The 57,671-nt window shown below is 67.5% G+C and carries 47 protein-coding genes (1 of these 47 only partly in view); 19 read left to right on the top strand and 28 right to left on the bottom strand.

Going from position 1 to position 57,671, the window contains the following annotated elements; genetic code table 11:
• The first annotated feature begins 27 nt into the window (after positions 1-27).
• A complete protein-coding gene (locus tag NV2_RS08545; RefSeq protein ID WP_067871012.1) occupies positions 28-1,266 on the top strand; it encodes an acyl-CoA dehydrogenase family protein in 1,239 nt (412 codons plus the stop codon).
• Positions 1,267-1,335: 69 nt separating this feature from the next.
• On the opposite strand, the gene NV2_RS08540 is transcribed toward NV2_RS08545, so the two are convergent.
• Positions 1,336-2,298, bottom strand: a complete 963-nt coding sequence (locus tag NV2_RS08540) for a helix-turn-helix transcriptional regulator (protein ID WP_067871011.1) — start codon at positions 2,296-2,298, stop codon at positions 1,336-1,338.
• A gap of 62 nt (positions 2,299-2,360) precedes the next feature.
• On the opposite strand from NV2_RS08540, the gene NV2_RS08535 reads away from it, so the two are divergent.
• Complete coding sequence (locus NV2_RS08535; protein ID WP_084474243.1) at positions 2,361-2,894, top strand: DinB family protein; 534 nt, start codon at positions 2,361-2,363, stop codon at positions 2,892-2,894.
• Between the two features lie 46 nt (positions 2,895-2,940).
• Here NV2_RS08535 and NV2_RS08530 read toward each other — a convergent pair whose 3' ends face one another.
• A complete protein-coding gene (locus NV2_RS08530; RefSeq protein ID WP_067871009.1) occupies positions 2,941-3,579 on the bottom strand; it encodes an HD domain-containing protein in 639 nt (212 codons plus the stop codon).
• 144 nt (positions 3,580-3,723) lie between these two features.
• Positions 3,724-4,095, bottom strand: coding sequence for a hypothetical protein (locus NV2_RS08525; protein ID WP_067871008.1), 372 nt, complete (start codon positions 4,093-4,095; stop codon positions 3,724-3,726).
• A 250-nt stretch (positions 4,096-4,345) separates the two neighbouring features.
• Here NV2_RS08525 and NV2_RS08520 point away from each other — a divergent pair, with 250 nt between their 5' ends.
• The 7 genes from NV2_RS08520 (at position 4,346) to lhgD (ending at position 13,743) form a co-directional block, all read left to right on the top strand.
• Positions 4,346-6,001, top strand: a complete 1,656-nt coding sequence (locus tag NV2_RS08520; RefSeq protein ID WP_067871194.1) for an acyl-CoA synthetase — start codon at positions 4,346-4,348, stop codon at positions 5,999-6,001.
• A 142-nt stretch (positions 6,002-6,143) separates the two neighbouring features.
• Entirely contained in the window at positions 6,144-7,811 is a 1,668-nt protein-coding gene (locus NV2_RS08515) for an acyl-CoA synthetase (protein WP_067871007.1), read from the top strand.
• Between the two features lie 152 nt (positions 7,812-7,963).
• The gene (locus NV2_RS08510) at positions 7,964-8,542 is read left to right on the top strand and encodes a hypothetical protein (protein ID WP_245662511.1); all 579 of its coding nucleotides are present in this window, start codon (positions 7,964-7,966) and stop codon (positions 8,540-8,542) included.
• A gap of 652 nt (positions 8,543-9,194) precedes the next feature.
• Positions 9,195-10,679, top strand: coding sequence for a PepSY-associated TM helix domain-containing protein (locus NV2_RS08505; protein ID WP_307613307.1), 1,485 nt, complete (start codon positions 9,195-9,197; stop codon positions 10,677-10,679).
• Between the two features lie 227 nt (positions 10,680-10,906).
• Positions 10,907-11,653 carry a DUF8020 domain-containing protein gene (locus NV2_RS08500; RefSeq protein WP_067871006.1) on the top strand — a complete coding sequence of 249 codons (747 nt, stop codon included), beginning with the start codon at positions 10,907-10,909 and terminating at the stop codon, positions 11,651-11,653.
• A gap of 209 nt (positions 11,654-11,862) precedes the next feature.
• The gene (locus NV2_RS08495) at positions 11,863-12,519 is read left to right on the top strand and encodes a YcnI family copper-binding membrane protein (protein WP_067871005.1); all 657 of its coding nucleotides are present in this window, start codon (positions 11,863-11,865) and stop codon (positions 12,517-12,519) included.
• Between the two features lie 24 nt (positions 12,520-12,543).
• Positions 12,544-13,743 carry an L-2-hydroxyglutarate dehydrogenase gene (gene lhgD / locus NV2_RS08490; protein ID WP_067871004.1) on the top strand — a complete coding sequence of 400 codons (1,200 nt, stop codon included), beginning with the start codon at positions 12,544-12,546 and terminating at the stop codon, positions 13,741-13,743.
• Between the two features lie 19 nt (positions 13,744-13,762).
• On the opposite strand, the gene NV2_RS08485 is transcribed toward lhgD, so the two are convergent.
• A complete protein-coding gene (locus NV2_RS08485; RefSeq protein WP_084474179.1) occupies positions 13,763-14,038 on the bottom strand; it encodes a hypothetical protein in 276 nt (91 codons plus the stop codon).
• Between the two features lie 12 nt (positions 14,039-14,050).
• On the bottom strand, positions 14,051-15,772 hold the full coding sequence (locus tag NV2_RS08480) for a sodium:solute symporter family protein (RefSeq protein ID WP_084474177.1): 1,722 nt from the start codon (positions 15,770-15,772) through the stop codon (positions 14,051-14,053).
• Positions 15,773-15,974: 202 nt separating this feature from the next.
• Between NV2_RS08480 and NV2_RS08475 the strand changes: the two genes are divergently transcribed.
• The 3 genes from NV2_RS08475 to NV2_RS08465 are packed head-to-tail and all read left to right on the top strand — an operon-like array spanning position 15,975 to position 18,648.
• Positions 15,975-16,517, top strand: a complete 543-nt coding sequence (locus tag NV2_RS08475) for a pyruvoyl-dependent arginine decarboxylase (protein ID WP_084474176.1) — start codon at positions 15,975-15,977, stop codon at positions 16,515-16,517.
• Positions 16,514-17,113, top strand: coding sequence for a hypothetical protein (locus NV2_RS08470; RefSeq protein WP_067871003.1), 600 nt, complete (start codon positions 16,514-16,516; stop codon positions 17,111-17,113). The genes NV2_RS08475 and NV2_RS08470 overlap by 4 nt, the downstream gene beginning before the upstream one ends.
• Positions 17,113-18,648, top strand: a complete 1,536-nt coding sequence (locus NV2_RS08465; protein WP_084474174.1) for a GGDEF domain-containing protein — start codon at positions 17,113-17,115, stop codon at positions 18,646-18,648. The genes NV2_RS08470 and NV2_RS08465 overlap by 1 nt, the downstream gene beginning before the upstream one ends.
• Before the next feature lie 7 nt (positions 18,649-18,655).
• On the opposite strand, the gene NV2_RS08460 is transcribed toward NV2_RS08465, so the two are convergent.
• On the bottom strand, positions 18,656-19,348 hold the full coding sequence (locus tag NV2_RS08460) for a DUF6319 family protein (protein ID WP_245662510.1): 693 nt from the start codon (positions 19,346-19,348) through the stop codon (positions 18,656-18,658).
• Between the two features lie 267 nt (positions 19,349-19,615).
• Between NV2_RS08460 and NV2_RS08455 the strand changes: the two genes are divergently transcribed.
• The 3 genes from NV2_RS08455 to NV2_RS08445 all read left to right on the top strand — a co-directional run bounded on the left by NV2_RS08455 (position 19,616) and on the right by NV2_RS08445 (position 22,644).
• The gene (locus NV2_RS08455) at positions 19,616-20,401 is read left to right on the top strand and encodes a maleylpyruvate isomerase N-terminal domain-containing protein (protein ID WP_067871001.1); all 786 of its coding nucleotides are present in this window, start codon (positions 19,616-19,618) and stop codon (positions 20,399-20,401) included.
• Between the two features lie 122 nt (positions 20,402-20,523).
• Positions 20,524-21,327 (top strand): SAM-dependent methyltransferase, encoded by an 804-nt coding sequence (locus NV2_RS08450; protein ID WP_084474239.1) that lies wholly within the window; start codon positions 20,524-20,526, stop codon positions 21,325-21,327.
• 30 nt (positions 21,328-21,357) lie between these two features.
• A complete protein-coding gene (locus tag NV2_RS08445) occupies positions 21,358-22,644 on the top strand; it encodes a sensor domain-containing diguanylate cyclase (RefSeq protein ID WP_067870999.1) in 1,287 nt (428 codons plus the stop codon).
• Between the two features lie 13 nt (positions 22,645-22,657).
• Here the strand turns inward: NV2_RS08445 and NV2_RS08440 are convergent, their stop codons facing one another.
• The gene (locus NV2_RS08440; RefSeq protein WP_067870998.1) at positions 22,658-23,071 is read right to left on the bottom strand and encodes a MerR family transcriptional regulator; all 414 of its coding nucleotides are present in this window, start codon (positions 23,069-23,071) and stop codon (positions 22,658-22,660) included.
• A gap of 101 nt (positions 23,072-23,172) precedes the next feature.
• Between NV2_RS08440 and NV2_RS08435 the strand changes: the two genes are divergently transcribed.
• Both NV2_RS08435 and NV2_RS08430 read left to right on the top strand, forming a co-directional pair.
• The gene (locus NV2_RS08435) at positions 23,173-24,129 is read left to right on the top strand and encodes an MBL fold metallo-hydrolase (RefSeq protein ID WP_067870997.1); all 957 of its coding nucleotides are present in this window, start codon (positions 23,173-23,175) and stop codon (positions 24,127-24,129) included.
• Between the two features lie 146 nt (positions 24,130-24,275).
• Positions 24,276-24,512 carry a hypothetical protein gene (locus tag NV2_RS08430; RefSeq protein WP_067870996.1) on the top strand — a complete coding sequence of 79 codons (237 nt, stop codon included), beginning with the start codon at positions 24,276-24,278 and terminating at the stop codon, positions 24,510-24,512.
• 82 nt (positions 24,513-24,594) lie between these two features.
• Here NV2_RS08430 and NV2_RS08425 read toward each other — a convergent pair whose 3' ends face one another.
• The 5 genes from NV2_RS08425 to NV2_RS08405 form a co-directional block, all read right to left on the bottom strand.
• Positions 24,595-27,069, bottom strand: a complete 2,475-nt coding sequence (locus tag NV2_RS08425; protein WP_067870995.1) for an ATP-binding protein — start codon at positions 27,067-27,069, stop codon at positions 24,595-24,597.
• A complete protein-coding gene (locus tag NV2_RS08420; protein ID WP_067870994.1) occupies positions 27,066-28,460 on the bottom strand; it encodes a LuxR C-terminal-related transcriptional regulator in 1,395 nt (464 codons plus the stop codon). The genes NV2_RS08425 and NV2_RS08420 overlap by 4 nt, the downstream gene beginning before the upstream one ends.
• Before the next feature lie 82 nt (positions 28,461-28,542).
• On the bottom strand, positions 28,543-29,115 hold the full coding sequence (locus NV2_RS08415; protein ID WP_245662509.1) for a dihydrofolate reductase family protein: 573 nt from the start codon (positions 29,113-29,115) through the stop codon (positions 28,543-28,545).
• Between the two features lie 143 nt (positions 29,116-29,258).
• Positions 29,259-29,777: a hypothetical protein gene (locus NV2_RS08410; protein ID WP_157102806.1), complete on the bottom strand. Its 519-nt coding sequence runs from the start codon at positions 29,775-29,777 to the stop codon at positions 29,259-29,261.
• A gap of 158 nt (positions 29,778-29,935) precedes the next feature.
• On the bottom strand, positions 29,936-30,670 hold the full coding sequence (locus tag NV2_RS08405; RefSeq protein ID WP_067870992.1) for a MerR family transcriptional regulator: 735 nt from the start codon (positions 30,668-30,670) through the stop codon (positions 29,936-29,938).
• 116 nt (positions 30,671-30,786) lie between these two features.
• On the opposite strand from NV2_RS08405, the gene NV2_RS08400 reads away from it, so the two are divergent.
• Positions 30,787-31,152 carry a DUF1707 SHOCT-like domain-containing protein gene (locus NV2_RS08400; RefSeq protein ID WP_067870991.1) on the top strand — a complete coding sequence of 122 codons (366 nt, stop codon included), beginning with the start codon at positions 30,787-30,789 and terminating at the stop codon, positions 31,150-31,152.
• 35 nt (positions 31,153-31,187) lie between these two features.
• Here the strand turns inward: NV2_RS08400 and NV2_RS08395 are convergent, their stop codons facing one another.
• Together NV2_RS08395 and NV2_RS08390 are read right to left on the bottom strand one after the other, a co-directional pair.
• Positions 31,188-33,632 (bottom strand): serine/threonine-protein kinase, encoded by a 2,445-nt coding sequence (locus NV2_RS08395; protein WP_067870990.1) that lies wholly within the window; start codon positions 33,630-33,632, stop codon positions 31,188-31,190.
• 135 nt (positions 33,633-33,767) lie between these two features.
• Positions 33,768-35,327, bottom strand: coding sequence for an amino acid permease (locus NV2_RS08390; protein WP_067870989.1), 1,560 nt, complete (start codon positions 35,325-35,327; stop codon positions 33,768-33,770).
• A 183-nt stretch (positions 35,328-35,510) separates the two neighbouring features.
• Between NV2_RS08390 and NV2_RS08385 the strand changes: the two genes are divergently transcribed.
• Entirely contained in the window at positions 35,511-36,767 is a 1,257-nt protein-coding gene (locus NV2_RS08385) for an SPFH domain-containing protein (protein ID WP_067870988.1), read from the top strand.
• Between the two features lie 249 nt (positions 36,768-37,016).
• Here the strand turns inward: NV2_RS08385 and NV2_RS08380 are convergent, their stop codons facing one another.
• The 14 genes from NV2_RS08380 to eccCa all read right to left on the bottom strand — a co-directional run.
• Entirely contained in the window at positions 37,017-41,912 is a 4,896-nt protein-coding gene (locus NV2_RS08380) for an NAD-glutamate dehydrogenase (RefSeq protein ID WP_067870987.1), read from the bottom strand.
• A gap of 117 nt (positions 41,913-42,029) precedes the next feature.
• The gene (locus NV2_RS08375) at positions 42,030-42,665 is read right to left on the bottom strand and encodes a hypothetical protein (RefSeq protein ID WP_067870986.1); all 636 of its coding nucleotides are present in this window, start codon (positions 42,663-42,665) and stop codon (positions 42,030-42,032) included.
• An 80-nt stretch (positions 42,666-42,745) separates the two neighbouring features.
• Entirely contained in the window at positions 42,746-43,792 is a 1,047-nt protein-coding gene (locus NV2_RS08370; protein WP_067870985.1) for a discoidin domain-containing protein, read from the bottom strand.
• Positions 43,793-43,870: 78 nt separating this feature from the next.
• Entirely contained in the window at positions 43,871-44,290 is a 420-nt protein-coding gene (locus NV2_RS08365; RefSeq protein ID WP_245662508.1) for a helix-turn-helix domain-containing protein, read from the bottom strand.
• Positions 44,290-45,999, bottom strand: coding sequence for a type VII secretion protein EccE (gene eccE / locus NV2_RS08360; RefSeq protein WP_245662507.1), 1,710 nt, complete (start codon positions 45,997-45,999; stop codon positions 44,290-44,292). The genes NV2_RS08365 and eccE overlap by 1 nt, the downstream gene beginning before the upstream one ends.
• The gene (gene mycP, locus NV2_RS08355; RefSeq protein ID WP_245662506.1) at positions 45,996-47,360 is read right to left on the bottom strand and encodes a type VII secretion-associated serine protease mycosin; all 1,365 of its coding nucleotides are present in this window, start codon (positions 47,358-47,360) and stop codon (positions 45,996-45,998) included. Before mycP ends, eccE begins: the two co-directional genes overlap by 4 nt.
• Before the next feature lie 11 nt (positions 47,361-47,371).
• Complete coding sequence (gene eccD / locus NV2_RS08350; protein WP_067870984.1) at positions 47,372-48,901, bottom strand: type VII secretion integral membrane protein EccD; 1,530 nt, start codon at positions 48,899-48,901, stop codon at positions 47,372-47,374.
• Complete coding sequence (locus NV2_RS32165) at positions 48,898-50,598, bottom strand: AAA family ATPase (protein WP_245662505.1); 1,701 nt, start codon at positions 50,596-50,598, stop codon at positions 48,898-48,900. The genes eccD and NV2_RS32165 overlap by 4 nt, the downstream gene beginning before the upstream one ends.
• Positions 50,599-50,671: 73 nt before the next feature.
• Positions 50,672-51,517, bottom strand: coding sequence for an ESX secretion-associated protein EspG (locus NV2_RS08340; protein ID WP_067870983.1), 846 nt, complete (start codon positions 51,515-51,517; stop codon positions 50,672-50,674).
• Between the two features lie 2 nt (positions 51,518-51,519).
• Positions 51,520-51,834: a WXG100 family type VII secretion target gene (locus NV2_RS08335; protein ID WP_067870982.1), complete on the bottom strand. Its 315-nt coding sequence runs from the start codon at positions 51,832-51,834 to the stop codon at positions 51,520-51,522.
• Positions 51,835-51,882: 48 nt separating this feature from the next.
• Positions 51,883-52,263, bottom strand: coding sequence for a hypothetical protein (locus NV2_RS08330; RefSeq protein ID WP_067870981.1), 381 nt, complete (start codon positions 52,261-52,263; stop codon positions 51,883-51,885).
• 44 nt (positions 52,264-52,307) lie between these two features.
• Complete coding sequence (locus NV2_RS08325; protein ID WP_067870980.1) at positions 52,308-53,681, bottom strand: PPE domain-containing protein; 1,374 nt, start codon at positions 53,679-53,681, stop codon at positions 52,308-52,310.
• 28 nt (positions 53,682-53,709) lie between these two features.
• Entirely contained in the window at positions 53,710-54,030 is a 321-nt protein-coding gene (locus NV2_RS30710; protein ID WP_084474169.1) for a PE domain-containing protein, read from the bottom strand.
• Between the two features lie 84 nt (positions 54,031-54,114).
• Positions 54,115-57,671 carry the 3' portion of a type VII secretion protein EccCa gene (gene eccCa, locus NV2_RS08315; protein ID WP_067870978.1) on the bottom strand. 457 nt of this gene lie beyond the right edge of the window, so the window shows 3,557 of its 4,014 coding nt (coding positions 458-4,014); the start codon falls outside the window, past its right edge; it ends in the stop codon at positions 54,115-54,117.

Raw genomic sequence — 57,671 nt, 5'->3', positions numbered from 1 at the left:
CCGACTCTTATCGATGGAGCCAATCCGATGATCAATCTCGAACTCCCGAAGAAGCTGCGGGCCAGCGCGAATCAGGCCCACCAGGTCGCCGCCGAGATCTTCCGTCCGGTCTCGCGTAAATACGATCTGGCCGAACACGAGTACCCGGTGGAGCTCGACACCATGGCCGCCATGGTGGAAGGGCTGGCCGACTCCGGGACCCAGGACATCTCCGGTGCCACCGGTGGCCGCAAGGCCGGTTCCGGTGCGGCGGCCGGTGACGACCACGCCACCGAACTGCTCGGCAACAGCAACGGCGGCAATATGTCCGCACTGCTGAATGCACTCGAAACATGCTGGGGCGACGTCGGTTTGATGCTGTCGATCCCCTACCAGGGTCTCGGCAATGCCGCCATCGCCGCGGTCGCCACCGACGAGCAGCTGGAGCGTTTCGGCAAGGTGTGGGCCGCCATGGCCATCACCGAGCCGTCGTTCGGTTCGGACTCCGCGGCGGTCTCCACCACCGCGGTGCTCGACGGTGACGAATGGGTTCTCAACGGCACCAAGATCTTCGTGACCGCGGGTTCGCGCGCCACCCACATCGTGGTGTGGGCCTCGGTCGACAGGTCCAAGGGCCGCGCGGCGATCAAATCCTTCGTGGTCCCGCAGGACGCACCGGGGCTCACCGTGTCCCGGCTCGAGCACAAGCTCGGCATCAAGGCCTCCGACACCGCCGAACTACGCCTCGAGGACTGCCGCATCCCGGCCGACAATATCCTCGGCAGCCCGGAAGTGAACGTGGAGAAGGGCTTTGCCGGGGTCATGCAGACCTTCGACAACACCCGCCCGCTGGTGGCAGCGATGGCGATCGGCGTGGGTCGTGCCGCACTCGAGGAACTGCGTACGGTGCTCGAACAGGCCGGAGTCGAGATCTCCTACGACACTCCGGCCAACAATCAGCACGCCGCGGCGGCGGAATTCCTTCGCCTGGAGGCCGATTGGGAGGCCGCCTACCTGCTCTCGTTGCGTGCGGCATGGATGGCCGACAACAAGAAGCCCAACTCCCTGCAGGCCTCGATGGCCAAGGCCAAGGCCGGCCGGATGGGCACCGACGTGACGCTGAAGGCCGTCGAACTGGCCGGACCGCTCGGCTACTCCGAGCACACCCTGCTGGAGAAGTGGAGTCGCGACTCCAAGATCCTCGACATCTTCGAGGGCACCCAGCAGATTCAGCAGCTGATCGTGGCCCGGCGGGTGCTGGAGCTCACCAGCGCCGAGCTGAAATAGGTTGCAGGACAGCAGAGCCGGTGTGGGCCCTTCGCGGTTCACACCGGCTTTTCGGTATCCGCCGGTGGCTCAGTCTTCCGCAACGGCCCGGCGGAACCGGTCGGTCCAGTCGCGCATCTCGGTGACCAGTTCCGGTGGCTCCAGAATGCGGAAATCGGCACCGGCCGTGCCCAGCGCCAGGATCGGCCAGTGCAGTGAGTCGGTGGACATGGTCACCCGGCAGTGGCCGGAATCGATCTCCGAAACGGTCGCGTAGCGGCCGATCCGTTCCTGGACGACCTCCGCGGCCGCCGAGACGATAACCACCACCCGGTAGGGGCGCGGGATATTGGCCATCCCCCGGCGCACGAACTCCGCCGGGTCGGTGGGCAGTTCGCGAGGACGGAACCGATAGCCGTCACCGCGGGCACCGGTGAGCCGGTCGATGCGGAAGCTGCGCCAGTCCTGGCGGGTGAGGTCGTAGGCGACGAGGTACCACCGTCGGGCCAGCGACACCATCCGGTGGGGTTCCACGGTGCGTTCGGTCCGGGTGCCGTCGGCGGCGGTGTAGGAGAAGCACAGCCGTTCACCGTCTCGGCAGGCCAGCGCGATCGTGGTCAGGGCGGCCGGATCGAGTGCGGCGCCGCTCGCGCCGGGCCAGCCGGCGGCTACGGTCATCGCGCGGATCGCCTCGACTCGCCGCCGCAGCCGCGGCGGCATCACCTGGACAACTTTCGCCAGCGCCCGCAGTGAGGATTCGGCGACGTCGTCCACCACCGACTGCGTCGCGCCCTGCAGGGCGACGACCAGGGCCACTGCCTCCTCGTCGTCGACCATCAGCGGTGGTAGGGCCGCACCGGCCGCGAGCTGGTAGCCGCCCTCCACGCCGCGCTGCGCCTGCACCGGATATCCCAGCTCCCGCAGCCGGTCGATATCCCGGCGCAGCGTCCGCGCAGAGACTCCCATCCGCTGCGCCAGCTCGGTACCCGGCCAGTACTTGTGCGTCTGCAGCAGCGACAGCAGTCGCAGTGTCCGGATGCTGGTATTCGCCATACCCTCAATTCTCCGACAATTGAGGTCAGAAACTGGCCGCTATGGGTTCTAGCGTGGTGACCATGACACAAACCAGCACCTCCACCGCGAACCTCACCGGCGAACGCGCCACCCTGCTCGCCGAGATCGCGAAGCAGCGCTTCTTCCTGCGCTTCACCGCCCGCGACCTGACCGACGCCCAGGCCGGCGCCCGGTCCACCGTCAGCGAACTGTGCATCGGCGGGCTGATCAAACACGTCACGGCCGTCGAGCAGTCGTGGGTGGACCACATCACCGACGGCATCCCCCAGAAGAACTTCGCCGATCTCACCGAAGCGGACTTCCAGGCCCGCACCGACGAGTTCCGGATGCTGCCGGGCGAGACCCTCGCGGACGTTCTCGCGGCCTACGAGGAGGTCGCGTGCCGCACCGACGAGATCGTCGCCCACACCGATCTGGACGTGCTGTGGCCGCTGCCGGAAGCGCCGTGGTTCAAGGAGGAACGAGCATGGTCCACCCGTCAGGTGCTGCTGCATCTGATCGCCGAAACCGCACAGCACAGCGGTCACGCCGACATCATCCGCGAGGCGATCGACGGATCGAAAACCATGGGCTGAGGACTACCGGCAATCATTGCCGAACGATGCGATTCGACCGTCCGGATCATTCCGGCCAGTTGTTGTCCTGGATGATCCGGACGAAATCCGCACGCTGGAACGAAGGCTCGAAATGGGCGATGACATCGTCGTTCATCGTGCCGAAGGTGGTCTGTGGCCGCTCGGCCATCCCGTCGTAGAACGCACGCAGGATCCGGTTCTTGAAGTCGGGGCGGGGATGGGCGGCGACCACTTCTGCGCGCTGCGTCTCGGTGAGACGGTCCAGATGCAGACCCAGCACATCGGTCTCCACGCCGAGGGTGACCGCGCCGACCTCCGGCGCCAGATGCATGGGCACCTCGGGGGTGGTGTGCAGGGCGATCGCCAGCCACACGGTGCGCGCCTCGTCCTCGGAGCGACCGTGGTCACGGAGGAAGCGGTAGGCCGCCTCGGCGCCGTCGATCTCGAACCGCTGCCCGGTGCTACGGTGCGCCGGCGTCAACCCGAGATCGTGGAACAGGGCACCGACGTACGCGAGTTCGGGATCGACCTCGACACCGCGGGCCATCGATTGCAGCATCCCCCACAGGAATACCCGCCGGGAGTGATGGAACAGAGTGTCGTCTTCGGTGCCGCGAACCAGCGCAGTGGCATCGGCGGCGAGGCGAGTGGCGGGCACGGTGATTCCGGCGATCTGCTCCGACATGGCGACTCCTTCGGAAGTGGTGGTCAGGCTGCGGTGTCGTGGTGCTCCGAAGCTTCGGATACCACCACGGTCGCCCGGATCACCTACAAGATCGAGAAAGTCCGGACATGTCTGCGTGTGGCCGGTGTGGGACACCACCGGCGCCTACGGATCGGTATCGCTCAGTCCGAAAATTCTTGTGACGCAGAGGTCCAGGAGTTCACCGAAGGCCGGGGCGGAGGAGATGTCCGGCGCCGCGATCACGCCGATCTCGAGACTTTCGGTGATGAAATCGACGTCGGCCCATCCTCCGCGGAACAACACGATCGCCAATTCCGCGCCGCGGAAGCTGTGCAGGTGCACACCCACCGACTCCGGATCCCGCACCCTGGAGCGATCGGTCTCCACCACTCGCGGCCGAGCGGCCACCGCGTCACGCCAGGTCGGCCCCTCCACCACCAGCCCCTGCTCGTGCCAGCCCATCCGGCGCAAGGAGATCTCGGCGGCGGCCCGATCGAGGTCGACTAACCGTTCCATACCTTGATTGTGGATTCCTTACCGAACCGACCGGCATCCCGCCTCACCGTGTACCGGCGCCGGCGAGCGCCGAGCCCGGCAGCGGCGTCCACGAGCAGCAGCGGCTCCGCGGCGGAGTACATCCCACAATCGGGGCCAGGTGGTTGACCGAAAGTGTGTAACGAGCACTCGTCTGCGCTGCTAGCGTCCCCAGCACGCGTGGGTCGCGCGGATTCGCGCTCGGGTGGAGGTGATTGGTTTGGGCGTCGGGATCGGGTCCGTTCTACACGGGGTTCGCCGCCGGGCTGTCGAAACGAGCGAGGCGGTGCGGGCACTGAACGTGTTGCGCGAGCGAGGGTTCATCGATCTGCGCAACCTCGGTGAGACGGTGCTGATGGCACGGGAGGCGCGGCGGCTGGGGCCGCAGGCCACCATGGTGCGGCATGCGGCGAGGATGTGGCCGCAACGCACGGCAGTGGTCGACGAGCGCGGCAGTATCGACTTCCGCGAACTGGACGAGGATTCCACCCGCCTTGCCCGCGGACTGCAGGCACTGGGGGTGGCGCCGGGAGATGTCATCGGCATTCTCGCCCGCGATCATCGCGGCCTGCTGCTGGCGATGGCAGCGGCCGGGAAGGCCGGCGCGCGGCTGGCCCTGATGAACACCGGATTCGCCAAACCGCAGTTCGCGCAGGTCTGCGAGCGCGAGCATGTCACCCTGGTGCTGCACGACAGCGAGTTCACCGGCCTGCTCGACGCCTTGCCGGCCGAGATACCACGGGTACTCACCTGGGTGGACGACGACGCGGAAGTCCCCGCGGAGGCGATGACGATCGAGGAACTGATCGCGGCACATGCACCGCAACAGCTGCCGCTGCCGCTGCCGAAGCAACCGGGTGGTTTCGTGATCCTCACCAGCGGTACCACCGGACTCCCCAAAGGCGCTCCACGCAAGACGGTTTCGCCGATCTCGTCGGCACAGATCGTGGACCGTATCCCGTTCCCGGCGCAGGGCACGATGCTCATCGTCTCCCCCATCTTCCACAGCACCGGCCAGGCCACCTGGATGGTCTCGGCCTCGCTGGGCGCGACGACCGTGACGATGCGCCGCTTCGATGCCGAGCAGACCCTGGCGCTGATCGCCGAACACCGGGTCGACATGCTGGTTGCCGTTCCCACGATGGTGCATCGGATGGTGGAACTCGAGGCCGAGGTCCGTGAACGCTACGACCTGTCGTCGCTGCGGTCGATCGTGCTGGCCGGGTCCGCACTGTCACCCGAACTCTGTCTGCGCGCCACCGAGGCCTTCGGACCGGTCCTCTACAACCTCTACGGCTCCACCGAATGTGCGGTGGCGACGGTCGCCCAGCCCGCGGATCTGATGCGGGCACCGGGTACTGCGGGTCGCGCTCCGGTCACCTGCGAGGTGGTGCTGTTCGATGAGCACGACCAGCGCGTGCACGGTGCGGATATCAAGGGCCGGGTCTTCATTCGCTCCGGGGCACCGTTCGAGGGCTATACCGACGGCCGCCACAAGCAGATCATCGACGGCTACATGTCCTCCGGCGACGTCGGCCACTTCGACGCGGACGGACTGCTGTTCATCGACGGCCGCGACGACGACATGATCGTCTCCGGCGGCGAGAACGTCTTCCCGCAGGAGGTCGAGAATCTGCTGCTGGAGCACGCGGACGTCTCCGACGCTGCCGTGGTGGGGGTCGACGATGTCGAATTCGGGAAACGGCTGCGCGCGTTCGTCGTCCCCGAGCCCGGCGTCACCTTGGATCCCGAACAGATCAAGGCCTATGTGAAGGGCACCCTCGCCCGCTACAAGGTGCCGCGCGAGGTGATCTTCCTCGAGGAGCTGCCGCGCAACGCCACGGGCAAGCTGCTGCGGCGGATTCTGGTGGAGTACCAGGTCACATAGCACTCTCGTACCCGATGTGCGATACCGTCGGTTACAGAGACGCGAACCACAGTCCGACCCCCGTGCTTGCTAGGGTTAGCAGGCACTGGATCTCGATGTTGCGGGCCCGCCTACCTGGTGGTTTCCGCGGAAGGTTGTACCTATGTCAGCTGTCCTTCCGTCAGCAAGCGCCGCCCTGGGAAAGCTCCGAAAGGCCGGAGATCTGGCTCAGGGGGTCAATGTGATGCGCAAGCGCGGACTGTTCAGTCCGCTGCGCCTCGACCATGCGGTGAGCTCGGCATTGAACGTCACCAAGTTCGGTCCGTTCGCGGGCGTGATCATGCACGCCGCCAAGACCAATCCGAATGCTCCGGCGCTGCTCGACGAACGTGGAGAGCTGACCTTCGCGGAGGTCGACGCGCAGTCCAATGAGCTGGCTCGCGGACTGGCCGCTCAGGGACTGGGCCAGGGTGACGTGGTGGCCTTGCTGGCGCGCGACCATCGCGGCATGGTGCTGAGCCTGGCCGCGACGGGCAAGCTGGGCATCCGCGCGGTGCTGATGAACACCGGCTTCGCCAAACCGCAGTTCGCCGACGTGGCGGCGCGCGAGCAGGTGAAGCTGGTGCTGCACGACAGCGAGTTCTTCGATCTCATGGGCGCCATCCCGTCCGAGATCCCCCGCATCCTCACCTGGGTGGACGAAGCCGACAACGCCGACCCCGCGACCCCCACCATCGATTCACTGCGTTCCGGGCAGTCACCCGACCCCCTCGCCGCACCGGCCACACCGGGCGGCACGGTGATCCTGACCTCCGGTACCACCGGCACCCCGAAGGGAGCGCCGCGGGACAAGGTCAGCCCCTTCATCTCCGCCCAGTTCCTGGACCGGATCCCCTTGCCACGCAACGGATCCATGGTGGTTGCCGCGCCGGTCTTCCACGCTACCGGCCTGTCCCAGTTCACCCTGGGGCTCTCGCTGGGGAACCGGATGATCTTCCAGCAGCGCCGCTTCGACCCGGAGCGCACGCTCGCCAACATCGACAAGTACAAGGCCGACTCACTGGTCGTGGTGCCGACCATGCTCCAGCGCATGCTCGACCTGCCCGCCGAAACGCTCGCCAAGTACGACATGTCCTCGCTGCGAATGATTTTCGCCGCCGGATCGGCGATCCCGCCGGATGTGGTGACCCGCAGCCTGGACTACTTCGGTGAGGTGCTCTACAACGTCTACGGCTCGACCGAGTGTGCACTGATCACGGTGGCGAGCCCGGAGGATCTGCGCAAGGCACCGAATACCGCGGGCCGGCCTCCGCTGGGTATCCACCTGGCGCTCTACGACGAGAATCGCAAGCCCATCACCGAGCCCAACGTCACGGGCACGATCTTCATCGAGAACGCGCACTCGTTCAAGGCCTACACCGACGGTCGCACCAAGGAAACCGTCGACGGCAAGATGTCCAGTGGCGACGTCGGGCACTTCGACGAGAACGGTCTGCTGTTCATCGACGGCCGCGACGACGACATGATCATCTCGGGCGGCGAGAACGTCTTCCCCCAGGAGGTCGAGCACCTCATCGCCGATCGTGCCGACGTGCAGGAGGCCGCGGTCATCGGTGTCGACGACAACGAATTCGGGAAACGTCTGCGCGCCTTCGTCGTTCCGGGCCCGGAATCCCGGCGTGACGGCCAGGAGATCAAGGACTACGTGAAGGCGAACCTCGCCCGCTACAAGGTGCCGCGCGAGGTGATCTTCCTCGACGAGCTCCCCCGCAACGCGACCGGCAAACTGCTGCGCAAGCCGCTCGCCGAAATGGATGTCTCCGGCGAGTGATCCCGCGCGTCGCACCTGCCACGCCCGCGGCCGGCACCTTCGGCGCGGCCGTCCGGTGACAGCACATCGCAGGGCCGCGGTGTCCGGCAGGTGAGTTTCGGCGGTAGCGGTAGCCGGCCGGGGCTCGTCGCGGGCTGGGCTAGGATCAGCGCGTGATCTCCCGTCCCGGCCTGCTCCCGGCCCGCACCCCGGTTTCGGCGCACACGCGCCGGGCTGCCGTGGCGCGGTTGCGCGGCGCATCGGCCGGGTCGGTGTCGGGGGCCCTGTCGATCGCCGCGCACGGCTGGGCGGCGGATGCGATGCCGATGCCGTCGAGCGCGCTGATGATGCTCGTGGCCGCCTCCACCGTCGTCGGAGCGCTGGTGGCCGGGATCGCCCCGCTGCGCACCTCGACTGTCGGTCTCGTGGCCGCGCTCTGGGGCGGACAGCTGGTCGGGCACACGGTGCTCTCGACCGAGATGGCCGGCATGCATCATGTCCCGCTGTGGTCGCCGTCCATGCTGTGCGCCCACCTCGTCGGCGCCCTCTGCGCCGCAGTCGTGATCCTCGGTGCCGAGGCCGCCTACCGGATCGGTACGGCCGTGGCGCGCGTACTGCCCGTGCCGGTGCTGCACCCGACGGTTTCCGACTCCCTGATCCCCCGCAGCGTCCACCGCGACCGGGTGATTCTGCGGATCTTCCCCGCCGACACCTTCCGCACCCGCGGACCACCCCTTCCTGTCTTCAGCTGAGTCAACTCAACACCCATATTCGTCCAACGCACCGCATCGAGAATCGGTACGCGACAACCGGCTCGCACCTGTCCCGTGCTTCCATGACCCTTCGGTGCCGATCGGGCCTCCGCAGCCGTCCACAGTGACGAGGCGGGCCGGGGGAACGATCGACGCGCACAGCGGGTGATCACGCCCGGGCCCACCGAGTAGCTCGTGGCTTTCGGGACAGCCGAGGCCTGAAGATTCTCGGGCACAGCTGCCTCCTTCGGGAACAGCTGGTGAGTACCCGGCAGCAGTAGCCGGTAGCCGCCGAGTACCCGACCGATCACGCACCCGAGCCCGATTCCCGCCGGCGAGCACGGCTCGGTCGGCGCGAGGCGCGTCAACGCTGCGGACACTGTTCCGGCGTACGCCTGCCGGCAGTGCCGTTGCGCTCCACGCTCTCGAGGTACCCCGCCAGCAGGATCCGCGCAGCCGAGCAACGGTTGACGGACCGGTCGCAGGGCGGGCGCCCCGAGGCGGGAGTGTCCGTGGTCCGCACGCCCGTGCGGTCGCCGATGCTGTCACCGCGCCGGATCGTCGTCCGGCAGGGACCGGCACCGGCGTGCGAGTGCGCGGGATTTTCCGGCGCACGGCGAAGGTGGGTGCCCTCGAAACAGGAGCATCGACAGTGAGCATTACCGATACGGCTGCCGGAACGGATCCGCAGCCGGAGAAATCGCCGCCCGATCACGTGCGGCACATCCCGCCGGGACCGTCCCGGCCCGGCGGGGTACGCGCGGTGCAGGCGCTGGCCGTGCGGCTACATTTCTATGCCGGTGTCTTCGTGGCACCGTTCATTCTGATCGCCGCGGTCACCGGGGCGCTGTACGCGGTGGCGCCGACCTTGGAGTCGATGGTGGACCGCGATCTGCTGCATGTGGATTCGACCGGCCCGGCGCTTTCGCTGTCGGAGCAGGTCACCGCGGCGGTCTCCACACAGCCCTCGCTGACGCCGGTCGCGGTCGACCCGGCGCAGCAGGCCGGCGACACCACGCGGGTGCTCTTCGACGATCCGAGTCTCGGGGAGTCGGAGCGCCGCGCGGTATTCGTCGATCCGGCGACCGCGCATCCGGTCGGCGACAGCGTCGTCTACGGAAGTACCGGAGCGCTGCCGCTGCGCACCTGGATCGATGTGCTGCACCGGAATCTGCATCTGGGCGAATTCGGCCGGCTGTACAGCGAGACGGCCGCGTCCTGGATGTGGGTCATCGCACTCGCCGGGCTGGTGGTGTGGGTGCGCCGCTCCGGCGGCTCGTGGCGACGGCTGGTGTGGCGGAGCCGGGCCAGTGGACGAGCCCAACGGATCAGCCGGCACGCCACCGTCGGGGTGTGGATTCTGCTGCCACTGCTGTTTCTTTCGGCCACCGGACTCACCTGGTCGGCGCACGCCGGCAGTCACATCACCTCGATGCGGGAACAGTTGAGCTGGACCACCCCCGCGGTCGATACCGCACTGTCGGGGACAGCGGCGGAGCCGGGACACGGTGGAGGGCACGCCGGACACGGCGGCCATGCCATGTCGCCGTCCGGCCCGGCGTCGATGCCCGCCGAGCGAATCACGCAGGTGGACACGGTGCTCGAGACCGCTCGCGCACACAACCTCGAGGGCCCGCTCGAAATCACCGTCCCCACAGACGATCACACTGCTTTCACGGTGCAGGAGCGACGCCTGTCGGGGGTGTACACCCAGGATTCCGTCGCGGTGGACGGTGCGACCGGCGAGGTCACCTCTCTGCTGCGCTACGAGGACTGGCCGCTGCCGGCCAAACTCGCCAACTGGGGCATTCAGCTGCATATGGGCATGCTCTTCGGCCCCGCCAATCAACTGTTACTGCTCGCCACGATGGTCGCCCTGATCGTCGTGATCGGCCGGGGCTACCTGATGTGGTGGCGCCGGCGGCCGACGCGCCGAACCGGACGGGTCGCGCTCGGCCGGGCTCCCGCACGCGGGATGCTCCGGCAGGCACCGTGGTGGATCGGTGTGCCGCTGGTGGCGGCCGCGGTGCTGCTCGGTTGGTTCGCCCCCGTACTCGGGGTAACGCTGTGCGCCTTCCTGATCGTCGATCTCGGCCTCGCCCTGCGCGCTCACCGGAGAACAACTACCGAAACCTGACCTCCCTGCAGCACAACAGATTCGGCGTCGATCCGCCTGGACAGGCTTCGGCACACCACGCGCCGAAACACGACCGCTGACGGCAACCGTCCGGCATCTGCCACGACTCCGAACAACCTCTGCCGACAACGCTTCCGGCGACCCGCGCTACAGCGCTGCCCGTTTCCGGAGCCACCGGCACATCACCCGCAACCTTCAGATACCTGACATCACAAAGGAATTCACCTATGCGTATCAAGCACCTCGCCGCCACCGCCGCTGTCGTCGCCGCGGCGCTGGGACTGAGCAGCGCAACCGCCGGCGCCGCGCCCGCACCCGACACCGCCGTGAACTTCCGGGCCACTCCCACCGCCACCGGAACCGTCATCTCCACCGACGCCGGTTCACTGTCGGCCGACAACGGCGTATTCACCATCGCGGCTGCCGACGGCACGGTGCTCGCCGGCACCGAGTTGTCCTTCCGGGTAGACGATTTCGTCTTCCCGATCGAGGCGAGCATCCACGGCCACACCGCCACCCTGACTCCGAAATTCGATCTCGCGCACGCGGCCTACCGACCGGTGACTGCGCCGTCCGCGGTGCCGGCGGCCATACCTTCCGCGGCCCCGGCGGCCATGCCGTTCGAGGACAGTGCCCCGTGGAAGACACCGTACGACCGTGAGCAGGCGGCGTGGTCCCGGATGACCAGCACGATCGGCGTGGGCGCATCCATCGGCACCCTGGTCGGCGGCATCGGCGGAGCCGGTATCGGATGTGTGCTGGGCGGTATCGCCGGGGCCACGGTGGCCTCCGCGACGATCGTCGGCATGTTCGGCCCGTTCATTCCGGCCGCGATCCTCGGATGCCTGGGCGGGGTACTGGCGATCGGGGCGCTCGGCACGGTGGCCGGTCAGCTCCTCGTGACCGCACCGGTCGCGATCATGGCCGCGGCACAGTACTTCACCACCGTCAATTCCCCCTTCCCCGCGAAGTGACGGTCGGCGGATAGTCGAACACCGGGAGTCGGCGGCAGCCCTGCCGCCGACTCCCGCACCGCGGCCCGCCCGACACCCGGGAGCAGGGGTGACGGTGCAGGTGGGCAGCAGTGGCACCGGCGGCGGGCCGCGACGCATCGCCGAATCGGGATAATGAGGGCAACCACACCAGGTTCTCGTGCACCCGGAGCCAGAGGAGTGACCGCGCTATGAACAACTCCCGGATCTACCGCGCCGCACTCACCGGTGTCGCCGCTGTCGCGGCCGCCGTGATCGCGGCCGCGCCGGCCCTCGCCCACGTGACGGTCTCCGGGCCGGACGCTTCCCGCGGCGGTTCGGGCGTGCTGACCTTCCGGGTACCGAACGAGTCGCCCACGGGCAGTGCGACGACCCGGTTGAATGTGCACTTCCCGCCGCTGTCGCACGCCGAAACCGAACCGACCCCCGGCTGGAAGACCGCAGTCACCCGCGACGACAACCACGAAGTCATCGGGATCACCTGGACCGCTGCTCAGGGCGGCGGCATCGGCCCCGGGGAGTTCGAACAGTTCTCGGTACTGGCCGACGGACTGCCCGATACCGACATGCTCGTCCTGCCCGCCACCCAGACCTACGCCGACGGCACGGTCGTCGACTGGGACCAGCAACCCGCCGACCAGGAGCCCGAATTCCCGGCACCGGCGCTGAGCCTGGCGCCGGCCGGAGAGCACTCGGCTGGTGACCACGGTGATGTGCATGCCACCCCGGCCACTGCCGAGGGCGAGGACTACGACCACACCGCGCGCTGGCTGGCCGGTATCGCCATCGTGCTCGCCTCGCTGGGGGTGCTCGGCGCGGCGGCGGTCCTGACCCGGCTGCGCTCCTGATCCACCCGAGAGTTGGGACGAACCATGGCGCAGCAGCGCATCGGCATCATCGGGGCCGGCATTCTGGGACCCGCGATCGGGCGGGAACTCTTGCGGCGCCGGCCCGGGGCCCGGGTGATCGTGGTGGACAAGGAGGACGGGGTCGCCGTCCACCAGACCGGGCACAACTCCGGTGTCGTCCATGCCGGCATCTACTACGAACCCGGCTCCTTGAAGGCCACCCTGTGCGCGCGTGGCCGGAATCTGTTGCGGGACTATTGCGCCGAGAAGAACCTGCCCTACGACGAGGTCGGGAAGCTGGTTGTCGCCGTCACTCCGGAGGACGTGGCGCGCATGGATGCGCTCGCTGCACGAGCGGGCGCCAATGGGGTGCCGGGTCTGCGGCGCGTCGATGCGGCCGGGATCCGGGAGATCGAACCGCACGCGGCCGGGCTGGCGGCACTGCATTCACCGCACACCGCGATCACCGACTACCAGCGAGTCGCCGCGGCGTTCGCCGACGATATCGTGACCGCCGGCGGGGAGATCCGGTTGTCGTTTCCGGTGACGGCGATCTCCCGGCACGCGGGCGGAGTCGAGATCGGCTCGAACGCCGGATCCGTGACGGTCGACCGGTTGATCATCTGTGCCGGTCTGCACAGCGATGTGGTGTCCGGGCTGGCCGCAGACGTGCCGGGCCCCCGGATCGTTCCGTTCCGTGGCGAGTACATGCTGGTGCGCCCGGAGAAGAAGGATATGGTGCGCGGGCTGATCTACCCGGTCCCCGATCCGCGGTATCCGTTTCTCGGCGTTCACTTCACCCGCCGGATCAATGGCGAGGTGGAGGTCGGACCGAACGCGGTCCTCTCCTTTGCCCGTGAGGGGTACCGGCGATCGTCGTTCTCCGTACCGGATCTGCGTGCGCTCGCGAGCTGGCCGGGCACCTGGCGGATGGCACGCCGGCACTGGCGCACCGGGATACGCGAAATGCACGGATCGTTGTCGGTGAGTGCCTATATGAAGGAGGCTGCGCAGTACGTCCCCGAGATCGGCGTAGCCGATGTGCGTCGGGCGGGCGCCGGTGTCCGCGCGCAGGCCGTCGACGCCGACGGGACGCTGGTCGACGACTTCCGTATTCACCGTCTGGGTCCGATCATCGCGGTCCGCAACGCCCCGTCCCCGGCCGCCACCTCGAGTATGGCGATCGCCGAACACGTGGTCGATCATCTCGATGAACGGCCGTAGTGAGCCGACTCCGAACCGGTTACGCCTCCGGCGCGTCGGTGCTGTCACCGTCCGATGCGGCGGTATCCGGCGCGGCGGTGTCCGGTGCGGTGAGCGCGCGCACCGGTCGCAGTGCCACCCACAGCAGGAATGCCGCGGCCGCCACCAGCATGCCGATCCCGGCCCACAGGTTGACGTTCCAGCCGCCGGTGCGGACGCGATCGGCAGCGGACTGTCCGACGAGCGCGGTGACGACGAGGATCACGCCGTAGCACCCGAGCAACGCACCGACGATGGTGCGGATATCGAAAAGCATCGCGTCACTTCCTCATCCGACGACAATATTCAGGACGATCACGATCACCAGCGCGATACCCGCCAGCAGCACCGGACGCTGATACCACGGCAGGGTGGCGGCATCCGGGTCGGTCAGCTGCGCCTTCGGCGTTTCCGAATAGACCAGCCCGGCCAGTTCCGCGGCAGGTTTCGGCGTGGTCCACAGACTCACCACGACACTCAGCACGATATCGACCACGAAGGCGACACCGGCGGCCACGAAGCTCGACCCCTGGCCGGACAGATTGATCACCCCGGTTTCCTGCATGAGGAAAACCACCACGGCACACAGCGTTCCGAAGACCAGCCCGACCCAGCCGGCGGTCGGGGTCATCCGCTTCCAGAACATGCCGAGGATGAAGGTGGCGAACAGTGGCGCGTTGAAAAACGAGAACAGCGTCTGCAGGTAGTCCATCATGTTGGAGAAGCTGCCCGCGATGAACGCGGTGCCGATCGCGATCGCGGTGGCACCGACCGTGGCCAGGCGGCCGATGGTCAGGTAGTAGCCGTCGGGTTTGTCCTTGACCACGTACTGCTGCCACAGGTCGTAGCTGAAGACCGTATTGAAGGCGGAGATGTTGGCCGCCATCCCGGCCATGAACGCGGCCAGCAGGCCGGCGAGCCCGACCCCCAGCAGGCCGTTCGGCAACACCTCTTTCATCAGATACAGCAGCGCCTGATTGTAGGTGGCGTCCCCGGTTCCGCTGGTCTTCAGCTCGGCGATCTGCGGTATCAGCAGGGCGCTGATCATGCCCGGAACGACGACGATGAAGGGGATGAACATCTTCGGATACGCGCCGATGATCGGGGTGCGCCGCGCGGCCGAGATGGAGTGCGTGGCCAGGGCACGCTGCACTTCGACGAAGTTCGTGGTCCAGTAGCCGAAGGAGAGCACGAATCCGAGGCCGAGCACGATACCCAGCACCGACATGAAGTTGTCGGAGAAGCCACTGAGCTCGTTGCCGGGCCAGGAGTGCAGCTGCTGATCGCCGTCGGGTGTCGCGGCGACCTTGTCCTTCAAACCGCTCACTCCGCCGACGCGGTGCAGACCGACCAGGGTCAGCGGGAGCAGCGCGGCCACGATGACGAAGAACTGCAGCACCTCGTTGTAGATCGCGGCCGACAATCCACCGAGGGTGATGTAGGACAGCACGATGACCGCGGCCACGATCACCGACACCCACAGCGGCCAGCCGAGCAGCACGTTGACGATCGAGCCGAGCAGATACAGGTTCACCCCGGCGATGAGAACCTGAGCGACTGCGAAACTGAGTGCGTTGACCAGGTGAGCCCCGGTACCGAACCGGCGCCGCATGAATTCCGGCACACTGCGCACCTTGGAGCCGTAGTAGAACGGCATCATCACCACGCCCAGGAACAGCATGGCCGGTACCGCGCCGATCCAGAAGTAGTGCATCGTCGGCATCCCGTATTCGGCACCGTTGGCCGACATCCCCATGATCTCGACGGCGCCGAGGTTGGCGGAGATGAATGCCAGACCGGTGACCCAGGCCGGCAGCGAGCGCCCCGACAGGAAGAAGTCGATACTCGACGACACCCGCGCTCGCGCCATCAAACCGATGCCGAGCACGAAGACGAAATACACCGCCACGAGCGCGTAATCGACGGGAGCGGCGTCGAGCCGGAGTTGATCGGCCGACAGGTACACCACCGCCGGATCGAGGTGCTGCGATGACTCGGCAACGGGCTGCATACGGAGCTCCTGTCGGAAAGTCCACGGGTTCACCAGGTTGCGATCTGCCCGGATGGTAACGCGCCGCGGGGGGTTCGACAGGCCGGTCGGCCCCCGCGCGGCGCGCGCCGTTCGGATCTGTAAATCTTCTGAGGGAAATTTAGCGAAACCATGCCCTGCAAAATGCAAAACTGGTGAGCCCCGGGAAGGACCGAACAATACGATGCTCACGACTCGAACCCCGCTCGACCGTCGTGATCGTGACCGCGACGAACCCGCGACCCTGACGATCGAGGTCGGCGCGGCGACCGCCACGGGCGTGACGGAGGTGGCCGCGTTCGATGCCGCATTGCGCGAACTCGGTGTGGGAGAGGCGAATGTGATCCGATTATCCTCGGTGATCCCGCCGCGGTCACAGGTGCGGCGCGCTGCGCGGGTCGGCAAGCGGATCGAGTGGGGCGACCGCCTCTACTGTGTCTACGCCCTCGGGCACGCGACCGCGACCGGTGCCGCGACCGCAGCAGGTATCGGCTGGGTCCAGCTCACCGATGGATCCGGGGCCGGCTTGTTCGTCGAGCACCAGGGCGAATCCACCGGACAGGTCGAAGAACTCATCCACGCCAGCCTCACCGAGATGACCGCCGCCCGCTCGGGGCGGTTCGGGCCGGTCCGGCTCGCCACGGCGCAGACGCGCTGTACCGGCCGTCCCGCGTGTGCACTGGTACTGGCCGCCTACGAGGCCGCGGGCTGGGAACGGACCTCATGAGCGGACCGGACCGGGAGGGTCGATCGCCCTGGCCGGGTGTCGATATCACCATCGAACCGGCGATCGCGGACACGGAGATCGAGATCTTCCAGAGCCTGTACGAGCAGGCTTTCGCCCCGCTGCGCACGCGCGCGATAGCCCGGCAAGTCCTGCATCGCAACGAATTCCGGGACGAGATGTCCGATACTCGGGTGGACAAGATCGTCGCTCGCGCCGACGGCGCACCGATCGGGCTCACCACCCTTACTCGGCACCTGGACACGGTGCCGTGGATCAGCCCGGAATATTTCACGACACGGTTTCCCCAACACGCCGCACGCAATGCGATTTACTATGCGGGTTTCACTCTTGTTACCCCAAGTGCGCGACACGGGGTGGCCTTTCATGCCATGATCAGTACAGTTGTCCAGATCCTGGCGGCAGATCGAGCGGTCGTCGGCTGGGACATCTGCTCGTACAACAACTCTCAGTTCTCGTTTGCCGACGCGTTGCGCAACGCGGTCGGCGAAGAGGCGAATATCGAAGTAGCGGTCGAGGATTCACAAACCTACTACGCTGCGCGGTTCGTCACCGACGACGCGGACCAGGGGGGCTGATGACATCCGAAACACAGCACCACACCCGTATCCGATCGCTGCTGTCGCGGTTGCCCGACAAACCCCGGCGTGCGATTCCACCGGCGGTTTTCGCCCTGGCCGTCGTGGTGCTGACCTTCACCGGAACACCGGCCCTGTCGTTGACGGCGATGCTCGCCGTCGTGATCACGACCCTCACCATGATCATCGTCGGGGTGCGCCGATACCGGCCGCCGGCGCCGGCGGCGTGGTATCTGCTCGGCATCTCCGCCGCGTTGTTCGCCACCGGAACAGTCCTGCGCGACTTCACCGGCAGACCTTTGTCCCCGCTCGGCGACCTGGCGACGCTGGCCGGATACCTCGGCGTCGGCACCGCTGCTTTCCTGTGGCTGTGGCCGCGCCGAGCCGACCGCCAGCGAGATCTGATTCTCGACTCGGGCTTGATCGCCCTGGGTGCACTACTCGCCTCGTGGACATTTCTGATCTCGCCCGTGCTGCACGGCACCACACACTGGGACATGGCGGCATTCATCCGACCGGCGTACCCGGTGATCGACGCGCTGCTACTGACGCTGATCACCCATTCGGTGGTCACCTCGAGCCGCTACGAAACCTCGCTGCGCCTGGTCCATCTGGGCCTGCTCGCCATCCTGGTCGCGGATCTGGGCTACAACCTGGAGGCCGCGGGCTGGGTGCACTTCGACCGGCAGACACTGCTCACTCCGCTGCTGCTGGCCTATGCCATCGTCGGACCTGCCGCACTGCACCCGACGATGGTCACACTCGGCGGTGGGCGTCGCGTGCATCCGCATCGGTCCCGCCAGCGGGCCAGCGTCATCGCCGTGACACTGGTCGTGGCCTCACTGGTTCCCACGATCGGCACCCGGACCGGGTCCGTGGACCGGATCGTGGTCTCCGTGCTGCTGGCAGCGCTGCTGGTCGGTGTACTGGTGCGCAGCGAGCGTGCCATCGTGCGCAGTGCGCGCAGTGAGCGCCGAGCCCAGTATCAGGCCGACCACGACATGCTCACCGGCCTGCTCAATCGTTCCGCCCTGCTGCGTACCCCCGGGCGCGATCGGGAACTGTGGTGTGGACGCCCGGTATCGCTGTTCTTCATCGATCTGGACGGTTTCAAAACGATCAACGACAGCTACGGACATGCCGTGGGCGACGAGCTCATCGCCAATGCGGCTGCCCGCATTCGGCGCGTGATCGGCCGCGCGGATGTCGCCGCCCGTTACGGCGGAGACGAATTCGTCGTGCTCGCCGGCGCGACACGCACCGAAGCCGTCGTAGTCGCCGAGAAGTTGCTGGCAGCCTTCGCCAAACCCTTCGAACTGTCGGTCACCGAGGTGACCATCGGAGCCAGCATCGGTGTCGCCTGCAGTGGGCCGCGCAGTACCGACGCCACCATCTATGACCTGCTCCGCGAGGCCGATTCGGCGATGTACCACGCCAAGGACTACACCCTCGGCTGCGCCTTCCACGACGACCTGCGCCATCTGCCCCCGTCCGCGAGGCAGCGCCGGGTGCGCCGGCGCGAGCCCGCGGTCTGAGCGGCGGTTATCCGGCCAGTTCGTCGAGCACGCGGCGGGCCTGATCGAGTTCGGCCTGCAGTTGCTCCACCTTGGCACGTTGCGAGTCCCGGACCGTGTCGAGCACCGAATCCACGACCTCGGAAACCTCCGGATGCAACAGCTTCGCCGCCTGCGCGACCGAGGCGCCCGCCACCTGCACTCCCTTGATGGTGCGCTTCTTTCCGTGGACGACGTCCACCGTCCACTCGCCGTCGGCGGTACCGGACAGCGTCAGGGTGACCTCCGGGGTCTTCGACTTGCGGGCGGCGGGCTTGGGGGTGCGCGCCGGCGTGGTCGCGGGTTTGGTGGCCGGCTTCGGCTCCGAAGGAGGCTGCGGTGCGGCCGCTTTCGCTGCGGGCGCGCTTGCGCTCCCCGGGGCCGGCGATGTCGCGCTCGTCGACGTACTCACTGCGGTGTCCTTCCTCGTCGCCGGCCCGGGGGAATCGGTGGTCCCGGAGGTCCGGGACACCGGTGCCGGGGCGGCTTCGGATGTGGTGGGGCGCTTGTCCTTGCGCGCCGGCTTGACCAGTGTCACCTCGGTCGGCGAGAACGACATGACATCTTTCGATCCGGTCGGACGCACTTGCAGGAAATCCCCGTCGGCGGGATCGCCGAGCGCGACTACCTTTCCCGAACGTCCTTCGGATACGCCCACTGCCGCCGCGGTGAACCAGACCATCGGCGGCCGGCCTGCGGCCAAATCATCGGTTATCTGTCGAATCTCGGTGTCGGACAAAGGTTGCGGTTTCGTTCGTGGGGACGGCATGGTGCACTCCGGGCAAGGTTGTAGACATCGGCGTGCCCAAGAGCATGCACCATCGCACCGACAAGTCCACATCGCGGGCGGCAGACGAACCGCCCGACCGGCGCCACCGATCGAGTTGCGGTGTCCGAAACGTCCGTACCCATTGGCCGCCGGGCCCCGAACCGGTAGCGTTCGGATGCCATGAGTTCGCAGCATCTGCCCGGATTGCGCGAGGAACGCCGCACCGTGCTCGACTTCTGCGGCACGCTGAGCGAACAGCAGTGGGCCGCGCCCAGCGCCGCGGCCGGCTGGTCGGTGGCCGAAGTGGTGATCCATATGACGAATACCGCGCGGGCACTGCTCACTCCGACCGCCGCCGCGGTCGCCTCCACTCGCGATCTGGAACGGCTGAACGAACTGCTGGTGGACCGGAAACGCTCGCACACCACCCGATACGTGCTGCCGGAATTCGACATCTGGTCCGAGCGCGGCGCCCGTTCGCTGCGCCTGCTCACCACGCCCGGCCTCGCCCCGCTCCGGGTCCCGGTGGGCGAGTTGGGCTGGTATCGGCTGGATCTGGTACCGGCCATGCTGCTGTTCGACTGGCACACCCACCTGCGCCACGACATCGCACCCGCACTCGATCTGGCCCCGCCTCCGACGGATCCGCAACGGATGCACTCGGTGCTCACCTGGCTCACCACCCTGCTCGAGCATTCCCACCGCGAGGCTCTGAGCTGGCTCGACGCTCCGGTCGCACTGACGTTGACCGGCCCGGGCGGAGGTACCTGGCGGATCGAGGTTCGCGGCGGGCGGTTGCGAGTCCGGCCCGGAATCGCCGCCGGTGCGAGCGCCCATATCGCTGCCCTGGCACTGGAGTTCCCGCAGTGGAGTACCCGCCGCCTGCCGTGGCGCGCGGGCGCGGTGGCGATCACCGGTGATACCGAACTGGGCGCCCGGGTCCTGGATTCGATCACACTGGTGTGACGGTCGGTTCCAGTGGGCCGCCGGCGGACCCCGGCACGTGCCCGCACCCCCGGCGACTACGGCGTACAGTGATGTTTCACAAGATCGGCGCCGCCGGTTTCGAGCGGTAGGAGGGGATGGCAGTGGACAGACCAGTGTGGGCACCCGAGAGTGTGGACATGGATCGGGCCAGTCCCGCGCGGATGTACGACGCATTGCTCGGCGGTTCACACAATTTCGAGGTCGACCGCCAAGCTGCCGCCTACGGTCGCCAACTCGTACCGGATCTGCCGCGCCTGGCCCTGAGCAACCGCGCCTTCCTACGCCGCGCGGTGCGGTTCATGATCGATGCCGGCATCCGGCAGTTCCTCGATATCGGGTCCGGTATCCCCGCCGCCGGCAACGTGCACGAGGTGGCGCAGGAGATCGACCCGTCGGTCCGGGTGCTCTACGTCGACATCGATCCGGTGGCGGTCACCCACGCCGCGACGATCCTGCAGGGCAACGAGCGAGCCGGTGCCCTCGAAGCCGATCTGCGCAAGCCCGACGACCTGCTCGCGCGCGCCCGCGAACCCGGGCTGATCGACTTCGACCAGCCCATCGGTGTGCTGCTGGTGGCGGTCCTGCATCTGTTGCAGGACGAGGAACGCCCCCGCGACATGGTCGCCGCGTTGCGCGCAGCCGTGCCAGCCGGCAGCTATGTGGCGATCTCACATGTGACCTCTGCGTTGCGTCCCGACGACGCGGCACGTCTCGGCGAGAAGGCGACCAGCGGAATCGGCATCCGGTTCCGCGATCGCGCGGCGATCACCGAGATGTTCGACGGGCTGGCTATGGTCGAGCCGGGAGTGGTCGAACTACCCTTGTGGCGCCCGGAATCCGAACGAGACCATCATGAGACGCCGGGACGGTCACTGGGCTTGGCGGGTGTGGGCCACAAGGTCTGAGAATTCGAGGACAGGCAGGGGTTGTACCGGGTGGGTGCGCAAGAGCTGGCGGTGAGATGGGCCGACGTGCTCGACGGCGTCGTCGCACCGACGCTGACCCGAAACCGGATCGAAGCACTGCTCGCCGGGCTCTGCGCGGAACTGCTCGACGTCCTGCGCGGTACCGCCGGCATCGCGGCGGCACGCATGGCCGCTTCGTCGCTGGTCGCGGCCAATTATCGCGACGAGGCGGCGGTGAGCCGCTCGGTCTCGGTGATCTGCCGGGACATGGTCGACGATCTCTGCCCGGATCCGGCGCATCCGGATCGTGCGGCGGTGCGCGAGCGCGCGATCACGGTGGCGGGGGAATTCGCGGCCGGCTTCACCGCCGCGTTGCGTACCGCCGCGCTGGCCGAACAGGAGACCACCCTCGGTGCGGCGCTGGCGGCGGTGCGGGAGGAACAGCAACGCCGTCAGCTGTCCGAGGCCCGGTTCTCGGCGATCTTCGCGGGCGCATCGGTGGGTATCGGCACCATCGACGCGCGGAGCGGCACGGTCAGCGACGTCAATGCGGCATTCGCCGAGATGATCGGCGTACCCGGTGAGGTGATCGTGGGCCGGCCGGTGGCGACCGTACTCGGGCGGGAGAATATCGGCGAGGCCTATTCCCAGTTCGGTCAGCTGTTGACCGGCGAACTGGACCGGTTTCGCCTGGAGACTTCGCTGACCAGGCCGGACGGACACCAGACCGATATCGACCTGTCGATGTCGGTGGTCCGCGACGCCGACGGCCAGGTGCGTTTCCTGATCGGGGTGGCGGTCGACATCACCGAGCGCAAGGCACTGGCCGACCAGCTCTGGTACGACGCCCATCACGACGCACTCACCGGCCTGGCGAACCGGCTGCTGTTCTTCGAGCGGCTCGCCCGGGCCGAGCCGCCGTTCGGCCTGTGCTATCTCGATCTCGACGGCTTCAAGGACGTCAACGACGACTACGGTCACACCGTCGGCGACCGGGTGCTGCGCGTGGTCGCCGAACGCCTGGCCGGCACGGCCGGCCCGGTCGGTCTGGCCGCACGCATCGGTGGCGACGAGTTCATCGTGCTGCTGGAGCGGTGCGCGGACGAGGAGCAGCTGACCGATCGCTCGAGTCGGCTGCTCACCGCCCTCACCGAGCCGGTACCGGTCGCCGGACGGTCCGTCTCGGTCGGCGCTTCGGCCGGCACCGCGCTGGTGACCAAACGCCCGGATGCGGTGGACGATCTGATGCACGCGGTGGATACCGCGATGTACCGCAACAAGGCCTCACGGTCGCGACGCTCGCATCTGCGCATGTAACCGGCCCCCGGGCTCAGGTGCCGAATGTCCGGTGGGTGAGTTCGTCATGGTCGTGGCCGGCGGCGAAACCGGAGCATTCCGGGCATTCGGCGATGATCGGATGGCGGCATTCGGTGATGTGGGCCAGAAAGCGGTCGGTGTCTTCGAACAGATCGATCCGCCGCCGCAGCTCGGCCCGCTCGTCGGCGATCATCGCCATGCGGTCGCCTCGGCCGGAGCGGCCGAGTTCCCGGATCCGGCTCAGTGACAGCCCGGTGCGTTGCAGAGTGCGGATCAGCCGTGCCTGGTCGAGGGTTTGCCGATCGTAGGCGCGGTGCCCGGAACCGCTGCGGGGCGGATGCAGGAGCCCGACCGATTCCCAGTGCCGTAGCACGTGCGCGGGCACCCCGACCTGTACCGCCGCATCGCCGATCTTCAGACCATCCATCTCGCGCGCCTTTACTTCATGTCGACGTGAAGTTTTATGGTGCCACCCTACGCGGGTGACAGCCCCGCCGCCCGCAGTGATCACAGAACGGACATACCGATATGACCGATCCGGTGAAACGGCCCAGCGTGCTCGAATGCTGCGGTGCAGCAGTGGGTTCCGCGCGAGGGCTGCTCGCCCCACGTCGCCCCGATCAGAGGTTCCTGGCCTCCCTGACCGACGCCGGGTTGCCCACCCCGCGCGAGGCGGTGTCGGTACGTGCACTTCCCCAGGTCCGCCGGGCGATCCCCACCGCGGTGGTGGCGGAGGCGACGTTCACGCCGCGGCAGGTCGGTAACGCGCTGACCTCCTTCGTCATCGAACACCCGCAGGCGCGATTCGTGGCCGAACCAGGCGTCTGCCTCGATGTCGAGGCCCGGGCGATCGCGCAGCTCCCGGCGGTGCTGCGGATGGCGATGCGACCGCGACCACAGCCGATCGCCACGGTCACCGCACTGCACCGAGCCGGCGTCGGCCCGCTCGATTTCGCTCTGCCCACCCATGCCCACTGGGATCATGTCTGCGGCCTGCTGGACCTGCCGGACCTGCCCGTACACCTGCACCGGGTCGAGCAGCGCTGGATCAGCTCCGGGCCGGTCGCTCCTGTCGGCGGCGTGCGCGACGCACTACGGGACCGGCCGATCGTCGGGTTCGATCTGGACGGACCGCCGGTCCTGACCTTCTCCGCGAGCCACGACCTGTTCGGTGACGGCTCGGTGCTGCTGGTGGATCTGGCCGGACACACGCCGGGCAGTATCGGCATTCTCGCCCACACCCGCAGCGGGTGGGTACTGCTGGCCGGAGATGCCGCCTGGCATCACGTGCAGATCGACACGATTCGCCAGAAGGCCGCTTACCCAGGGAATTTCGCCGATTACGATCGGGAGATGACCTTCCGGACCCTGCATCGCCTGTACCGCGCCCGGGCACAGGTCACCATTGTGCCGACCCACGATCACGCCGCGGTCCAGCCGCTGCTGGAGCATCGCGAAGCGCCCGCGGCGGCGGCCGACCACTGACGGCTCCACACCGGCCCTCCCCTTCTCGCGCCCGGGAACACCAGCCTTTCTAACGAACTCAACGTGCCATTGAATGACGGTACGTTGAAGTTTCGCCTCGCCGGCCCGCTGCGCCGATCCGGGGCACGAGCCGAGGGAAGTATGCGATGAACGGCTTTCGGAACAGACGGCTGCTGGTGGCGATCACGATCACCGGTGCGCTCGGCCTGATGCCCGCGACAGTGAACGCGGCTGCCGGTGCCGCACCCGACACCGGCAGCCGCGGCACCAGTCACACGGTCGGTGAGCGACGCGGCAGCAGCCACACGGTCGCCGAGTCTCCGGGCGGAAGCCACGTCGTCGCGGAATCTCCCGGTGGCAGTCACCGCGTGGGCAACCGCTGACTCCAGCGGCCGCCGTCGCTCCGCGGCACCGGCCCCGGCCACCGCCGTGCCGGCGGTTTCCTACCCCTGCGCAGGTCGGCCGCTACTGCCGCACTTCCCGTCGCACCCGGTCGTGCAACTCCCCCGGGATGCGGTGGATCACCGCGGAACGATCGGCGGCGTGTAGTTTGCGGCGGATAGCGGCGACCTGCGCATCCACCGTGCGCACCGACGTACCGCGTCGAATGGCCACCGCACTGTTGGTCCAGCCCGCGGCCACCAGTATCGCGATATCGCGTTCGGCGGGCGAAAGTTCCCGCCACAGTGGGTCGTCGGTCACCACCACGGCGTCGTCGGGTATGAACAGCCGCCCCAGAAAGTAATGCAGCAGTTCGTGTCGCTCCGGGCACAGCTGTGCCCCGCGCCCGACCGCCTCGTCGTATCGGCGCTGCCCCAGCACGGCGCTCGCCGCCTCGCGCGCCGCCCGGGATCCCGTAGCGACCAGGGGCACCCGGTCCGACGCGATCCCCATCGAGCGGTGCAAGGTGGCAGTTCCCCCCTGCAGGCACGCGATCTCACGGGCGGCAGTGACGAGTGCGCCGACCGGCTCACCGGATTCGAGGCGCCGCAACAGGATCGCCGCCAGCGCCACCGTGCTGAAGTGGATGATCCAGCCCGCTGTCCAGGTGTCACCGTTGTCCAGATGCGCGGCCACCTGGCTGCGGCCGTGCCGCACGGCAGTGACCGGATCCCCTTTGCGGGTGGTGAGAATCAGCATTGCGATATCGGCCCATGACACCGAGAAGCCGGCATCGGTTCGAGCGGCGTCGTCGCGGTGCCGCCGCACCAGCAGTTCGGCGTCCGCGGGATCGGCCAGGCTCGCCGCAGCCAGCACCGTGAACAATTCGCTGCGCTGCGTGCCACCACGGTCTCCCGCCGCCGCGAATTTCGCTCGCGCCCGGGACAACACATCGATCGCCCGCGGGTCCTGGTGGATCAGATACAGCTCGAGCCCCCGGGTGAACTCCACCTGGACCGGCAATCCGATATCGGTGGCGGTGTGCTCTCGCCAGTTCCGGCGCAATGCCGGATCGGGCAGGCATTCGGCCACACAGTCGTCCAGGAGGCGCCCGGTGTGGCCGATATTGCCCTGCCACAGCGAAAGCCACGCCACCAGTGACTTGGCCTGTATCCGCAGTCGCGACTGTGCGGGATCGTCACCGATCACAGCCAGCGCGCGCTCGGTCAGGCCGGCCACCGCACGATTGGCGCCGGTGATGAACTGGATCCGCAAGGCCATCACCACGGTGGCGATCTCCAGGCCGACCGCGGCCTCGTCGGCCGCGCCGAGACCGGTCTCCATCGCGAGCAAAACATCGTCCCAGGACGACCTGATCCACGTGATCCAGCGCACCTCGTCGGGGCCGTACCACATCGACTGCCCGGCCACGACCTTGTCCCGGAAGTACCGCCGGTGCCGGGCCTGCAGACCGGCGTACGACAACGTCGCGTCCGCACGCGCGCGCACTCTGCTGCGGGCGAACACCCGCACACTTTCGGGCAGGAAATAGCGCACCGAGGTGGCCGACATCCGGATCGACACCAGTGACCGCTCGACCAGCCGCTGCAGGGCGGGGCCCACCGACGATTCCGGCAGTTCGTGATCGGCACAGACCGCGGCGACGGCGTCGTATTCGACTCCCCCGCAACCGGTACTGTCGTCGCCGGGGTCGAATCCGGCCGCGAACACCGACAGCCGCTCCAGCAGTAGCCGTTCGTCGGAATCACACAGGCCGTAGGACCACGCGACGACATCGCCGACGCTGCGGTGCCGTCGATCGTCACCGGCGCGCACCCCCGAGGACCACTCCATCCGTCCGTCGCCGTCGCCGCCGGTGAGATCGGACAGCACCTCGTCCGCGGGCCGGTAGCGCAACCGTGCCGCCGCCAACCGGATGAACAGCGGATTGTTGTCCACGTGCCGGCAGATCCGGGCGGCCACGGCGAGGTCCGCGGCCCCGCCCGGAACCGGATTGCCGGTCAGCTCGGCGCGCCGGCGAAACAGCGTCAACGCATGGTCGCCGGTGAGCGAGGGCACCGGAATCAGCTGCTCGTCGATCCATCCGATCGGTTCCCGGCTCGTGGTGAGCACCGTCACCCGAGGAACCCTGGTCAGTATCTCGGCGATGAGCGGCGCCACCGACGGCAAGACGTGTTCGCAGTTGTCCAATACCAGGATCGGGCGACGCGCATCCAGCGAATCGAAGGCGTCGAACAGACAGTCCCGGGCCCGGCGGCCGGTCGAGTCGCTCGGCGCGACCGCCCGCACGATCTCCTCGGCGACGGTGTCGGCACCACAGCCGGCGTCCAATCGCGCCAGCCGCACCCACAGCACCTGATCGCGGCGGGGGTGCCGGTACCGGCGCAGCACTTCTGTCGCCAGCGTCGTTTTACCGATGCCGCCGGGACCGACCAGGGTGATCAGCCGGGCACTGCCCGCTGCCACCAGTTCGGTGACACGGCGCAGTTCGGTGGTGCGGCCGATGAATTGTGCTCGCGCCTGCATCGGATCGCTCACCGCGGCACCAGCCGATGTCTGCGGTGACCGGACCGCTCGCGGATCTCACGCCGTGCCGGCTCGGCCGTCCGGCCGGGCACGTACCCGGCGATCTCGGCCCGGGACCCGATCTGCAACTTCTGGCGGACCGCCGCCAGCTGCGCGTCGACGGTACGCACCGAGCTGCGGCGGACATCGGCGATGGCCCGGTTGGACCACCCGTCGGCGGCGAGCCGCGCCACCTCACGTTCGGCGCACGACAACGACTCCCAGGAGCCTGCCGCCGGTATCGCCGGTGATTCGGGCCCTGCGGACCCGCCACGGGCCGGGCGGCGCGGACGGTGCAGTGCCGGCACCGAGCCAGGGGCGGATTCGCGCAGCCGCACCCGGCGATGGCGCGCGGCAAGGAGGTTCGCCTCGTACGGATCCCGCTGGTGCAACTGGGTGCGCGCGTACACGCGCACGCTCTCGGCGAGCGACCAGCGTGCCGACGACCCGTCCAGGCACACCGCGATCAGCGACCGCTCCACCAGTCGATCCAGTACCGAACCGATGGAGGTGGCCGGCAGCTCTCGGTCGGCACACACCTCGGCGATCGTATCGAGGTCCGCCCCGCCGAGGTCGTCGGCAGTGTGCGCGAATACCGAGAGCCGCTGCAGCAGTAATACCTCGGCCGCATCGCAGTGCTGCAGCGACCACGCGATGGCGGAGCCGATGTCGCGATGGCGTGCCTCGATCCCCACTCGCGCCGTATCGGACCAGTACAGGCGACGGTCGTAGGCGTCCCCGCTCACCTCCTGCAAGACCGCTGCGGCCGGACGATGCCGCAACCGGGCGGCAGCCAGTCGCAGATACAGCGGGTTGTGATCGAGGTGGCGACAGATGCGCGCCAGCGTGGCGTCGTCGGCCTGCTCCTCCGCAAGACCGGTGAATGCCATGCGAATACGCAACAACCGCAACGCCTCTGTCGATTCCAGTGGCGGCACCGGGACGAGGTTCTCGTCGAGCCAGCCGATCGACTCGCGCGCGGTCGCCACGACACACAGCGCCGGATCACCCTCCAGCACTTCGGCGAGGGCGGGAGCGAGGGCGGTCACCGCCCGGTCGCAGGTGTCCAGCAGCAGCACGTGCGGCCGCCCGCCGCTGCGGTCCGACACGGCACGCAGCCCGGCCGCCACAGCTCCGGGGCCGACGTCCGGACAGGTGTCGAGGTCGATGAAGGACACCCGGGACACACTCGTTCCGATATCGCGACGCAGTGTCTCGATCGCGAGCCGCGTCTTCCCGATGCCACCAGGACCGACCACGGTGATCAGCCGGGCTCCGCCCTCGATCAGCGCTGTTATCCGCCGCCGCTGGGCCTGCCCGCCCACGAATTCACTACTGGTGGCGGGCAGCACACCGGTACGCATCGACGGAGACATAGTACGAACAAGTTAGCCCACCCGGGTTCGCCGAATCCCGAATTCGTCACCAGCGCATCATTTCGGCGCCTCAGGCCACCTGTCCCGCTTGGTAGTGCATCTGCACCACGGCACTGTCGAAGGTCATGGTGTCGACCAACTGCAGGCCCGAGGTGTGCAGCGGCCCGGGAAACAGCGGTACGCCCCCACCGAGCAGCAGCGGGTGAACGAACAGACGGTACTCGTCGACCAGATCGTGCTCCAGGAAGTACGACGCGGTCTGCGCGCCGCCGAAGACGAAGAGGGGACCTGTCCCGCCGGAGCGCAAAGCGGCGATCTCCGCTGCCGGATCGTCGGCGATCACCCGGGTGTTCCAGCCCGGGTCTCGAAGCGTGCGCGACAGCACCAGCTTCGGGGTGCGCTTCCAGCACCGCGCGAATTCGACGTAGAACGGCGAGATGGCCGGATCGGCGTCCGCGTACGGCCAGAATTCGGCCATGATCTCGAAGGTCTTGCGGCCGTAGACGAATACCTCCGCCGATCGCAGTTCGTCCAGAAAGGCCTCGCACAACTCTTCGTCCACTACCGGCCAGTGGACTTCCTGGTCGGGTCCCTCCGCGTATCCGTCGAGCGACATCTGCATCCACAGTGTCACACCAGCCATCGCTCACCTATCCTGCCGATTCTTTCCGGGCTGTCATTGTTGCCCGCGACAGGAAGGGACGCATCGGTAGTCGTGCGCGGCACCTACTTAAGTAGTCGCGCGTCCCGGGAATTCTCGAGGACTCGCGCCGTTCATATTCGAGCTCAGAGCAGTTCACCGTCTCGGCACAGACTGGACGAACGCCAGGTCGGCTCCGGTGCGGCACCCTCGAAGCGCCACTGCGAGATCGGACCGGCCGCGCGCCAGAGCAGTCCACCGGAGGTGGGTACCGCCTCGTAGACGTCCTCGCCGCCGGGGATCAGCTGGCCACCCACGCAGTAGTCGTTGTACGAGGTGCCCGGCTGTCGCGCACCGGCACTGAACCGGCCGGCCGGATTGCGGACGGCACCCGGATTCGCCACGGTGTCACCGGCCCCGGACCGGGCGCCGATATCCCAGCGCGCAGCGCCGAACATGTCTGTGTGGCAGTGGAATTCCGTTCCTCCCGCACGTACCGAGGTCTGCTGCGGGAACGCTGCACCGGCCCACAGGCAGTACGGCCCCGGAGCCTGCGCGGCGGCGGGGGCCACCACCACGGCGGTGGCTGCCGCTCCGGCGGTCGCGGCGACCGCAGTGGCCAGCAGGAAGCGTCGAATGGATCGGGCGAAGGTGGTGACAGTCATCGGCAGATCTCCGTTCATCTCGTTGCTCGCCGGTCATGCAGGCGAGACATCGACCACACCAACCAATGTACCGCTACTCAACGGCACGTTATTTTTGGCATTCTCAGGGGTGGGGAGGATGATGAACGTCGGTCGCGCGTATGCCGTCGCGTGAGTGCTCAGGAGTCCGTGAGTGCCTCGGCGAGCGCGCTGTCCTGCTCGAGGTAGCGGCTCACGAAGCGGCCGATGAGCTCGGCACCGGCCTGCACCGGTACCGCGCGGACCGCGTCCGATCCCGCAGCCAGGCGCGCGACCGCCTCGGGGCCCGCCTCGGCGTGCTGGAACTCGGTCCAGATCGTGCGCTGGAACAGATCGGTGAAACGGCGGGCGATGCGATCGCACTCGGTGGCCAGGCGTTCGAATTCACTCACGATCTCCGGTTCCGGCACGCCGGCGGCCGCGAGCTGCTCGACCGCGTGCAGCAACACCGGATCCGCCGCCCGGTAGGTGGTGGCATCGACCGGTTCGTACAAACCGAGTGCGACCACTCGCGCCAGACCATTGGGCACCTCGCGCAACCGCTGCTCCAGCTCGGTGGCCGCGATCGTCGCACCGTCGCTCGCCTCGGGTTCGGCCGCACTGTCCGGTCCGGCGACACCGAGGACGTCACCGAGATCGTCGCCGCGGTCCCAGGCGTTGAGCAATTCCTTGATGCCGTTGAGCTTGATCCCGCGATCCAGCAGCCGGCTGATGGTTCGCACCCGGTTCAGATGCTCGGGGCTGTAGAAACCGGTACGCCCCTTGACCTGCGGCGGCGGCAGCACACCCCGCTCGTGATACACCCGCAGGCTGCGCACGGTGGTCCCGGCCTCGCGCGCGAGCTGGTCGATGGTGTATTCGGGCCGGGTTGTCATACAACAAGGAAACCACACCGAAATACCAGCGAATCGGAACCGGCCACCGTACCGCGCTCCCCAGCCGCGGCGGTTCGATTGCGCCGTTGGAGGGCAACGGACTTATTCTGCTGTGCATGGACGATATGGCGGACGCGCGCCCCAGCGTCGCCGAGCGAGAGCGCGCACTGCAGGAGTTGTCACAGCAGCTGGGCGCCGGCAGATTGAGCGCGAACGAATACGACGAGCGCAGTGCGCTGGCCACCCGAGCCGACACCACGGTCGAACTGGCCGCCCTGTTCACCGATCTCCCCGTCGTCACCCCCGATCCGCCGCCGGCACCCGAACCCGCCAACCCGCTCCCGTCCCTGACCGTTCTCGCCGGTGCGATCACCGTGTTCGCAATCGTGTCGTCCTGGGCATCGGGAAACTGGCTGTGGCTGTTACTGATCGCCGCGGCACCGGTCGCGGTCATGGTGTGGCGGGCTCGCGGCGTCGCCTGAGTCACCACGGCGGCCGCGCACCCTCGCCCGGCCCCTCACCACCGAGTGCGCGGGCGCACCTGGTTGGCCAGATCGACGAGCCGGTAACGATGCAGGCGGTCGGGCGCCGTGCGCGCCAGCGCGCGCAAGGACACTTCGAGGCCCAGCTGCAGCCCCGGTTCGGTGCAGCCGAAGCCGAGCAGCGTGGCGTCCGGATCGCGCGGCAGCCCACCGGCCCGTAACCACTCCAGCGCCGCACCCACCACCACGACCTGCAGTTGCAGAGCCCGCGGTTCCTCGGGTAACGCTGCCAGCCGCCCCGCCGCCGCAGCCAGATCCTCATCGGTGACCTCCGCGATCGGACGCGATACCAGCAGCAGGCCGCCGGTCATATGGGCCACCGCGTAATGCCGCGACGACACCGGTACCCGGTCCAGGACCGCGACCGCGTCGAGCAATGCGCCGTCGGCCGCCCGCCGCCGGGCGAGCCCGAACGCCGCACTGACCACCCCGTGATTGGTGTGCCACACGGCGCGGTAGAAGTCCACGGCGCTGCGGTGCCACCGCTCCGCCTCCTCGGGAACCTCCAGCTGCTGCAGCACGAGTTCCGCGGCGGCCGCCAGCGCCAGCGCGGGCGCGATCTCGCCGGGCAGCATGGCGTGCACGGAGCCGAACTGCTCGGCGGCCGCAGCGAAGGCTCCGTCGAGCAGGTCGGCTATGCCCCGATACCACGGCAGCCGCCAGTCACCCTCGTAGCCGGTGCCGGTGCCGACCTCGAGTTCCCGGAGCAGCGCCCGAGCAACCGGCACTTCGTTCAGGTCCAGGTGTGCCCGCACCGCGGTGAGCGCACCCTCCAGTTCGAACGACGCCGGCTCCTCCATCACGCCGCCGGAGATCCGTTCGTGCATGCGGCGCAACGAATCCAGCGCATGCCGAGGATCGGCGTGCAGCAGCGTCGACATCAGGTCGGCGCTGGGGTCGGTGCTGTCGATCAACGGCACCGGCAGTGCCGCCACCACCGATCGTGCGTCCAGGGCGGGCATTCGCGGCCGGCCGTCGACGATGCCGTCGGTCTGGCCGATCAGCGTTTCGACCCCGAAATCTCCACGCATGGCGCCGAACTCGACCGACACCTGGGGATGCTCGAGACCGGTGTCGGCGGCCAGCACCATGCGAAGGACCCCGGTGAGCTGGCAGTACATCGAGTAGGTCGACGGAAATCTGCGGGCCGGATCCGGATCGGTGGCCCGGCACAACAGCCGATGCAGTGCCGGATACCGCGCCAGCAGTGGTTCGTCCTCGGGGTCGGGTAGTCCGGGCAGCTGCCGGCCTTGCTCGTCGCGCCGCAGCACCAGTACGAGGGCCGCCAGGGTGCGGCCCACGGTGTAGATATCGGAGGCGACGGTCGGCCCGGTCTCGGTGATCTCGGGTGCCTGATATCCGGGAGTGCCGTAGATACTGCCGAACGACTCCATCGCCGCCACCGCGCCGAGGTCGATGAGCTTCACCTCGTCGTCGCTGACCATGATGTTGTCGGGCTTGAGATCGTTGTAGGACAGCCCTGCGGAATGCAGATAGTCCAGCGCCGGCAACACCTCCATCACGTAGGCGATCGCCTCGGCGACCGGGATCCGCTGCGGGGCGAGCTCGTCGAGCAGATGCTTGAGCGACTGCCCGCCCACGTACTCCATCACGATGTAGCCGTCGGCGACGTCGCGCCCGGTGCAGCGGTGTTTGACGAAGTTGTAGATCTTCACAATGGCCGGATAGGCGACCTCGGACAGGAACTGCCGCTCGGCGAGCGCCACCACGTGCGCCTCGAAATCCTGTGGGTTCTGCAGGCCCTTCAACACCACCCAGCGATCGCTGACGTTGCGATCGACGGCCAGGTAGATCCAGCCCAGTCCGCCGTGCGCCAGGCAGCCCTGGACCTCGTACTGTCCGGCAACCACCTCGCCGGGTTCCAGGATCGGCCGGAAGTTGAACAGCGACCGGCATTTCGCGCACTCGCCGGCCACCTCGCCCGGCCGGGAGTCGCTCGCGCGACCCACCGCAGCATTGCATTTCCAGCAGAAACGTTTGGCCTCGGGCACTTCGGGGTCGTCGAGCACCGCCGATCGCGGGTCCACCGATGCCACCCGTGGCATCTCGACCAGGCCCGCACCGAGCCGCCGCGGAGCCGGTCGTGAACGCGCGCTGCGACCGGAGCCGGCCTCGAGTTCGAGCAGTTCGTCGTCGAGCCCGAGCAGGGCGTCGTCGAACCCTCGATCGACACCCGTGTCCTCCAACCGGTCCGAGCCGTCCGGGGTGTCCAGGAGGGCCGGGCCGGTGTCGGGGCCGTTGTCCGGTGGCCGGGCCGCCTCCCGCAGGCGCTGCGACGGTTCGACGGTCCCGTTGCGCCGGGTAGCCCACGGATGCGTATCCGGGCCGGGCACCTCACTGCGGCGAATTCGGCGATTCGCCCATGGATGTGGGAGTGGCGTACCGGGTCGATCCGGCATGAGAAACCTCCCGAGACCGCTGATGAACCGAAGTCTCATTCTCGTGGCCCACCTTTCGGCCTCGTGCACCCACCCTCCCCAACGACGGGAAGAGCCCCGCTCCGGTGCTATCGGAGCGGGGCCCGGGGGTGCGCGCTATCGGTCGTCGGGCCGATCCTGCGTTGTGTCCGCCCCCGGCTCGGCGCCGGTACCGGATTCGGCTTCCTCGCCCAGTAGCGGACGTTCGGCCAGCACCGGGAACTGCCCGGTGTAGCCCTGCCGTTCACTGGCGAGGGCGAGCACCTTGCGCCGCGCCATGAACCAGCCCACGACCATCAGCGGGAAGACCACACACACCATCGCGATCACCGCGTAGCGCGGCACATCGTCCTCACCGACGACCATCAGGACGACCACCGCGGCCAGGAAGATCAAGGTCGCGTAGCTGGTATACGGGGCTCCCATCAAACGGAAAGCCGGACGCTCGGCCTTCCCGGTACGCGACCAGCGCCACAGCTGCAACTGGCACACGATGATCGCAGCCCAGGCCGCGATCGTGCCCAGTGCGGAGATGTTCAGCACGATCTCGAAGGCCTTGTCCGGAACCAGGGCATTGAGACCGACACCGATCAGTGCCACCGCACCGGTGGCCAGGATGCCCACATACGGCACACCGGCACCGGACATCCGGGAAGCCACCGACGGAGCGCTGCCGTTCATCGCCATCGAGCGCAGGATCCGGCCGGTGGAGTACAGCCCGGCGTTGAGACTGGAGAAGGCCGCGGTCAGCACGACCAGATTCATGACCGAGCCACCACCGTCGATGCCGATCTTCGAGAAGAACGTGACGAACGGGCTCTCCTTGGCATCGAAGTCGGTGTAGGGCACCAGCAGGGCGAGCAACACCAGCGAGCCGACGTAGAACAGTGCGATGCGCGCGATGACCGAGTTGATCGCCCGGGGCATGATCTTCTCGGGATTCTCGGTCTCGCCGGCCGCGGTGCCGACCAATTCCACTGCTGCATAGGCGAACACGACACCGGTGGTGACGGTGACCAGTGGCAGGAATCCGGTCGGGAACAATCCACCGTGTGAGCTGAGCAGACTGAAGCCGGTGGTCTGCCCGTCGACCTCGAAGCGTCCGCCCAGCACGACCACGCCCACGATCAGGAACCCGACCAGGGCGACAACCTTGATCAGCGCCGCCCAGAACTCGAGTTCACCGAACCAGCGCACCGAGATCAGGTTGATGCCGACCACGATCGCCAGTGCGACCAACGCGATCGCCCACTGGGGAATGCTGCGGGTACCTCCCCAATAGTGGACATAGGTCGCGATGGCGGTGATGTCTACGATGCCGGTCATACACCAGTGGAAGAAGTACATCCAGCCGACGCCGAATGCCAGCTTCTCGCCGTAGAACTCGCGAGCGTAGGAGACGAACGACCCCGAGGAGGGGCGATGCAGCACCAACTCGCCGAGTGCGCGCAGGATGAAGAAGACGAAGATTCCACAGACCGCGTAGACCAGGAACAGTCCCGGTCCCGCATCGTGCAGGCGGCCGGCGGACCCCAGGAACAACCCGGTACCGATAGCGCCGCCGATGGCGATCATCTGCAACTGCCGGGGGCGCAGCGATTTGTGGTAGCCCGCATCCTCGGCATGCAGCGCGTCCACAGGTGCTGCCGCCTCCGAGGGAGGTCGAACAGTGGTCATAGCGGAGGACCTTTCAGGTGACGGCGATCATATCTATGGTCAATGTACCGTCATTCAACGGCACGTTCAATAGGTGGGATACGTTGTAACACAGCAGAAATGCACGTGTCGATACTTTGTCCCGAAACGTACCGCTAGGTATCGGCACGATAGAGCGGCAACCACGCCAGGGAGGGCGGACATATGGCCTGGTTCGAACGGGAATTCATCGTCGTACCGGACAACCGGAAAGACCAGCTCGTCTACAAGTGGCCCGACCTCAACATCCGCCGCTTCAGCCGGGTCATCGTCAATACCGACCAGATCGCGCTGTTCATCAAATCCGGGCTGGTCGTCACCTCGATGGGGCCCGGGCGGCATCGCGTCGACGCCGACGAACTGCCGGTGCTCGGCGCCCTGGTCGATACGGTCACCGGGAACAACTTCTATCGGGCCGAACTGTATTTCGTATCCACCCGCGAGTTCTCGGGCGTCAAATTCGGCGGCCGGCTCGACGATATCGTCGACCCGGTCAGCGAGCAGGTGGTGACACTGCGCGCCTTCGGCGAATTCTCCCTGGCGATCCGTGACCCCGCACAACTGCTCACCTCCCTCGTCGGTACCACCGATCTCACAGATCCTGCCGCAGTTCAGTCCTGGTGTGCGGACCTGCTGCTCAAGTCGATGAAGATGGCCGTGTCACACGGCATTTCGGAGGGCAGCTGGCAGGTGCTCGGCCTGTCGGCGCAGTTGCAGTCCGTCGAGACCGAAGTCATCCGGCGCACCAACCTCGCGCTCTACGAATACGGGCTGCGAATTTCGCGGATGGGAAATTTCGACATCACGCTCGCACCGGAGGACGCAGAGCGGCTCAAGCGACTGGCCAAGGACGTCACCTACATTCGGCTCGCCGGAGACTTCCAGCGCTACGCGGCGGGCGAGATGGCGCTGGGCGCCGGTGCGGGTATGGCGCAGTCGCACGGCGGATCAGAAGGTGGATTCCTCGGCGCCGCACTGGGTCTCAACGCACTGAACACGAACGGACAGCCGATGCCACACTGGGCCCCGCAGCCGCCGGCCCCGCAATCACCGGCGAATCTCTTCGGGACACAGCAGCAGCCGGCACAGCTCCCCGCCGCGACGCGCTCGGATACTGCGGGCCCGCCACCGGTCGAGCGACCCGCCGCGGCCGACGCGCCCACGTCGGGCAAACCCGGCGCGGCACCCGCGGGCGGCGCTGATCCCGCGCGCTCCACACCCCAGCCCGGGGCGGCACCCTCCCGTCCACCGGCGGACACGACGTGCTCGTCGTGCGGCAACGAGAATCCGGCGCAGGCACGCTTCTGTATGCACTGCGGGACGCGGCTGCCGGCCGAACCACGCCACTGCACGGCATGCGGAGATGAGTTGGTGCCCGCGGCCCGATTCTGCGGAGCCTGCGGTACACCCGCCGGTCCGTAGCCGGCGCCGCCGGACGTCAGGCCGCATTGCTCCACGACGGCGGGTGCCGACGGCTACCGCCCGGGCATTCCGGGGTGTAGTCCGCGGGGCGGACGGCACGAACACGATATCGGCCGAGGCGGAATACCGGACTGCGTCGAGATACGGCGATGCCGCACGCCGGGACGACCGGGCGTGCGGCATCGTGCGATGTCCGGAGCGGGTTCGGATGGGCCGGTCCCAGTCGGCACATCCGAACCCACCGGCAGGTCAGCTGGGCACCGTCGCCGTCGTTTCGGCGCTGCCGACCATGCTGCGGACCTGGCGGGCGGCTACCGACAGCGTCGCCAGGTCGTGTGTTTCGGAGGAGAAGATCTCCAGCAACGCCGCGCGGGCGCGGCCGAGGCGGGAACGGTTGGTCGACTCCCAGTAGGCGATCTTCTCCGCGGGGTTGTCGACCGGTTCGGTGGTGGTCAGCACGTCCGCGGTGAGTGAGCGCAGCGAATCGTAGAGATCCTCGCGCACGGCCAGCCGCGCCAGGGTTTGCCACCTGCCACCGCGTTCCAGGCCTCCGACCGCCGACAGCAATCGCTGGATGTCCAGGTGGGCGTCGAGCGCGTAGTACAGCTCGGCGGCCTCCTCGGCATCACGTTCGCAGATGTCGGCGATATCGAGCACATCCAGCAGCGGGAAGTGGTGGATGAGCAGGAATGCCGCTTCCGCAAGTTCTTTCGGCGCACCGAGTGCAACGGCATTCTCGACCCGGATTCCGGCCGTACCGGTCAACACATCGGGCCGCCACCCCGGAACACGCCCGGCCAGGGCCCGCACACCGTCGCGGTAGCGCGCGATGCCCGCCCCGACCGCGATCGGCTGGGGCCGGTTGTTCAGCAGCCAGCGCGCCGCCCGGTCGAGCGTGCGGGTGGTTTCGAGTTCGAGGGCGTTGCGCGCGGCGGCCGGCATCGGCGTGGTGCGGATGCGATCCCACAGCGTGTTCAGATCGAATATCTCGACCGCTGCCACGAAGGCGCGCACGGCGTCATCGGTGGTCGCACCCGCCTCCTCGGCCAGCCGGAAGGCGTAGGTGGTGCCGCCGTAGTCGACCATATCGTTCACCACCATCGTGGCCACGATCTCGCGGCGCAGCGGATGGCGCCCGATGCCGGCACCGAATCGCTCCCGCAGCGGCGTCGGGAAGTATCCCGCGAGCAACGCCTCGAAGGCGGGGCTGTCGAGCAGGTCGCCGGCGAGCAGGTCGGCCTTGAGCGACAACTTCACGTGCGCCAGCAGATTCGCCAGCTCCGGGGAGGACAGCCCGGTGCCCGCGGCGGTGCGACGTTCCAGTTCGGCATCCGTGGGCAGTGCCTCCAGCCGCCGGTCCACCCCTCGCCTGGTCTCCAGCTCCGTGATCAGGCGCCGATGCACGCCGACCATGGCGGCCGCATGCGAGCGCGACAACCCCATCCGGAAGTTCTGCGAGATGTTGTCCCGGAGCACGAGAGCGGCAACCTCGTCGGTCATCTCCGCCAGCAACGCATTGCGATCGCCCTCGGCGAGTTCACCGGCCGAGATGGCGGCGCCCAGCAGAACCTTGATGTTCACCTCGTGATCCGAGCAGTCCACGCCGGCGGAGTTGTCCAGAGCATCGGTGTTCATCCGGCCACCGCCGCGACAGAATTCGATCCGTCCGAGCGCCGTAGCGCCCAGGTTGCCTCCCTCGCCGACCACCTTGGCCCGCAGCAGGTCCGCATCCACCCGCACCGCATCGTTGGACTTGTCGCCGACATCGGCATGCGATTCCGAACTCGCCTTGATGTAGGTGCCGATGCCGCCGTTCCACAGCAGATCGACCGGGGCCAGCAGAATCGCGCGGATCATCTCCGGCGGCGACAGCGTGCCGACGCCGGGATCCAGCCGCAGGGCCGCACGGATCTGCGGGGTGACCGTGATGGCCTTGGCGGACCGGTCGAAGACGCCGCCGCCCTTGCTGATCAACGACGAGTCGTAATCCGCCCACGACGACCGCGCCAACCCGAACAACCGCTTCCGCTCCACAAACGACGACGCCGCCACCGGATCCGGATCAATAAAAATATGACGATGATCGAACGCCGCCACCAACCGAATATGCTCCGACAACAACATCCCGTTACCGAACACATCCCCCGACATATCCCCCACACCCGCAACCGTGAACTCCTCCGACTGCACATCCACATTCATCTCCGCAAAATGCCGACGCACACTCTCCCACGCACCACGAGCCGTAATCCCCATCGCCTTGTGGTCATACCCCGCCGAACCACCCGACGCGAACGCATCCCCCAACCAGAAACCGTATTCCCCCGCCACCTCATTGGCGATATCGGAGAACGTCGCGGTCCCCTTGTCGGCAGCAACCACCAGATAAGTGTCGTCGCCGTCGCGGCGCGCGACCTGTGCGGGCGGCACCACCGCACCGGTGGTGTGGTCGACGTTGTCGGTCAGATCCAGTAGCCCGGAGATGAAGGTGCGGTAGCAGGCGGTTCCCTCCGCGTGCATCGCCTGGCGATCGACGGCTGCGTCTCCGGTGGCGGCCGGTGGCCGCTTCACCACGAAACCACCCTTCGCACCCACCGGCACGATCACCGCATTCTTCACCGCCTGCGCCTTCACCAGACCCAACACCTCGGTCCGGAAATCCTCCAACCGATCCGACCACCGCAAACCACCACGAGCCACCGCACCGAAACGCAGATGCACACCCTCCACCCGCGGCGAATACACGAAAATCTCGAACTGCGGCCGTGGCCGCGGCAGCTCCGCAATCGCGTGCGGGTCGAATTTGAACGACAGGTGCGCCCGTGGGTTGCCCTGCTCGTCGCGGCGGAAGTAGTTGGTACGCAACGTCGCAGTAATCAACCCGAGCACGGCGCGCAGAATACGATCGGTGTCCAGGCTGACCACGGCGTCGATTTCGTCCTGCAATGTGGCGGCGATACCGGCCGCCCGAGCCGAGGCCACCGGCCCGAGGTGTTCGGGATCGAAGTAGGCGTCGAACAATTCACTGAACGAGCGCGCGGTGCCGGGATGGGTCAGCAGCACCCTGGTGATATTGGCGAAGGTGTAGGCGAATCCCGCCTGCTGCAGATACTTCGCATAGGCGCGCAGCACGGCGATCTGCCGCCAGTGCAGCCCGGCCCGCAGCACCAGCTCGTTGAGCCCGTCGACCTCGCAGTCGCCGAACCACATGGCGGCCACCGCTTCGGGGATCCGTTTGCGGACACTGGTCGCGGGCAGGGCGTCCAGGTCGGCCGGCCGATCCAGTTCGGCGGCACCGTCCCACTCCGCGAGCGCCGCGGCCGGCACCCGCAGACCGAAATCGTAGATCCAGCGGGTACCGGTACCCGGCAGTTCGAGGCGGTACGGCTTTTCCTCCACCACCTCCACCCCCAGGCTGTGCAGGACCGGGAGTACCCGGCTCAGCGAGACCTCCGCGCCCGCGACGTAGAGGGTGAATCGCCACTCCCCCGGCGCGGCATCGGGCTCCCGATAGAGATCGGTGTCGATACCGCCGTCGTCGAGCCGTTGCAGCCGTCGCAGGTCCTCGAGCCCGCGTTCGGGCTCGTATTCCTGTCGATAGGTCGCGGGAAAGGCGGTGGCGTACTCGGCGACGACGGCGGCCGGCAGGTCGGCCAGGCCCGCTGCCGCGGTGACCAGTCGATCACTCCAGCCGCGGGTCGTCGCGAACAGCAACTCCTGGATACGTTCCCGGTTGGTGTCGGTGACGTCCGGTGCCGGGGCTTCGGCGCGGCGGTGGACGGTGAAGTAGACAACCGCCAGTTCGGACTCGGTGACCCGCGCGGAGTACGAGATCTGTTCGGCGTCGAATTCCCGCCGCAGGAGCTCGTGCATCCGCCGGCGAATCTCGGAGGAGTAGCGGTCACGCGGTAGATACACCAGGCAGTAGACGGCGTTACTGCCCGGATCGCGGCGCAGGAACAGCCGAATCTGGCGTCGCAGACCTAGATTCATTACGGCGGAGACGGTTTCGAACAGCCGGCGGGCATCGGTGGAGAACAGCTCCACCCGCGGGAAGGTCTGCAGCATCTCCAGCAGCGCCTGCCCGGAGTGCGAGTTGAGGGTGAGACCGGCCCATTCGATCACCTGATGGACACGGCGGGAGATGACCGGGATATCGAGGATGTTCTCGTGCAGTCCACTGACGGTGAAGGTGCCGACGAAAACGTGTTCGCCCACCACGGTTCCCGCCGCCGACGGCATGGTTTCGGCGCCGTAGTCGGCCACGCTGACCACGTAGACGTCCGGAGAGCCCGGCAGCAGCGAATCCAGTGATCCGTTGGACAGCCGCAGCATCCGCTCCGAGCCGAGCGCCCCGACGTCCACCCCGGACCCCTTGCGCAGCACGCCCAGTCCGGTGCCCGAAACCTGTTGCGGTTCAGGGCCACCGACGTTGTTGTGGACTCGGTAGTAGCCGTACCCCAACGGAGTGAAGTGCCCGGCACCCAGCCAACGCAGCAGTTGCGCACAGTCCGAGGCTTCCGATCGCGGTGGCGCCAGGTCCAGGCGTGCGGAGAGCGAGCCCATGGTGTGGTTCATCGCGTCGGTGTCGCGGTCGACCTGACGGATCTCGGCGAGCAGCGGTGGCAGTGCCCCCTCGATCCGAGCCAGGACCTCGTCGGAATCCTGCGCATCCAGCTGCACATGGATCCACGACTCGGTGACCACGTTCCCGCCACCCGTGCTCGATGCGCCCGAATGTGGTTGTGCGGGATCCATTTTCTCGATCGGAGCGATGGCGCGTAGCCGGCCACGGCGATCACGTAGCACGTCGAAGACCGGATGCACGACCTCGGTGACGGTGGCGCCCAGCCGTTGCAGCGCTGCGGTCAGCGAGTCGACCAGCAGCAACATATCGTCGTTGACGATCTGCAGTGCGGGACCCAGCCCGCTCCCGTCGTCGGACCGATACAGCCTGGTCAGCGCCTTACCGGGCTGTCGTACCGAAGCCAGCTCGAGATGATGCCGGAAGATCTGCTCGGCGCGCCCGGTGATCGTCGGTGCCGCGGCACCCGGCTGGATCCACCGGAAGTACACCGCCTCCAGATCCGTCGGATCATCACGGAACCTCTTCCATGAAATCGTCTGCTGGGTTGTAGCCACCATCGACCCGTGCCTTCCCGCGATCGGAATCGGATTGCCGCACCTCGTGCGGTCGGAATGTGCCGTTATTTAGCGGTACGTTGTTCAGTGTAACAAGAAAAATGCGGCGCGACCGGCTTCTCAGCGAACCAAACCTGATCGGAACAAAAATGTCTGCGCGCCTGCACGATTGGCGAAACTACTCGTCTCCAGCCGAAGACCCGAATGGCGATCGGCATACCAGACGGTAACCGCGGGGCCGATCGCCACGAAGGCAGTACCGTCGGAGACGATCGCCCCACCCGAGGACCGCCACCGGCCGATGGTGGCGCCGATACTGTCCGGCGGGTCATGCCGCACAGTGAAGGTCAGCGCCCCGCCACCGGTGATACCACCGGACAACAACGGGTCGTCCGCCGCGACGACGCACACGTCGGCCTCCCCGTCCGGCGCCTCATGACAGGTCGAAACCGCACGCATCAGCTCGGGCAGAGTATCCACCGGAGTGAGATCACCGATCGCCGGTGCATCGACCGAACAGGAGCGCAGGATGAGCACCGCCAGCACCACCATGGCGGCGATGCCCGCCAGCGCGGCCTTCCACTGCCAGGCCGGAAACGACTTGCTCGCTTCCTTTTTGGTGTCTTCGGCCGACTTCTCGGCATCACCGGCAGCCTTCTCCAGCCCGCCGACGAGTCGCTCGGCCCCGACGATGACCGGCGCTACCCCGGCCGCCGCCTTCCCCAGCCCCTCGATCACGGTGCCGAGTGCGCGCAACGGAGCTCCGCAATGCAGACATCGAGATTGTGCACCGTCGTTGCGGTGGGAACAGTACTCGCAGGTTTGATGCGGTGAATTCACTGGCCGTTCACGACAATCGAGGAGATAGCGGTGGTGTTGACCGTGGCGTCACCGGAGGAGTCCAGCACCGTCAGCGTGATCTTGGAGGCGGTAACCGGTGGGCTCATCTCGGTCACCACGAGGCTTCGCTGGTCCATCGTCTGCTGGGTGTAGGTAGTGATCCCCGGGTCGTTGAACCGGTAGGACACTCGGCTGACGGTTCGGAACTTGGTCCACTGATCAGCGCCGTCGGCCCCGATACTGTCCCAGCCCGGCACGATCCCGATCGAATCGATCCGGTGGATCTTGCCCAGGTCTATGGTCAGGATCTGCCCATCCACCCGATACGCGCGTGGGCACGACCATGCCTTGTCGGCCTGACCGGAAAAGGCATCCATCCCCGGAGTACCTCCCGCCGGGCACTGCGATTCGGCGGATTGCACCTCGATGGCCGAGCCCGCGGCGAGATTCTCCGACGGCGCCGGGCCCGCCGACGACGGCGCGGCAGCGGCCGCCGTGACCACCTCGGCCCGGCCCTTGCCGTCCTCTTTGCCGCCCGTGCTGATCAGCGACAACACGATCACCACGGCCAAGACACCCGCGACAGCGATGGCGACCTTGGGTTTGCGTACCGTCGCCAGCAGTTGCTGCGCGACATCGGCGCGACCGGCCCGCGACTGCTTGGTCTCGGGTGCCGGCTGCTCGGGTTCTGCTGCCGTGGCGGAACCTTCCGCGGCCGCAGCGGTCGACACCCTGGAACCGGCGCGATCGGCGTAGCCGGAGGTGAACTCCAATCCCGACGGCTTGTCCGGTGACTCACCGTTGAGCAGCGCCATGATCCGGTCGCTGGCCTTCGGTCCACCGGCGGGCCGGGCCGTCGCATTCGGCGCGGAGGGTGTCGGCCCGTCCGGTGCCACCTGCCCGGTCGGGCCGGGCGGCAGCGACGATCCGGTGCCGGACTCGGCTTTCGCCGATTCGGAGGACAGCCCCGGCTCCGACAACAGCGCATCCAGGACCGCACCGCGGTGACGTTCGAAGGGATCTGCGGGGTCCTGGTCGGACATGTGAGCGATGGTATCGCCAGCCGAACACGCGCTACCGCAACACTATTCCCTCCGCGGGGAAGGCCGGCACGGCGCCGATCAGCGAGAGGTGTCGGCCGTCAGGAAGTATTCCGGAGGAACGTCGAAAACCCGCGCCAAGGCGATGATCAGATCCAGTCGGGGGATCGCCTCACCGTGCACCAGCCGGTACAGGCCCGACTGCGACACCGGTACGTCCGGATAGGCCAGCTCCAGGTGCTGGGCGAGGGAATACAGCGTGAGCGAGCGCGTCGAGCCGTCCTCGGTGGATACCACGGATTCCGCGATCAGGTCCGACAGGCGGGCGGAGAAGATGGCCGCCGCCGACTGCCTCGGCGTGAGCTGCTCGTCGGGGCCGCTCGTGCGATTATCGGCTTCGAGCACGCCGACCTCGCCTCCATTCTGGGTCTCACGCTGCGGATCTCGCTCCGGAGTTCGCCTGCTGTCGGATTCGGATTCCGCCAATACGTTGATCAACACTACCGTCCCGCCTTGTTCGATTCGGCCTCGACCGCACCCGCCGGCACACCGGATGCCGGCACGTTGCCCGGGGCGTCGAGATATCTTGTCTCACCACGTGGTTCGATCAGGTCCACCCGCACCGTACGCATCGGGATACTGACGTCGATCGCGCTCGCGCCGACCTGGTCGATGGCCAGGTCGGCCGAACGCCGCCGGGGCGCTCCGGGATCGCTGATAGTCACGGTGGTATGGGCAGCGGACACGCGCGGCGGCACCTGATCGAAGACCGCGATCGTGGCCTGCACACCATCGGACGCGGAATCGCTACCGATGTCCGCGGCATCGGGAGCCATGCGCAGCGAGTCGGGGTCACCCACCTCCGCGACCAGTTGCTGCCATCGCTGCGGCCGCGACGAATGCACCTCCACATCCGCGCCGACGACCATGGCGCGGAGCACGATCTGTTGAGCCACCGGCAGATCCGCGTACACATCGATACTGCGATGACGTGGGTTGTAGCGCGCCGGATCGAACAGCGGAAGCGCCAAGGTGTGCTTCGGCCGGCCGCTGATCGAGCCCAGAATCTGGCCACTCGGGCCGATCGCGATGGCGAGACCCGCGAGTTGTTCGGGTGTGGCGGTGTCCCCTGCGGAATCGGTGGCCACCGGCAACCGGTGCACCGAGGTCGCGGTGGCCAGCCCCGCTCGCAGCGCGTCGGACTGGTGTCCGCCGAGCGGGCGGAGATACCCGGGCGGGGCCACCGCGGCCGCCGGGCCGACATACCGCACCAAGCCCCGAGCACCCAGCGCACCGCCCGCCAGGCTGATCACGACCGTCGTCCGGCCACGATTCCACGACCAGCAGTCGTCGAGGCCGGCTCCGTCGAGACGAGACCAGTCGATCAGGTAGCTGGTCACACCTCGGCTGGGCACCGAGGACTCCAAGCGGTGCCACGTCTCGCGCAGATCGGTGAGCTCGACCCCGCTGTGCAGCAGGCGAATGGCGTCCCGCAGCGCATCAGCGGGCAGTGGTTGTGCCTCCATCCCGCGTTCGCGCAACCGTCCGGCGATGCGGTGTGCCGCCGAAGCCAGCGCCTTGGGGCCCGATTCGGCGATCGGGCCGCGTTGTCCCAGAGCGAGGAGATTGCGCTGCGGATCGAGCCGCAGCACCAGCCAGGTCATCCGGTCACCGACCACCGGGTGCGCGCCGATGAGCTGGTCGTACAACATGCTGTACCCACCGGCGGGCCGGACGCGTTGCCCGGTCGTCACGATATCTATTCCGATGTCGATCCCGAACTGGTCGAGCATGTGCAACAGTTCCTGAACCGGCACGGTGTCCTCGGTATAGAGCTCACGCTCGGCGATCACCGTCGGCAGATCCAGGTTGGGCGCCAGCTGGATCATCGCGACATAGACGGAGTCGTCGTCGCGGACTCCACAGAGCCCGGCGGCGACTTCGACATCACGCAACACCGCGAGGCTACCGCGGGCCTGTGCCCGCGCCTGCCGGTCGAGGCGGTAGCTGCACCAGTCGATCAACCACCGCACGCCGGTACGCCCACCGACCCGAACGGTCAGAGTGACCACGACGACGCAGACCGTCACCGCGCCGGCCCACCAGGGCGCCCTCCCCCACAGCCCCGCCCCGGCGACGCTGCCGACGACGACCACCGCGGCCAGCGGACCGCGTTCGGCCGCGCCGACACCGATCTTCGGAAAACTCACCCACGCCTCCGGATCATGGAGTTCGCACTACCGGCCGCGACGCCGAACACCACCATCACCACCACGATCACCAGTGCGGTGATGCCGGGGCGCCGATCGGCGGGACGAGGCGGGTCCGGTATCGCCAGTTCCGTACTGCGGAACAGACCGTTCGGCGGCTTCGGCGGTTCGGAGAAGGCCATCGCCGCCGCCGGATCGATAACGCCGGCTCCGACGACGTTGTCGACACCGCGCGCCGGCGCGTGGGCGCTCGCCTGCAACCGGGCTGCGATCTCCCCCGGCGTCTCGTTCGGAAACCTGGACCGAAGCAGTGCCGCCACCCCGCTGACATAGGCGGCGGCGAAGGACGCACCACCGACCGGCACCATCTTGTCCGCGGATCCCACGGCATTGATCAGACCGCTGCCGCCGGGTCCGAGCGATTCGATCCCGGTGCCGGGCGCAGCCACCGACACCCAGGGGCCCCAGAGCGATTCCTCCATCGGTGCGCCGGTTGCCGTGGTGAATCCGACGGTCATCACGTCGGGTGCGAACCACCCGGGCGCCGAGATCGTCTGTACCCCTTTCCAGTTACGACTGTCGGTCGGCCGGCTCGGGTCGACATCCGGATTCTGCGAACAACCCGACGAACCGGTACTTCCGGCACCCGCGACGATCAGTGCGCCACGAACGTGCACCGCGTGACCGATCGCGGCAGCGAGCATGGCTTGGTCCACGTGCGCTCCGGCGGCGACACATACCGGCAGCGCCACGGTGATCACACCCGCTCCGAGATTCGCGGCGTGCGTGATAGCCCGGGCCAAGGTGCGGATGTCGCGGCTGGTTTTCGCATCGGAGTTGCCCGCGTCCGGCCGTTCCGGACTGAAAGCGCCCGAGGTGTAGCGGATGGAGATCAGCCGCGCGTCCGGCGCTACCCCGACGAAGCCGTCGGCCGGATCGTCTGCGGCGCCGATAATTCCGGCGACCAGCGTGCCGTGCGCATCGCAATCGGCCAGGCCGTCGCCACCGGCCGCCACGTAGTCACCGCCGCCCACCAGGTTCGGCAAGCGCGGCCCCGGCGATACACCGGTATCGATCACCGCGACGGTAACCCCGCTGCCGCTGCTCAGGGCACGCACCCGGCGCAGATCCAGGGCACCGTCCGGAGGCGGCGCCTGAGCAGGGTCGCTGCCGGGAAGAACACCGGTGGCCAGACAGCCCTTGTCCTGTTTGGTCGGGACCTCCGGCCCCGGCGGACCGTCCGGTGGTTCCGCTCCCACGACCGCTTCGGGCGGATCCACCGCCGCAGCCGGTACCGGTACGGCCGCCGGCGCTGCCGTCAGCACTGCCACCAAACCGGTGAGCAGCAAGCTCACCGGCACGCGAAGAACCATCAGATCGCCCGCATCGCGGTGTAGATTCCCATGATCCAGAACGTCACGACCGGCACCACGAGGATGAGCGCGTACTCCACCAGGTCGATGACCCGACGGGTCACCGGTGACAGCCGTTTACCCGGAAGACGCAGCGCTGCCACACATCCGGCTGCCGCCGCCAGCGCAACCACCGCGACGACGACCAGCCGGGCGCCGGGAGTGGCGTAGGCACCCACGGTGACCGCGGCGACCCCCACGACAGTGGAGGCGGCGGCCGCGCACAGTGACAACGCCTGCACCCGGTCTGGATACCAGCGTGCGCGCATCACGAGGATGCCCGCGACAGCTGCCCCGAGGACCAGCTCTCGAATGCCGCCGGGCGCCGCGGCGGCGGTGACTATCACACCACCGGCGAACAACCCGGATGCCGCGATCACCAATCCGCGCAGGCTGGTGACCGCGCGGCGGGCCCTGCTTTCGATTCCGGTGTTCACGTGCGCGTCCCGATCGGCCTCCGGCTCCCGGTCGGCGTGTTCGTCGCGGACCGTCTCGGCATCGAAGATGTCGGTGAGCGTTGCCGGCGCCACTTCGTTGCCGGGATCCGGTAGGTCGGGCGGACGAATCCGCGCGGCAACCACCGCCAGCCGCGGCGCCATGGTCAGCAGAATCAACGCGGCGAAAACCACGCCACCGGCGACTTTCTCGACATCGACATCGCCGTAGGACGGCACCAGGGCCGCCACCGTCAGCACTGTCCCGGCCGTCACCACCGCGGTCAGCACCGACGTCCCCAGACCGGACGCTCGCAGCATGGTGAGCGCCGCGACCGCGGCGACCACCGAGCCGGCGGCAATATTGGCCGCGGCGAAACCGCCCGGCTGCCCGTATGCCGGTGGCACCAGCATCGCACCGCCGGCGAACAACAGCGGCAACGACGACAGCTGGCATCCGAGAATCAGATCTGTCCGTGCCTTGGACCGGCCCGCCACCACCGCGGCGACCCAGCAGGACACGCCCAGCAGTAACGCAGGCAGCCCGCACCACCACACCGACCCGCTGCGCGTCCACGACCACGACAGCAACAGGGCTGCCGCGACCGCGCCGACCCCGATCGCGGCCGAGCCCACGGTGGCGACGGTGCGCGCGTCGAATTCGGCGAACTCCCGCTCGTTGATCGTGGCGAGCGCATCAGTGATGTCTTCGATGACCGGTGTGAAGATCTCCGCGGATTCGACCACCGACAGCATCAATACGGCGCCGTCGACGACATCGTGGTCTGCCAGGCTGCGCCATCGCGGTATCGGCTGTTCCCCCGGCCGCGCCAGACTCCACTGGCCGGTCGGTGGCGTGAAATCGATCTCCTCGTCCTCGATCGCCCGGTTCAGCACACCGAGCAGATCGTCGATGAACGTTTCCACCGCGAATTTCGTCGGCACCACCACATCGACCTGATAGGTGGCCACCATCACCGCGATTCGAGCGCGCGCGACCTCGGCCGGTTGGGCCGAGCGGGCGGCTGTCGCCGGCGGCGCTACGGCCGTACTCATCGGCGGCCCCCGCGATCGGCCGTGCGCCCCTGCCCTGGGAACCCGTCACCGAGTCCGGCCGCCAGATCCTCGAAGGCGAGCGCCGTGTCCTTGTCCAACAGTCGCAGGTCGATTTCTCCGCCTTCGGCCAGATGTTCGTCGTAGGGCAGCACCCGGGTCGGTCGGCCGGCGGTGGCGAACAACTTCTCGATCTGCTCCACGTCCACCGTCGGTTTGACGGGGTGCTGATGCACGATCGCGATCACAGAACTTGCGATCAGATGTTGCAGACCATGCGAATTGAGCCAGTTCAAGGTGGCGACAGCGCCTTTCACACCACCGACGGTCGGTGGCGTGACGACGACGACCGCGTCGCTGGTGCGCAGCACCGTCTGAGTGATGGAGTCCAGCACGCCCGTTCCGCAGTCGGCGATCAGCAGATTGTAGTGGCGGCGCAGCGTCGCTGCGGCCGTGTTGTACTCACCGCCGGACAGCGCCTCACTGGCTTCGGTGCTCCACGGTGATGCCACAACCGCCAGGTCGGAGTTGTTGATCGAGGTGAACGAATGCACCGCCGAGAACGCATCGAGGTCGTTGGCAAGGGCCATGTCTCGCAGCGTCAACCCGTACGGATGCGGAGCGGTACGGGCAGGCAGGTCACCGAAGTCCGGATTGGCATCCACCCCGACGACCCGATCCGGCCGCAGCACCGCAAAAGTGGAACCGAGCGTGGCCGCGACCGTCGTACGCCCGACTCCGCCCTTCACACTGATGACGGCGATCTGATACGGATCGTTCAATTGTCGGCGGATCCGGGCGCGGCGTTCCTCGGTGCGCTGCTCGGCAGGTGAGAGTCCGAGATTGAAGCCGACCTTGTTCAGCGCGCCGCGCATGCCGCTGGTGGACTTCAACTGGGCTCGCCGCGCCGCGGTGATGTCGGCCAGCAGATCCATCGAGGTGAGTGTCGCCGGGAGTACTTCGACCCGGGCCGCCGCCTCGGCCTGACCGAGCCGGTCGGGGAGCTGCGATCCGGGCGGGGGCGCGGGCTGCCAGGTCGCTGACCGGCCGTCCCCGGTGGCTGGATACCGGTGCTGCGCCGCCGGGGTATTCCACACGGCACTGTTCGCTGGACCGGCAGCGCCGGCCGCGGTGCCGGGGGTGGGCCCCGCGGTGGATGGCGGCGTGGGCGCCGTCGGCGGCGGTGTCGCGGCGGGAGCATCCGGTCGACCGACCGCGTTCCCACCCGACTGCGGCTGCCGCATGCCGATGGGGTCGGGCACAGGTTTGTTCTCGTGCCCCACGGCGGCCGTGCCCTTTCGTTGGCCTGTCTCCCTCAGATCATCGAAGCCCGTGTAGGTTTCGCCGCCGACCGACGCCCCCGACGGGGGCTCGGGCGGCGCACCGGCGGCGTTGTCGTGGCCACTCGGCGGGGTGGAACTCTGGGCGGTGCCCGGGGGTGCCGCAGCGGACGAGCCGCCGTCCGGTTGCGGCCGCCCTTCTCGTGGCGCAGCGGAAGGCCTGGGTGAGACAGGCGCAGCGGACGAGGCCGGCGGAGCGGACGCTGTCGTCGCGCCGTCACCGGAGGGCGGTGCCGCCGGTGACGGTGCCACCGCTCCGGGCTGCGGGGCCTGTTCCGGATGCCGCCCTTGCTCGACACCCGGCGCGGCCGCCTCCGCTACCGGTGTGAAGTAGGCGTCGTAACCGCCCCGATCTCGCACGGACCCGACCGTATGACCATTGGTTTCCGGTACTGGGTTCATATCCTCATCCTTCTCGAAACCCGCAGTGAATTCAGCCGATTCGGCTGGTTTCGAACCAACTTCGGCCGGGCAGCAACTCGACGAGCGCTCCGATTCCGGAACGGAGCGCGGCATCATCGCCCGGCAGATACGTCGACCACACCTCACCGTCCATCGCTATCGCGGGGCTCACCACCAACCGGCCCGCCGACGTATCGACCACGGACATCGCCACCTGCGGCCGCGGCGTCTCTCCATCGTGATGTTCGATCACCAGCACCTCGGCCCAGCGCACGATCGTCTCCAGCGCCCGCGCGAGTACGGCCGCCGTCTTCGGTTCGGCACCCAACTCGGCGATGGCCCGGCGACGTTCGTCCGTCTCGACCGGCAGCGCCGTCAGTTCCGCAGCGGTGACCCGCCACGGTTCGAAAGTCGTCGGTGGCACCGTTCCCATCGCGGACAGCACTGCGGCGGACAGTATTTCGAGGTTGTGCCCTTCCTGGAATATCGACTGGACGACGATCTGATCGTCGTTGCGCACCGCGAGCACATGGTCCGAGCCGGAACGCACCAACGACATCCGCAACATGCCCCGCGCCTCGCCGTCTCTGCCGGTGTCCACGATCCGGGCGACCATCTCCGTGTCCGGCCGGTACAGGCACTGCAGCCACCGCTCGACCACCGGATGCACTCGCCCGTCGACGAGTACACCGGCCTCGGCGAGTTGCGCTTCGACAGCCTGGTGCACCCGCCGACGATCGTCGAGGTGATACACATTCGGCATCAGGGCCAGCACCGGCGGATAGGTGTCGATGCCGACCAGCTCTTTCAGCAGCAGGGCGGCATCGACATTCAGCTCGAGCGCGATCGGACCATCCGCCGAGGTTGCGGTGACCAATCTCAGATCTTGAGGGCGAGGAAGCGCCCGCCCTGATCCTTGTCGGTCATCTGCATCAGACCACCACCGCCGGCCACGCTCTGCACCGTCGCCTTGAGTTTTTCGAGCGACGCGCGGTACGCGTCGATCTTGGCCATCAGTGCGGTGATCTGCGGCTGCCAGCCCTGTTCGGCAGCCGCACCGGTGAACGATTCACGCAGACCTTTTTCCAGGCTCTTCAATGCGTCATTGTTTTCCTGGATGCTGCCGACGATGGAACCGAAGGTCAGGGAGTGCGAGTCCACCGCCCCGAAGTTGTACTTCATGTTGCCGCTCATGTTCTACCTTCCGAGAGAAGAATACGACGAATTTTTTCGGTTGCTTGATCAGGTCCAGTCGCCGCTGATCTTCCCGCCGGCCCCGAATTGGCCGTCGGAACCCATCGAAACGGCATTCTCGCTACCCGACAAGTTGCGAATCAACTGCTGATAGGCGTCCATATCGGCTGCGTCTACCTTATTGGCGGTATCGAGCAGCGTGTCGAGGATTTCCTGCAGCGACCGTCCCAGGGAGGTGCCCTTCTCCCAGGAGTCCATCATCGTGGTCTGAATCGCACCGCCGGCGCCTTGGCTCTTGACCGCCGCTTCGAGCTCGTCCTTCACTCCGAGCAGGCTCTTCAGATAACCCTCGTGATTACCCTGCAGTCCCAACGCCGTTTTGGCGGTAGGAATCAGGACCTGGGGATCAGCATTCATTTCGCCGGACATTATTTGTTCCTTTCCGGTGGTGGTTTACACGACCTCGGTGCCGATCACCGGGGACGATCAGAAGCAGCCAGGACCGCCACGTCCTCTTCGACGTGTTCGATCACTCCGACCGCGGGTCGAGATTCCGGCGCCACCTCGTCGACGTACTCGCCGGCATATTCGATAACGCCGATGACGGGTGCCTTCTCGAGGACCGGCACCTCCATCGGTTCACCAGGAACGAAGACCGTCGATTTCGACTTGCGCTCCTCGTCCTTGCGGCGCCGCATCCGAGCCGCCGGTGCGGTGGCACCGCGCGGCGGCCCCTTGCGCGGTGGTGCGGCACTGGTGGGCCGGCCCTCCGGGGCGGCACCGAAAGCCCGGGTCGACGCCGGGTTCCAATTCCCCGGCATCCGAAATCCGGTAGCAGCACCGGCCATGGAACTCATGCCGCCGCGTGCCATCGACAACGCCACACCGGCACCGCCGACCCCGGCGGACATCCCGGTCAGTGTCGACGATTCGGGTGACGTGCCGTAGAAGCCGTCCTGTCCGGACCACGAATCGTCGGCGCCGTATCCGTCTTCACCGCCGTAATAGTCGGGCATCGACGACAGCGGGTCGTCCGGAGACACCGGATCGGTCAATCCGTCCTCGAGGCCGGAACCGCTGGGATCGGGCCCCTGCGGTCCGTCGCCCGGACCGGTAGGGTCTTGCGATCCGCCCGACGGCTGGTCACCGCCGGGGTGGTCGCCGCCGGCATGATCACCGGACGAACCGGATCCACCACCCGGGTGTGAATCACCGCCGCCACCACCGGGATTGGCATGAGTTGTATTAGTCCCCTGCCATCCCGTCGGTCTCGGAGGCAGTTTGTAGTCGGTCGGCGGCGGCACCGGCCCACTCACGATCGGCGGTGGTGTCAGTGGCTGCGGGAGACTCTCCAGCGCGGGAACCGCCGCACCGGCGTAACCGGCCATCACCCCGGCAGCTTCGGCCCAGATCGCCATGTAGTGCATTTCGTTGGCCGCCAGCAGCCCCATCCCCACCGGCGTCGTAGCGGCGCCGAGCAATACCGTCTGCTCGGCCCGGTTCTCCGCCAACTGAGCGGCTACCAACTCCATGAGACTGCGCGCCCCGAGGAAGGCCGCGCCGGCGTCGGCGGCGGCCGCGGACGCACCGGTCGCGATCGCCGCCTGTTCCTGTAACCACGTCGCATGTTTGCCGAATGCCGCCCGAGCCTGCTCGGCGGACATCCCCTGCCACGAACCGGTCATATCGGCAGCCATACCGGTGGTGGCGGCGGCCGCCGAGGTGAGATCCGCCGCCAGCTTGGCATAGGACACGGCGGTCTCGAGGATTGGTGTCGCTCCAGCGCCGGCCAGTAACCGTCCGACGTTCACCTCGGGCGGTAGCGCTGCGAAATCGAAGGGCAGCATGGTGTCAGCCCAGCTCTGCGTCCGGTGCCTAGTATTCGCTCAGCGTGGCAGCCGACGATGTGACGGTGGCGCCACTGACGATATCTTCGCCCGAGTAGGCGGCACCGACTTGCGGCATGGTCGCCGACGCCTCGGTCTGCAACACCGCACCGTGCGCGGTGCACGTGAAAAAGCCTTCACCCCAGGGGAAGAAGACACTCGGAATCAAAGCGCTCACATCATCGAGTCCGGGCGGGGCCGGTACACACGCGGGTGCCTGTGCACCCAACGATGAAACCAGACCCGTTGCGGTGGAGTTTATCTGCGATGCGAGACCCGGAAAGTTTTCAGGACTGGCGCTGAAAGACATGACCTCTCCTACGACCGATACCGCCGCTTACGAGCGGATACAGCAAGAACGCTAGGCCATTCCCAATCGTGGGAAGTGTCGTCGTTACCGGTCGTCCGGTACCCAGGCGGCCTGCACCAGATCCTTGCGCGAATGCAACGGCTCGACCAGTATCCCGCGCCCGACAGGCTGTTTCGTGGCCTTGACGTCACCGATGAGCATGCCGTCCATCTTGGTGCCGTCCATGATCAGACCGGAGGAATTGAGGTTCTTGATCTGCCCCATGATGTTGTCGTACATCGCCGAATCCGCCTGCGCGATATTGCGGGAGATAATGATGTGCAGTCCGGTATCGCGTCCGTCGACGATGATGTCCTTCAACGGGTCCAGCGGGTTGAGCATGCCTCGTTGCACAACCATGTGGTAATCGTCGATCACCACGAAGATCTCCGGGCCGCTCCACCACGACCGTTCCTTGAGCTGCTGTGAGGTCACTCCGTCCGGCGGTCGCCTGTTGCGAATCTTCTCCGCGAACCCGGGCAGTCCTTCCTGTAGATCTCGCTCACTGGTCAGATAGCCGATCAGCCGTTCGTCGGGAAGCACATCCATATGCTGGCGCCGATAGTCGACCAGCAGGACACGAGCCTGCTCGGGTTCGAAGTTCCGGTCGATCGAGCGCATCAACGCGGCCAGCACGGTCGATTTGCCGCTCCCGGGTGAACCGATCACCAGGAAGTGACTCGACTGCCCGAAATCCACCGAGGCCACGCCGAGATCGGATTCGCGCACTCCGAACGGCACCAGCAGCGACTGCGCGAGCGACGCCGGCTGGGGCATCACCTCGTGGATGCGTTCCAGTGCGATCTGAGAGGGGAGCAACCGAACTTCGGGTGCGCGGCGGTCTGCGTAACGCCGGGTCAATTCCGTGCCCGCGGCGGACAACCCCGCGGCAACGGATTCCGGATCGCCGACACCGTCGATTCGAGGCAGGGCGGTCAGCATATGCAGCGCCTCGCCGGAAACGCAGCGCCCGGGGCGGTCCGGAGGTATCGCGGCGACCACACCGCGGTGCGAGCCGAAGACGGTGTCGGTGAGGTCGCCGAGGCGCATCTCCAGGCGGGTCTGCAACATATCCCGGACAGCCGGACGCAACGCCGCCCAGCGCGAGCTACTGAGAACCAGGTGAATACCGTAGTTGAGCCCTTGTACGGCAATAGATTCGAGAACCGGCGAATAGTCGTCGTAGAACGGGCCGTTGACCGCGAAGCCGATATCCCAGCCGTCGATGACCAGGAAGACGTCACCGCACTCGTCCCCGTACTTCGTCAGCTCGGCGGAGTCGACCGGGTCGTTACGGCGCCGCCGGAATTCACGCATCGAATCGATGCCGAGCTCGGTGAACATCGATTGCCGGCTCGCCAGCAGATTCGTCACCAGTGCGAAGGTGCGCCGGACGCGGTCCACATCCCGGGCCGCGGCGACCGAGCCGACGTGCGGAATCGAGCGCAGTCCCGACAGCCCGCCACTGAAGTCCAGGCAGTAGAACTGCACCTGCTCGGGAGTGTGGGTGAGCGCGGCCGAGACGACCAGGGTCTGCAGTGCCGTCGATTTACCCGACTGCGGCCCGCCGACGACAGCCATATGACCGCCGGCTCCCGACAGGTCCACCGACCACACGTCCTGGCGCTGCTGGCGTGGCTTGTCGACGACGGCCAGCGGTAACTGCAGCACCCCGGGTTCCACCGCACCGGCCAGACGGTCCAATGTTGCGGGAACCCCCAGGGGCGGCAACCACATCGAATGCGCGCGCTGACCGTGGCCCGCGAATTGCTGCAGGACGGTTTCCATCACGGTCACCGGCTCGGCATCGGGCACCTCCGGCTCCACTACGACCGGCGCCGGTGCGGCGACCGGCTCGGCGCGGCTCGGCGCGATGTGGGCCGCCGTGAACGCCTGGGGCGGCCGGTAGCCGCCGCCGGGCCGACGCGCGCGCTGGGTGCCCAGCGCGGCCGCCTGGGCTGGCGGGGTGTAGGCACCGCCGACGTAGGCCGCCTGGAATCGTTGCAGGTCACCCGAGCCGACCCGCAGATATCCGGCGCCCGGCTTCTTCGGCAGGTGATAGGCGTCTGCGGTGCCGATGGCATCGCGCGAATCGCTGGTCTGGTTGGTGCGCAACGCGATCCGATAGGACAGGTGCGCCTCGAGTTCACCCATCCGGTTGGCCGGAACCTTCTGCGACGCCAGCAGCAGATGGATGCGCAGCGATCGGCCCAGGCGGCCGATCGCGACGAACAACTTGGTGAAATTGGGGTGCTGTTCGAGCAATTCCGCGAATTCGTCGAGGATGATGAGCAGCGTCGGCAGCGGTGCCAGCTGTGCCCCTTGCTCCCGGGCCCGCTCGTAGTCGGCGACACTGGCGAAGTTTCCGGCGTCGCGCAGGATACGTTGCCGCCGTGCCATCTCACCACTGATCACGTCCTCCATACGGGTGACGAGATCGGCTTCCTCCTCCATGTTGGTCACCACGGCGGTGACGTGATGCAGCCGGTCGAAGCCGAGGAAGGTCGCACCGCCCTTGAAGTCCACCAGCAGCAGGTTCAGCACGTCGGGTGAATGTGTGGCGACAGCCGAAAGCACCATGGTGCGAAGGAATTCCGACTTTCCCGATCCGGTGGCGCCGATGCACATGCCGTGCGGGCCCATTCCCTCTTCAGCAGATTCCTTGATGTCGAGGTAGACCATCTGCCCGGTCGGATCGTAACCGAACGGGATATTGAGCCGCCCGCGGTCACTATCGCGCCGGCGCGGCCACTGCCGCTCGACCCGGACCGCTCCGGGATCGGCGATCGAGACCAGGTCCTCCCAGCTCGTACCGACGCTGGTCTGATCTGCGGTGACCGCCTCGACCACGCTGGAGAGCCGATACGAGGAGAGGCTGCGCGCCACCGCGGTCACCGCGGCGACCGACATGGTGTCACCGACGCCCACCGCGCGCGGCCCCCGGGAGGTCACCTCTTGCAGCCGTCGATCCTCGGCGACCAGGAATTTCAGCGCACGCGGCACACTCTGTTCACCGACACCGGGACGCAGCCAGGTACATCCATCGATTCCGGAGATGTCCCGTTCGTTCGTCGGCCCCTCGCTGTCGACTATCAGCAGATAATGGGTGCGGTCCATGGTGGGCTGGGTATTCGCCGAGAACGGGCCGCGGTTGAGCCCGGCGAGCACCTTCGACCGCAGCTCACCCACCGAGCGGTACACCATCCGGCTGGACCCGAGCGCATCGGTCTCACTGGGATGCTGGGTGTGCGGCAGCCACTTGAGCCAGCTCCACCGCGGCGCGTCGGGGTCCGCGACGACCGCGGCGATCGCGACCTGATCGGGTCCGTGCAATACGGCGATCTCGGCGAGCATCGCTCGCAACAGCGCGGCCATCGCCTCCGGATCGCCGTCGAACCCTACCTGAGGCACCGACAGCAGATTGATCGCCACCGGCATCCCACCGACCGTGGAATAGGCCTTCGCGAACCGGGTCACCTCGACCACACCGACCGGGTCCAGATCCGAGGTCGGCGCGGCCTCCGGCACGATGACACGGACCTGATTGGCGATGCGCCCGCGCCCGATCCGCACCCGCAGGAACTGCGGGCTCGAAACCTGAA

Source organism: Nocardia vermiculata NBRC 100427, from assembly GCF_001613265.1.
Classification (GTDB): Bacteria; Actinomycetota; Actinomycetes; order Mycobacteriales; family Mycobacteriaceae; genus Nocardia; species Nocardia vermiculata.
The sequence above is the reverse complement of the archived record's forward strand: the minus strand, read 5'-3'. Positions and strand labels throughout refer to the sequence as shown.

Coding starts and splice junctions, on each gene's coding strand:
- NV2_RS08545 (WP_067871012.1), top strand. CDS start 28: ATGATCAATCTCGAACTCCCGAAGAAGCTGCGGGCCAGCGCGAATCAG.
- NV2_RS08540 (WP_067871011.1), bottom strand. CDS start 2,298: ATGGCGAATACCAGCATCCGGACACTGCGACTGCTGTCGCTGCTGCAG.
- NV2_RS08535 (WP_084474243.1), top strand. CDS start 2,361: ATGACACAAACCAGCACCTCCACCGCGAACCTCACCGGCGAACGCGCC.
- NV2_RS08530 (WP_067871009.1), bottom strand. CDS start 3,579: ATGTCGGAGCAGATCGCCGGAATCACCGTGCCCGCCACTCGCCTCGCC.
- NV2_RS08525 (WP_067871008.1), bottom strand. CDS start 4,095: ATGGAACGGTTAGTCGACCTCGATCGGGCCGCCGCCGAGATCTCCTTG.
- NV2_RS08515 (WP_067871007.1), top strand. CDS start 6,144: ATGTCAGCTGTCCTTCCGTCAGCAAGCGCCGCCCTGGGAAAGCTCCGA.
- NV2_RS08500 (WP_067871006.1), top strand. CDS start 10,907: ATGCGTATCAAGCACCTCGCCGCCACCGCCGCTGTCGTCGCCGCGGCG.
- NV2_RS08495 (WP_067871005.1), top strand. CDS start 11,863: ATGAACAACTCCCGGATCTACCGCGCCGCACTCACCGGTGTCGCCGCT.
- lhgD (WP_067871004.1), top strand. CDS start 12,544: ATGGCGCAGCAGCGCATCGGCATCATCGGGGCCGGCATTCTGGGACCC.
- NV2_RS08485 (WP_084474179.1), bottom strand. CDS start 14,038: ATGCTTTTCGATATCCGCACCATCGTCGGTGCGTTGCTCGGGTGCTAC.
- NV2_RS08480 (WP_084474177.1), bottom strand. CDS start 15,772: ATGCAGCCCGTTGCCGAGTCATCGCAGCACCTCGATCCGGCGGTGGTG.
- NV2_RS08475 (WP_084474176.1), top strand. CDS start 15,975: ATGCTCACGACTCGAACCCCGCTCGACCGTCGTGATCGTGACCGCGAC.
- NV2_RS08470 (WP_067871003.1), top strand. CDS start 16,514: ATGAGCGGACCGGACCGGGAGGGTCGATCGCCCTGGCCGGGTGTCGAT.
- NV2_RS08465 (WP_084474174.1), top strand. CDS start 17,113: ATGACATCCGAAACACAGCACCACACCCGTATCCGATCGCTGCTGTCG.
- NV2_RS08460 (WP_245662510.1), bottom strand. CDS start 19,348: ATGGTCTGGTTCACCGCGGCGGCAGTGGGCGTATCCGAAGGACGTTCG.
- NV2_RS08455 (WP_067871001.1), top strand. CDS start 19,616: ATGAGTTCGCAGCATCTGCCCGGATTGCGCGAGGAACGCCGCACCGTG.
- NV2_RS08440 (WP_067870998.1), bottom strand. CDS start 23,071: ATGGATGGTCTGAAGATCGGCGATGCGGCGGTACAGGTCGGGGTGCCC.
- NV2_RS08435 (WP_067870997.1), top strand. CDS start 23,173: ATGACCGATCCGGTGAAACGGCCCAGCGTGCTCGAATGCTGCGGTGCA.
- NV2_RS08430 (WP_067870996.1), top strand. CDS start 24,276: ATGAACGGCTTTCGGAACAGACGGCTGCTGGTGGCGATCACGATCACC.
- NV2_RS08420 (WP_067870994.1), bottom strand. CDS start 28,460: ATGCGTACCGGTGTGCTGCCCGCCACCAGTAGTGAATTCGTGGGCGGG.
- NV2_RS08415 (WP_245662509.1), bottom strand. CDS start 29,115: ATGGCTGGTGTGACACTGTGGATGCAGATGTCGCTCGACGGATACGCG.
- NV2_RS08410 (WP_157102806.1), bottom strand. CDS start 29,777: ATGACTGTCACCACCTTCGCCCGATCCATTCGACGCTTCCTGCTGGCC.
- NV2_RS08405 (WP_067870992.1), bottom strand. CDS start 30,670: ATGACAACCCGGCCCGAATACACCATCGACCAGCTCGCGCGCGAGGCC.
- NV2_RS08400 (WP_067870991.1), top strand. CDS start 30,787: ATGGACGATATGGCGGACGCGCGCCCCAGCGTCGCCGAGCGAGAGCGC.
- NV2_RS08395 (WP_067870990.1), bottom strand. CDS start 33,632: ATGCCGGATCGACCCGGTACGCCACTCCCACATCCATGGGCGAATCGC.
- NV2_RS08390 (WP_067870989.1), bottom strand. CDS start 35,327: ATGACCACTGTTCGACCTCCCTCGGAGGCGGCAGCACCTGTGGACGCG.
- NV2_RS08385 (WP_067870988.1), top strand. CDS start 35,511: ATGGCCTGGTTCGAACGGGAATTCATCGTCGTACCGGACAACCGGAAA.
- NV2_RS08380 (WP_067870987.1), bottom strand. CDS start 41,912: ATGGTGGCTACAACCCAGCAGACGATTTCATGGAAGAGGTTCCGTGAT.
- NV2_RS08370 (WP_067870985.1), bottom strand. CDS start 43,792: ATGTCCGACCAGGACCCCGCAGATCCCTTCGAACGTCACCGCGGTGCG.
- eccD (WP_067870984.1), bottom strand. CDS start 48,901: ATGAGTACGGCCGTAGCGCCGCCGGCGACAGCCGCCCGCTCGGCCCAA.
- NV2_RS08335 (WP_067870982.1), bottom strand. CDS start 51,834: ATGAGCGGCAACATGAAGTACAACTTCGGGGCGGTGGACTCGCACTCC.
- NV2_RS08330 (WP_067870981.1), bottom strand. CDS start 52,263: ATGTCCGGCGAAATGAATGCTGATCCCCAGGTCCTGATTCCTACCGCC.
- NV2_RS08325 (WP_067870980.1), bottom strand. CDS start 53,681: ATGCTGCCCTTCGATTTCGCAGCGCTACCGCCCGAGGTGAACGTCGGA.
- NV2_RS30710 (WP_084474169.1), bottom strand. CDS start 54,030: ATGTCTTTCAGCGCCAGTCCTGAAAACTTTCCGGGTCTCGCATCGCAG.